The 57671-nt window shown below is 68.4% G+C and carries 53 protein-coding genes and 1 tRNA gene (2 of these 54 only partly in view); 42 read left to right on the plus strand and 12 right to left on the minus strand.

Annotated features, from left to right (window positions below; genetic code table 11):
• The 12 genes from RBS12_RS06375 to RBS12_RS06430 all read left to right on the plus strand — a co-directional run.
• Positions 1–56, plus strand: the 3' portion of a protein-coding gene (locus RBS12_RS06375) for a hypothetical protein (RefSeq protein ID WP_307965228.1). 316 nt of this gene lie to the left of the window's left edge; 56 of the gene's 372 nt are visible here — the last part of the coding sequence; the start codon falls outside the window, past its left edge; the stop codon is at positions 54–56.
• A gap of 254 nt (positions 57–310) precedes the next feature.
• Complete coding sequence (gene groES, locus RBS12_RS06380) at positions 311–607, plus strand: co-chaperone GroES (RefSeq protein ID WP_229229745.1); 297 nt, start codon at positions 311–313, stop codon at positions 605–607.
• A 91-nt stretch (positions 608–698) separates the two neighbouring features.
• The gene (groL, locus tag RBS12_RS06385) at positions 699–2306 is read left to right on the plus strand and encodes a chaperonin GroEL (protein ID WP_307965229.1); all 1608 of its coding nucleotides are present in this window, start codon (positions 699–701) and stop codon (positions 2304–2306) included.
• A 175-nt stretch (positions 2307–2481) separates the two neighbouring features.
• Positions 2482–4596 carry an acyltransferase family protein gene (locus RBS12_RS06390; RefSeq protein ID WP_307965230.1) on the plus strand — a complete coding sequence of 705 codons (2115 nt, stop codon included), beginning with the start codon at positions 2482–2484 and terminating at the stop codon, positions 4594–4596.
• A 177-nt stretch (positions 4597–4773) separates the two neighbouring features.
• The gene (guaB, locus tag RBS12_RS06395) at positions 4774–6285 is read left to right on the plus strand and encodes an IMP dehydrogenase (RefSeq protein ID WP_307965231.1); all 1512 of its coding nucleotides are present in this window, start codon (positions 4774–4776) and stop codon (positions 6283–6285) included.
• Between the two features lie 185 nt (positions 6286–6470).
• Complete coding sequence (locus tag RBS12_RS06400; protein ID WP_307965232.1) at positions 6471–7607, plus strand: GuaB3 family IMP dehydrogenase-related protein; 1137 nt, start codon at positions 6471–6473, stop codon at positions 7605–7607.
• A 67-nt stretch (positions 7608–7674) separates the two neighbouring features.
• The gene (locus tag RBS12_RS06405) at positions 7675–9405 is read left to right on the plus strand and encodes a glycerol-3-phosphate dehydrogenase/oxidase (protein ID WP_307965233.1); all 1731 of its coding nucleotides are present in this window, start codon (positions 7675–7677) and stop codon (positions 9403–9405) included.
• A gap of 86 nt (positions 9406–9491) precedes the next feature.
• Positions 9492–9977 carry a PTS sugar transporter subunit IIA gene (locus RBS12_RS06410; RefSeq protein WP_307965234.1) on the plus strand — a complete coding sequence of 162 codons (486 nt, stop codon included), beginning with the start codon at positions 9492–9494 and terminating at the stop codon, positions 9975–9977.
• 119 nt (positions 9978–10096) lie between these two features.
• The gene (locus tag RBS12_RS06415; RefSeq protein ID WP_307965235.1) at positions 10097–11008 is read left to right on the plus strand and encodes an SURF1 family protein; all 912 of its coding nucleotides are present in this window, start codon (positions 10097–10099) and stop codon (positions 11006–11008) included.
• Positions 11005–11487 (plus strand): DUF3817 domain-containing protein, encoded by a 483-nt coding sequence (locus RBS12_RS06420; protein WP_307965236.1) that lies wholly within the window; start codon positions 11005–11007, stop codon positions 11485–11487. Before RBS12_RS06415 ends, RBS12_RS06420 begins: the two co-directional genes overlap by 4 nt.
• A gap of 89 nt (positions 11488–11576) precedes the next feature.
• Entirely contained in the window at positions 11577–13127 is a 1551-nt protein-coding gene (guaA, locus tag RBS12_RS06425) for a glutamine-hydrolyzing GMP synthase (protein ID WP_307965296.1), read from the plus strand.
• A gap of 72 nt (positions 13128–13199) precedes the next feature.
• Positions 13200–17489 carry a DUF4011 domain-containing protein gene (locus RBS12_RS06430; protein WP_373886486.1) on the plus strand — a complete coding sequence of 1430 codons (4290 nt, stop codon included), beginning with the start codon at positions 13200–13202 and terminating at the stop codon, positions 17487–17489.
• A 17-nt stretch (positions 17490–17506) separates the two neighbouring features.
• On the opposite strand, the gene RBS12_RS06435 is transcribed toward RBS12_RS06430, so the two are convergent.
• The 3 genes from RBS12_RS06435 to RBS12_RS06445 form a co-directional block, all read right to left on the minus strand.
• Entirely contained in the window at positions 17507–18229 is a 723-nt protein-coding gene (locus tag RBS12_RS06435; protein WP_307965237.1) for an RcpC/CpaB family pilus assembly protein, read from the minus strand.
• Positions 18230–18325: 96 nt separating this feature from the next.
• Positions 18326–18613: an FmdB family zinc ribbon protein gene (locus RBS12_RS06440; RefSeq protein ID WP_307965238.1), complete on the minus strand. Its 288-nt coding sequence runs from the start codon at positions 18611–18613 to the stop codon at positions 18326–18328.
• Between the two features lie 109 nt (positions 18614–18722).
• Complete coding sequence (locus tag RBS12_RS06445; RefSeq protein ID WP_307965239.1) at positions 18723–19358, minus strand: 5-formyltetrahydrofolate cyclo-ligase; 636 nt, start codon at positions 19356–19358, stop codon at positions 18723–18725.
• A 78-nt stretch (positions 19359–19436) separates the two neighbouring features.
• On the opposite strand from RBS12_RS06445, the gene galU reads away from it, so the two are divergent.
• The 4 genes from galU to RBS12_RS06465 all read left to right on the plus strand — a co-directional run bounded on the left by galU (position 19437) and on the right by RBS12_RS06465 (position 22200).
• Complete coding sequence (gene galU / locus RBS12_RS06450) at positions 19437–20357, plus strand: UTP--glucose-1-phosphate uridylyltransferase GalU (protein WP_307965240.1); 921 nt, start codon at positions 19437–19439, stop codon at positions 20355–20357.
• A 2-nt stretch (positions 20358–20359) separates the two neighbouring features.
• Positions 20360–20977 carry a GNAT family protein gene (locus RBS12_RS06455; RefSeq protein WP_307965241.1) on the plus strand — a complete coding sequence of 206 codons (618 nt, stop codon included), beginning with the start codon at positions 20360–20362 and terminating at the stop codon, positions 20975–20977.
• Positions 20978–21059: 82 nt separating this feature from the next.
• Positions 21060–21995: a hypothetical protein gene (locus RBS12_RS06460; protein ID WP_307965242.1), complete on the plus strand. Its 936-nt coding sequence runs from the start codon at positions 21060–21062 to the stop codon at positions 21993–21995.
• Positions 21996–22127: 132 nt separating this feature from the next.
• Positions 22128–22200, plus strand: a tRNA-Ala gene (locus tag RBS12_RS06465).
• Positions 22201–22337: 137 nt separating this feature from the next.
• On the opposite strand, the gene RBS12_RS06470 is transcribed toward RBS12_RS06465, so the two are convergent.
• Complete coding sequence (locus RBS12_RS06470) at positions 22338–22781, minus strand: hypothetical protein (RefSeq protein WP_307965243.1); 444 nt, start codon at positions 22779–22781, stop codon at positions 22338–22340.
• A gap of 137 nt (positions 22782–22918) precedes the next feature.
• Positions 22919–23398, minus strand: coding sequence for an Lrp/AsnC family transcriptional regulator (locus tag RBS12_RS06475; protein WP_307965244.1), 480 nt, complete (start codon positions 23396–23398; stop codon positions 22919–22921).
• A gap of 100 nt (positions 23399–23498) precedes the next feature.
• Here RBS12_RS06475 and RBS12_RS06480 point away from each other — a divergent pair, with 100 nt between their 5' ends.
• The 3 genes from RBS12_RS06480 (at position 23499) to RBS12_RS06490 (ending at position 25694) form a co-directional block, all read left to right on the plus strand.
• Positions 23499–24785, plus strand: coding sequence for an MFS transporter (locus tag RBS12_RS06480; RefSeq protein ID WP_307965245.1), 1287 nt, complete (start codon positions 23499–23501; stop codon positions 24783–24785).
• Positions 24786–24876: 91 nt separating this feature from the next.
• Entirely contained in the window at positions 24877–25500 is a 624-nt protein-coding gene (locus RBS12_RS06485) for a helix-turn-helix domain-containing protein (RefSeq protein WP_307965246.1), read from the plus strand.
• An 11-nt stretch (positions 25501–25511) separates the two neighbouring features.
• Positions 25512–25694, plus strand: coding sequence for a hypothetical protein (locus RBS12_RS06490; RefSeq protein ID WP_307965247.1), 183 nt, complete (start codon positions 25512–25514; stop codon positions 25692–25694).
• A gap of 5 nt (positions 25695–25699) precedes the next feature.
• Here the strand turns inward: RBS12_RS06490 and RBS12_RS06495 are convergent, their stop codons facing one another.
• On the minus strand, positions 25700–26164 hold the full coding sequence (locus RBS12_RS06495; RefSeq protein ID WP_307965298.1) for an Lrp/AsnC family transcriptional regulator: 465 nt from the start codon (positions 26162–26164) through the stop codon (positions 25700–25702).
• Positions 26165–26210: 46 nt separating this feature from the next.
• Positions 26211–27584 carry an MFS transporter gene (locus RBS12_RS06500; protein WP_307965248.1) on the minus strand — a complete coding sequence of 458 codons (1374 nt, stop codon included), beginning with the start codon at positions 27582–27584 and terminating at the stop codon, positions 26211–26213.
• 57 nt (positions 27585–27641) lie between these two features.
• Between RBS12_RS06500 and RBS12_RS06505 the strand changes: the two genes are divergently transcribed.
• The 8 genes from RBS12_RS06505 (at position 27642) to RBS12_RS06540 (ending at position 35303) form a co-directional block, all read left to right on the plus strand.
• Positions 27642–28610 carry a LysR substrate-binding domain-containing protein gene (locus tag RBS12_RS06505; RefSeq protein WP_307965249.1) on the plus strand — a complete coding sequence of 323 codons (969 nt, stop codon included), beginning with the start codon at positions 27642–27644 and terminating at the stop codon, positions 28608–28610.
• A 55-nt stretch (positions 28611–28665) separates the two neighbouring features.
• Positions 28666–29538 (plus strand): BadF/BadG/BcrA/BcrD ATPase family protein, encoded by an 873-nt coding sequence (locus tag RBS12_RS06510; RefSeq protein ID WP_307965300.1) that lies wholly within the window; start codon positions 28666–28668, stop codon positions 29536–29538.
• Positions 29539–29628: 90 nt separating this feature from the next.
• The gene (locus tag RBS12_RS06515) at positions 29629–30783 is read left to right on the plus strand and encodes an ABC transporter ATP-binding protein (RefSeq protein WP_307965250.1); all 1155 of its coding nucleotides are present in this window, start codon (positions 29629–29631) and stop codon (positions 30781–30783) included.
• A 2-nt stretch (positions 30784–30785) separates the two neighbouring features.
• Complete coding sequence (locus RBS12_RS06520; protein ID WP_307965251.1) at positions 30786–31454, plus strand: ABC transporter permease subunit; 669 nt, start codon at positions 30786–30788, stop codon at positions 31452–31454.
• Positions 31451–32164, plus strand: a complete 714-nt coding sequence (locus RBS12_RS06525) for an ABC transporter permease (RefSeq protein WP_307965252.1) — start codon at positions 31451–31453, stop codon at positions 32162–32164. Before RBS12_RS06520 ends, RBS12_RS06525 begins: the two co-directional genes overlap by 4 nt.
• The gene (locus tag RBS12_RS06530; protein WP_307965253.1) at positions 32161–33117 is read left to right on the plus strand and encodes an ABC transporter substrate-binding protein; all 957 of its coding nucleotides are present in this window, start codon (positions 32161–32163) and stop codon (positions 33115–33117) included. The genes RBS12_RS06525 and RBS12_RS06530 overlap by 4 nt, the downstream gene beginning before the upstream one ends.
• Positions 33118–33201: 84 nt before the next feature.
• The gene (locus RBS12_RS06535) at positions 33202–34422 is read left to right on the plus strand and encodes a pyridoxal phosphate-dependent aminotransferase (protein WP_307965254.1); all 1221 of its coding nucleotides are present in this window, start codon (positions 33202–33204) and stop codon (positions 34420–34422) included.
• A 17-nt stretch (positions 34423–34439) separates the two neighbouring features.
• Complete coding sequence (locus RBS12_RS06540) at positions 34440–35303, plus strand: PPK2 family polyphosphate kinase (protein WP_307965255.1); 864 nt, start codon at positions 34440–34442, stop codon at positions 35301–35303.
• 8 nt (positions 35304–35311) lie between these two features.
• Here the strand turns inward: RBS12_RS06540 and RBS12_RS06545 are convergent, their stop codons facing one another.
• Positions 35312–35545: an exodeoxyribonuclease VII small subunit gene (locus RBS12_RS06545; RefSeq protein ID WP_307965256.1), complete on the minus strand. Its 234-nt coding sequence runs from the start codon at positions 35543–35545 to the stop codon at positions 35312–35314.
• Positions 35538–36971 (minus strand): exodeoxyribonuclease VII large subunit, encoded by a 1434-nt coding sequence (gene xseA / locus RBS12_RS06550; protein ID WP_307965257.1) that lies wholly within the window; start codon positions 36969–36971, stop codon positions 35538–35540. The genes RBS12_RS06545 and xseA overlap by 8 nt, the downstream gene beginning before the upstream one ends.
• A 130-nt stretch (positions 36972–37101) precedes the next feature.
• On the opposite strand from xseA, the gene RBS12_RS06555 reads away from it, so the two are divergent.
• On the plus strand, positions 37102–37968 hold the full coding sequence (locus tag RBS12_RS06555) for a hypothetical protein (RefSeq protein WP_307965258.1): 867 nt from the start codon (positions 37102–37104) through the stop codon (positions 37966–37968).
• The gene (locus RBS12_RS06560) at positions 37965–39050 is read left to right on the plus strand and encodes a 4-hydroxy-3-methylbut-2-enyl diphosphate reductase (RefSeq protein ID WP_307965259.1); all 1086 of its coding nucleotides are present in this window, start codon (positions 37965–37967) and stop codon (positions 39048–39050) included. Before RBS12_RS06555 ends, RBS12_RS06560 begins: the two co-directional genes overlap by 4 nt.
• A gap of 12 nt (positions 39051–39062) precedes the next feature.
• Here the strand turns inward: RBS12_RS06560 and RBS12_RS06565 are convergent, their stop codons facing one another.
• Positions 39063–40337, minus strand: coding sequence for a DNA recombination protein RmuC (locus RBS12_RS06565; protein WP_307965260.1), 1275 nt, complete (start codon positions 40335–40337; stop codon positions 39063–39065).
• Positions 40338–40400: 63 nt separating this feature from the next.
• Between RBS12_RS06565 and ychF the strand changes: the two genes are divergently transcribed.
• From ychF to RBS12_RS06615, 11 genes are all read left to right on the plus strand, one after another.
• Positions 40401–41486: a redox-regulated ATPase YchF gene (gene ychF / locus RBS12_RS06570; RefSeq protein WP_307965261.1), complete on the plus strand. Its 1086-nt coding sequence runs from the start codon at positions 40401–40403 to the stop codon at positions 41484–41486.
• A gap of 455 nt (positions 41487–41941) precedes the next feature.
• Complete coding sequence (locus RBS12_RS20215) at positions 41942–42244, plus strand: YaaC family protein (protein WP_373886487.1); 303 nt, start codon at positions 41942–41944, stop codon at positions 42242–42244.
• A 465-nt stretch (positions 42245–42709) separates the two neighbouring features.
• The gene (locus RBS12_RS06575; RefSeq protein WP_307965262.1) at positions 42710–43159 is read left to right on the plus strand and encodes a hypothetical protein; all 450 of its coding nucleotides are present in this window, start codon (positions 42710–42712) and stop codon (positions 43157–43159) included.
• A gap of 39 nt (positions 43160–43198) precedes the next feature.
• On the plus strand, positions 43199–43897 hold the full coding sequence (locus RBS12_RS06580) for a hypothetical protein (RefSeq protein WP_307965263.1): 699 nt from the start codon (positions 43199–43201) through the stop codon (positions 43895–43897).
• Positions 43898–43913: 16 nt separating this feature from the next.
• Complete coding sequence (locus RBS12_RS06585) at positions 43914–44495, plus strand: SdpA family antimicrobial peptide system protein (RefSeq protein ID WP_307965264.1); 582 nt, start codon at positions 43914–43916, stop codon at positions 44493–44495.
• On the plus strand, positions 44486–45481 hold the full coding sequence (locus RBS12_RS06590) for a sporulation-delaying protein SdpB family protein (RefSeq protein ID WP_307965265.1): 996 nt from the start codon (positions 44486–44488) through the stop codon (positions 45479–45481). The genes RBS12_RS06585 and RBS12_RS06590 overlap by 10 nt, the downstream gene beginning before the upstream one ends.
• 357 nt (positions 45482–45838) lie before the next feature.
• Positions 45839–46552, plus strand: a complete 714-nt coding sequence (locus RBS12_RS06595) for an SDR family NAD(P)-dependent oxidoreductase (protein ID WP_307965266.1) — start codon at positions 45839–45841, stop codon at positions 46550–46552.
• On the plus strand, positions 46549–47604 hold the full coding sequence (locus RBS12_RS06600; RefSeq protein WP_307965267.1) for an S-adenosylmethionine:tRNA ribosyltransferase-isomerase: 1056 nt from the start codon (positions 46549–46551) through the stop codon (positions 47602–47604). The genes RBS12_RS06595 and RBS12_RS06600 overlap by 4 nt, the downstream gene beginning before the upstream one ends.
• 490 nt (positions 47605–48094) lie before the next feature.
• Entirely contained in the window at positions 48095–49876 is a 1782-nt protein-coding gene (locus tag RBS12_RS06605; RefSeq protein WP_307965268.1) for an ABC transporter family substrate-binding protein, read from the plus strand.
• A 186-nt stretch (positions 49877–50062) separates the two neighbouring features.
• Positions 50063–51586: an ABC transporter permease gene (locus tag RBS12_RS06610; RefSeq protein ID WP_307965269.1), complete on the plus strand. Its 1524-nt coding sequence runs from the start codon at positions 50063–50065 to the stop codon at positions 51584–51586.
• Position 51587: 1 nt separating this feature from the next.
• Entirely contained in the window at positions 51588–52802 is a 1215-nt protein-coding gene (locus tag RBS12_RS06615) for an ABC transporter permease (protein WP_307965270.1), read from the plus strand.
• Positions 52803–52833: 31 nt separating this feature from the next.
• Here the strand turns inward: RBS12_RS06615 and RBS12_RS06620 are convergent, their stop codons facing one another.
• The gene (locus RBS12_RS06620; protein ID WP_307965271.1) at positions 52834–53460 is read right to left on the minus strand and encodes a PH domain-containing protein; all 627 of its coding nucleotides are present in this window, start codon (positions 53458–53460) and stop codon (positions 52834–52836) included.
• 176 nt (positions 53461–53636) lie between these two features.
• Between RBS12_RS06620 and RBS12_RS06625 the strand changes: the two genes are divergently transcribed.
• Positions 53637–55409, plus strand: coding sequence for an ABC transporter ATP-binding protein (locus RBS12_RS06625; RefSeq protein ID WP_307965301.1), 1773 nt, complete (start codon positions 53637–53639; stop codon positions 55407–55409).
• Positions 55410–55439: 30 nt separating this feature from the next.
• On the opposite strand, the gene RBS12_RS06630 is transcribed toward RBS12_RS06625, so the two are convergent.
• Entirely contained in the window at positions 55440–56282 is an 843-nt protein-coding gene (locus RBS12_RS06630; protein WP_307965272.1) for an SGNH/GDSL hydrolase family protein, read from the minus strand.
• Positions 56283–56436: 154 nt separating this feature from the next.
• Between RBS12_RS06630 and typA the strand changes: the two genes are divergently transcribed.
• Positions 56437–57671, plus strand: partial view of a translational GTPase TypA gene (gene typA / locus RBS12_RS06635; protein WP_307965273.1) — the 5' portion only. 691 nt of this gene lie beyond the right edge of the window; 1235 of the gene's 1926 nt are visible here — the first part of the coding sequence; the start codon lies at positions 56437–56439; the stop codon falls past the right edge of the window.

The following is a 57671-nucleotide window of genomic DNA, read 5'->3' on the forward strand; positions in this document are numbered from 1 at the left end:
GCAAGGGCAACGACGACGGCGACGACCTGAGCTTCGACGAGCTCGCGGGCGAGTAACCGGGAGCAACTGCAAGCAACCGCGGGTGAGGAACCGTGCGGGGCGCGACGCGGGCGAACGACGACACCGTGTCGTCGGCTGGCACTCGCCCTGACCGAGTGCCAGTTGACCGAGATACCCGTCGCTCAATAGAGTCATGGGTAGCACTCGGCAGGTTCGAGTGCTAATTGTCCAGGCACGCTCCCGGCACCCGCGACGACGGTTGCATGCCCGGTTCCGATTTCCGTGACCCGTTCATGAAAAGGAGAGATCCGTGTCGGTCTCTATCAAGCCCCTCGAGGACCGTATTGTCGTCAAGCCGCTCGAAGCGGAGCAGACCACCGCTTCGGGCCTCGTGATCCCGGACACCGCCAAGGAGAAGCCGCAGGAGGGCGAAGTTGTCGCCGTCGGCCCCGGCCGCGTTGACGACAACGGCAACCGCGTCCCGATCGACGTCACGGTCGGCGACGTCGTCCTCTACTCGAAGTATGGCGGCACCGAGGTCAAGACGGGCGGCGCCGAGTACCTCGTGCTCTCGGCCCGCGACGTCCTCGCGATCGTCGTCAAGTAGTCCCTGCCGAGCAGGACTCATCGCTGCGAGCACCCCGGCCCACGCGGCCGGGGTGCTCGCGGTGAAGCGGACCTGAGTCAAGGAGAAGCGAATGGCAAAGCAGCTCGCATTCAACGCTGACGCCCGCAAGGCCCTCGAGGCCGGCGTCGACAAGCTCGCCAACACCGTCAAGGTGACGCTCGGTCCGCGCGGCCGCAACGTCGTCCTCGACAAGAAGTGGGGCGCGCCGACCATTACGAACGACGGCGTGACCATCGCCCGCGAGGTCGAGCTCGAGGATCCCTACGAGAACCTCGGCGCCCAGCTCGCGAAGGAAGTCGCGACCAAGACCAACGACGTCGCCGGCGACGGCACGACGACGGCCACCGTCCTCGCGCAGGCGCTCGTCAAGGAGGGCCTCCGCAACGTGGCCGCCGGCGCTGCGCCCGGGCAGATCAAGCTCGGCATCGAGGCGGCCGTCGAGGCCGTCGCGATCCGCCTCGGCGAGAACGCGCAGGAGGTCTCGGGCGGCCAGGTCGCCAACGTCGCCGCGATCTCGGCCCAGTCGGAGGAGATCGGCGAGCTTCTCGCCGAGGCCTTCGCGAAGGTCGGCCAGGACGGCGTCATCACGATCGAAGAGGCCTCGACGACGTCGACCGAGCTCGTCCTGACCGAGGGCATGCAGTTCGACAAGGGCTACCTGTCCCCGTACTTCGTGACGGACGCGGAGCGCCAGGAGGCCGTCCTCGAGGACGCGCTCATCCTCATCAACCAGGGCAAGATCTCCTCGCTGCAGGACTTCCTCCCGCTCCTCGAGAAGACGCTCCAGGCCTCGAAGCCGCTCTTCATCATCGCGGAGGACGTCGAGGGCGAGGCCCTTTCGACGCTCATCGTGAACAAGATCCGCGGCACGCTCAACGCCGTCGCGGTCAAAGCCCCGGGCTTCGGCGACCGCCGCAAGGCCATGCTCCAGGACATCGCGACGCTCACGGGCGCGCAGGTCATCTCGCCCGAGGTCGGCCTGACCCTCGACCAGGTGGGTCTTGAGCAGCTTGGTTCGGCTCGCCGCATCACGATCACGAAGGACGCGACGACGATCGTCGACGGCGCCGGAACGGCCGAGGACGTTGCCGCCCGCGTGGCCCAGCTCCGCGCCGAGCTCGCGCGCACCGACTCCGACTGGGACCGCGAGAAGCTCCAGGAGCGCCTCGCGAAGCTCGCCGGCGGCATCGGCGTCATCAAGGTCGGCGCGGCCACCGAGGTCGAGCTCAAGGAGAAGAAGCACCGCATCGAGGACGCCGTGTCCGCGACGCGTGCGGCCCTCGAGGAGGGCATCGTGGCCGGCGGCGGCTCAGCCCTCGTCCACGCGGTCCGCGTCCTCGACGAGAACGAGGACATCCTCGCTCTCGAGGGCGACGTCGCGGTGGGCGCCAACATCGTGCGCCGCGCGCTCATCCAGCCGCTGCGCTGGATCGCGCACAACGCGGGCTTCGACGGCCACGTCGTCGCGGCGCGCGTCGCCGAAGCCGAGGTCAACCACGGCTTCAACGCGAAGACGGGCCAGTACGAGGACCTCATCGCTGCCGGCGTCATCGACCCGGTCAAGGTGACCCGTTCGGCGCTGCGCAACGCGGCGTCGATCGCGGCGCTCGTCCTCACGACCGAGACGCTCGTGGCGGACAAGCCGTCCGACGACGAGCACGCGGGCCACAGCCACTAGGCTCCGCCCGCACCCGCGGTCCACACCACGGAAGGCCGCCCCAGTTCGCTGGGGCGGCCTTTGTGCTTTTCCGGGCCGCGGATTCAAATCACAACGGAGGGACACGGGCTTCACAAGCTCCGCACAGGCCCGCACGAGGGAATGGTGAGGCGATACCGAGGCGAGGGAGTGTGCAGTGCTGGAGGCAGCGAGCGCGGTGGAGGTCAGGCCGGCCTCGAGCGGCGCAGAACGGACGACGACGGCGGGCCACGACGGGCGCGGAATGGCGTCTTCCGCGCCGCTCAAGAGAGCGTTCCGCCCCGAGATCCAGGGTCTCCGCGCCGTCGCGGTGCTCCTCGTGGTCCTGTATCACGTGTGGCTCGGACGAGTCTCCGGGGGAGTCGACGTCTTCCTCATGATCTCGGCGTTCCTCATGACGGGCCAATTCGTCGCGCGCCATCGGCGGGGCGAGCGGACGAGGCTCGTCGCGCACTGGCTCCACGTGTTCCGCAGGCTCCTGCCGGCCGCCGCGGTGACGGTGGCGGGGACGGTGGTCGCCGCCGTCCTCTTCCTCCCGGCGACGCGGTGGAGCGACGTCCTCGAGCAGGGCTGGGCCTCGCTCCTCTACGCCGAGAACTGGCTGCTCCAGAGGGACGCCGTCGACTACTACGCCCAGAACCACGCCCTCGCGAGCCCGTTCCAGCATTTCTGGTCGCTCTCGATTCAGGGGCAGATCTTCATCCTCTTCCCGCTCATGTTCGTCGCCCTCGGAGCGGTCTCGCGAAGGTTCCGCGTGCGCTACGAGCGGGTCCTCGCCGTCGTCCTCGCGTTCGTGTTCGCAGCGTCGCTTGCCTACTCGATCGCCGACACGGCGGCGAACCAGGCGCAGGCCTATTTCTCCCTCCCGGCCCGCGTGTGGGAATTCGCCCTGGGAAGCCTTCTCGCGCTCGTGATCGACCGGGTCCGGGTCCGTCCGTGGGCAGCGCTCGTCCTCGGCTGGGCGGGCGTGGCGTCGATCGTCGCGTGCGGGCTCGTGCTCAACGTCGAGACGGCGTTCCCGGGAGCGATCGCCCTGTGGCCCACCCTGTCCGCGGCCGCGGTCATCCTCGCGGCCCAGCGCGGCGGGCGGTTCGGCGTGCACCGCCTCCTCGCGTCCCGCCCGCTGCGCGGGCTCGGCGACATCTCGTACGGCCTCTACCTGTGGCACTGGCCCGTGCTGGTCATCGCTCTCACGTGGCGGGACAAGGACCGCGCGGGTTGGCTTCTTGGCAGCGCCGCCATCGTCGTCTCGCTCGTCCTGGCCTTCGTGACGATCCGGTTCGTCGACCGCCCGTGGCGCGCGTGGGCCTGGCCCGAGGCCCGGGTGCGGAACGGAATCGTGGCGGTGGCCGCGTGCGCCCTCGTGGCGGCCGTCCCCATCGCGTCGGTCCAGGCGACGGTCCTCACGAAGTCGCATGCCGCCGAAGCCCAAGCGGTTGTCGACAACCCCGGCGCGGAGGCCCTCGCGCCCGGGTACACGAGTCAGGCCTCCCCGACCGCGCAGCTGCTCCCGCTGCCCCAGAACCTCCACAACGACTGGTTCGGACTGCCGTCGAAATGCTCCGCCGATCTCAAGGTTCCCGCATCGCTCGCGGGGAACTGCTCGATGAACACGGTGGCCTCTCCCTCTGGCTCTCAGCAGAAGACCATCGTCGTCGTCGGCGACTCCCACGCCGAGCAATGGACCGCCGCGCTCGAGCCCGTCGCCGAGAAGAACGGCTGGCGCGTCGTGGACCTGCTCCTCGGCGGCTGCCTCTACGCGCCGACCGTGCCGACGGCCAACGCGGCGTGCAACCAGTTCAACGCCAACGTGGCCGCCTACCTCGCCGCGAACCCGCCGAGCGCGGTGTTCATGGTCGGTACCGTCGCGGCGCCGTCGTCGGCCGCGGAGACGCTCACGCCGGGTCTCGACCAGACGGTGTCCGCGCTCACCTCGAAGGGCGTCGAGGTCGTCGCGATCCGCGACAATCCGCGGTTCACCTTCGACATGGCCGAATGCGTCCTCCGCGACGGCCAATCGGCCAGCCAGTGCCGCCCCGGGGCGTCGAGTGTCCTCGCCGAGACGAACCCGCTCACGGCGTTCGCCGCACAGCATCCGGACCACTTCGCGGCGCTCGACATGACGGACCTCATCTGCCCGGACGGGGTGTGCAGCGGCGTCATCGGCAACACGTACGTCTACATCGACGACAACCACCTGACAAAGACGTACGCAGCGACGATGTCCTCCGGCCTCGGAGAAAGGCTCTCGGCTGAGACGGGCTGGGTATAGCAGCCGCCCTTCTAGTGTGGCCTTCGTCACCGTGTGGCCCCGGGGAATGTCCGCCCGGCCAGGGGAAGTTTAGGATAGAGAAACCGCAGCAGACCATGCCCGTAAGCACTGGCTGGTCATCAGCACTTCCCGTCAGTTCGCGCCGCATCCGTCAAGGCGCACGGCCAAGGAGCACTCATGACCACCGCCCCTGAGCACGACCCGTTCGGCTTCCTGGGACTCACCTACGACGACGTCCTCCTGCTGCCCGGGCAGACCGACGTGATCCCCTCGGAAGCCGACACATCCACGCGCCTCTCGCGCCGCATCCGCCTCGGCATCCCGGTCCTCTCCGCCGCGATGGACACCGTGACCGAGGCCCGCATGGCCATCAGCCTCGCCCGGCAGGGCGGCATCGGCATCCTGCACCGCAACCTCTCGATCCAGGACCAGGCCGAGCAGATCGACCAGGTCAAGCGCAGCGAGTCCGGCATGATCACCCGCCCGGTCACGGTGGGCCCGGACGCGACGCTCAAGGAGCTCGACGACCTGTGCGCGCACTACCGCGTCTCGGGCCTCCCGGTCGTGGACGAGAACCGCCGCCTCCTCGGCATTATCACGAACCGCGACACCCGGTTCATCCCGTACGAGGAGTTCGCGAGCCGCAAGGTGCATGAGGTCATGACCCCCATGCCGCTCGTGACGGCGAAGGTCGGGGTGGCCCGCGCCGAGGTCATCGGGCTCCTGGGGAAGCACCGCATCGAGAAGCTTCCGCTCGTCGACGACGCGGGCATCCTCCAGGGCCTCATCACCGTCAAGGACTTCGAGAAGGCGGACCAGTACCCGAACGCGACGAAGGACGACGCCGGGCGGCTCCGCGTGGGCGCGGCTGTCGGCTTCTTCGGGGACGGCTACGAGCGAGCGATGACGATGGTCGAGGCCGGCGTCGACGTCCTCGTCGTCGACACGGCGAACGGCCACAGCCAGGGTGTGCTCGACATGATCGCGCGGCTCAAGAAGGATCCCGCAGCGGCCCACGTCGACGTCATCGGCGGCCAGGCCGCGACGCGCGAGGGCGCCCAGGCGCTCATCGACGCGGGAGCGGACGCGATCAAGGTCGGCGTCGGGCCCGGCTCGATCTGCACGACGCGAGTCGTCGCGGGCGTGGGCGTTCCGCAGATCACCGCGATCTACGAGTCTGCGAAGGCTGCCATCCCGGCCGGCGTCCCGGTGATCGCCGACGGCGGCCTCCAGTACTCGGGCGACATCGGCAAGGCGATCGTCGCTGGCGCCGACTCGGTCATGCTCGGCTCGCTCCTCGCCGGCACGGCAGAGGCCCCGGGCGACGTTGTGTTCATGAACGGCAAGCAGTTCAAGTCGTACCGCGGCATGGGCTCGCTCGGCGCGATGCAGACGCGCGGCAAGAACACCTCGTACTCCAAGGACCGCTACTTCCAGGCCGACGTTCCGAGTGACGAGAAGCTCATCCCAGAGGGGATCGAGGGCCAGGTCGCGTACCGGGGCCCGCTCTCCGCCGTCACCCACCAGCTCATCGGCGGCCTGCGCCAGACGATGTTCTATGTCGGTGCGCACACGATCGACGAGCTCAAGGCGAAGGGCAAGTTCGTCCGGATCACGTCGGCGGGCCTCAAGGAGAGCCACCCGCACGACATCATGATCACCGCCGAGGCGCCGAACTACCGCAAGTAGCGGCCAAGCCCCATTGCGCGGCGCCCCGCGGGAATCGTTCCCGCGGGGCGCTTTAGCCTTGTGGGCGGCGCGTTCCCCGTGACGGACGGGGCCCGCTCGTTCGAGGCGAGGCCCGCGCGTGACGAGGGGAGCGGGGACAGGCCCCGACAGGCCGCGGACCGCGCCGGTCGACTAAGGTAGAGGCCGTGACCTACGAGATCGAAATCGGCCGTGGCAAGCGCGGGCGGCGCGCGTACTCTCTCGACGACATCGCGATCGTCCCCAATCGGCGGACCCGTGATCCCCACGACGTCTCGGTCTCGTGGCAGATCGACGCCTATCGCTTCGAGATGCCGGTCATCGCCGCCCCGATGGACTCGGTCATGTCTCCGGCCACGGCCGTCGAGCTCGGCCGTCTCGGAGGCCTCGGCGTCCTCGACCTCGAGGGCCTCTGGACGCGCTACGAAGAGCCCGAGCCCGTCCTTGCCGAGATCGCCGCCCTCGAGGGCGAGCCGTCGGACCCGGCCGTGACCCGGAGGCTCCAGGAGCTCTACACCAAGCCCGTCGACCCCGAACTCATCACGTCGCGCCTGGCCGAAATCCGCGCGTCGGGCGTTACGGTCGCCGGCGCCCTCACCCCGTCGGGCACGGTGCAGCACTACAAGACGGTCATCGCCGCCGGTGTCGACCTGTTCGTCATCCGCGGCACGACCGTTTCGGCCGAGCACGTCTCGAAGAACCAGGAGCCGCTCAACCTCAAGAAGTTCATCTACGAGCTCGACGTCCCCGTCATCGTGGGCGGCGCGGCCGGCTACACGCCCGCGCTGCACCTCATGCGCACGGGCGCGGCGGGTGTGCTCGTGGGCTTCGGCGGAGGAGCGACGACGACGACGCGGCGCGCCCTGGGCATCCACTCGCCCCTCGCATCGGCCATCAGCGATGTCGCCGCCGCGCGCCGGGACTACATGGACGAATCGGGCGGGCGCTACGTGCATGTCATTGCCGACGGCGGCATGGGCACGTCCGGCGCGATCATCAAGGCCATCGCGATGGGCGCCGATGCCGTCATGCTCGGCTCGGCCCTTGCGCGCGCCGAAGAGGCTCCCGGCCGCGGCTGGCACTGGGGGGCCGAGGCTCACCACCCCGAGACCCCGCGCGGCGAGCGCGTCAACGTCGGCACGGTGGGGCCCATGAGCGAGGTCCTGTTCGGCCCGGGGCACCACGCGGACGGCACGTCGAACCTCGTGGGGATGCTGCGACGGTCGATGGCCACGAGCGGCTACTCCGACCTCAAGGAGTTCCAGCGCGTCGACGTCGTCGTGTCGCCGTACGCAGGCCAGTAGGCGCTTGACGGCCTGCCTGGACTCCATACAGTAACCGTGGACGAGGGTCTTGACTGAGGGGAAGGGCATGTCCGGAAGCTTGGGTCCCGAGGGTCGCGCGACGGCGATCGAGCGGCTCAAGGCCACGGCCCGGCAAGGCCGGGAGGGCCGGGAGATCGACGTCCTCATTGTCGGCGGCGGCATCGTGGGCGCCGGAGCCGCGCTCGATGCGGTGACCCGTGGCCTCGACGTGGGGATCGTCGAGCAGCGCGACTGGGCGTCGGGGACGTCGTCGCGCTCGTCGAAGCTCATCCACGGCGGGCTCCGCTATCTCGAGATGCTCGATTTCCGGCTCGTCCAGGAGGCGCTCCAGGAACGCGGCCTCCTCCTCCAGCGCATCGCGCCCCATCTCGTCAAGCCGGTCCCCTTCCTGTATCCGCTCACACGCCGGTGGTGGGAGCGCCCCTACGTCGGCATGGGCATGATCATGTATGACACGTTCGGGCTCACGAGCGGCCACGGAAACGGCGTCCCCGTGCACAAGCACATGTTCCGGCGCAGCACCCTCCGCGCCGCGCCGAGCCTCAAGGACGACGCGATGATCGGCGCGATCCGCTACTACGACGCGCAGGTGGACGACGCGCGGCTCGTCTCGACGATCGTGCGGACGGCCGCGTTCCACGGCGCGCATGCGGTCAACCGGATGCGCGTCGAGAGCTTCCTCCGCGAGGGCGAGCGCGTCGTGGGGGCTCGCGTGAGGGACCTCGAGACGGGCGAGCCATTCGACATCCGCGCGAAGCAGGTCATCAACGCGACGGGCGTGTGGACTGACGAGACGCAGGCCATGGTGACGGAGCGCGGCCAGCTCAAGGTCCGGGCCTCGAAGGGCGTCCACCTCGTTGTCCCCCGGGACCGCTTCCAGTCCACCGTGGGCCTCATCCTGCGGACCGAGAAGTCCGTGCTCTTCGTCATCCCGTGGGGACGCCACTGGATCATCGGGACGACGGACACCGACTGGGAGCTCGACAAGGCGCACCCGGCGGCGTCGAGCAGCGACATCGACTACATCCTCGAGCACGTCAACCGCGTGCTCCGGCGGCCCCTCACGCGGGAGGACGTCGAGGGCGTGTACGCAGGTCTGCGGCCGCTCCTCGCCGGGGAGAACGACTCGACGGCGCAGCTCAGCCGCGAGCACATCGTCGCGCATCCCGTGCCCGGCATGGTCGTCGTGGCGGGCGGAAAGCTCACGACCTATCGGATCATGGCTCGCGACGCCGTCGACGAGGCAGTGCGCAGCATGGACGTGCGCGTGCCCCAGAGCATCACGGACAAGGTTCCCCTCGTCGGCGCGGACGGATACCGGGCCGTGTGGAACCGGAGGCATCGGCTCGCCGAGGCCTCGGGGGTGCATGTGGCCCGCGTCGAACACCTCATCAACCGCTACGGCTCGCTCGCGACCGAGGTCCTGGACCTCATGGCGGCCGACCGGAGCCTGGCCGAGCACCTCCCGGGCGCCGACGACTACCTTCGGGCCGAGGTCGTCTACTCCGTGACCCACGAGGCGGCGCGGCATGTCGAAGACATCCTCACGCGGCGCACGCGGATCTCGATCGAAGCGTGGGATCGTGGCGTCTCGGCGGCACCGGTGGTCGCCGGGCTGATGGCGCCCCTGCTTGGCTGGAGCGAGGTGCAGCGCGAGAACGAGGTGGCCCACTATCTCAAGCGCGTCGAGGCCGAGCGGCTGAGCCAAGAGCAGCCCGACGACGCGACGGCCGACGTCGCGCGGCTCGGCGTCGCGGACATCGTCCCCGTGAAATAGCCCGGGCCCGTGCGCTCCGGACGCGATCCGGACCGCATCACGGACAACGAGCCCACGGCGTGAGACCGCGTCCGTAAAATGACGGCATGCCCCAGACTTTCGACCGCTACGACGCCCAGCTGACCACGCCGGGGCTCGTCATCCTCGAGATGGAGGCCACGGACCGCCACGACGCGGCGCGCCAGCTGGCCGGGCGGCTTGCCGCCGAAGGAAGGATCGACGATCTCGATGCGTTCCTCGCCGATGTCGCGGCCCGGGAACACCAGATGGCCACGGGACTTCCCGGCGGGATCGGGCTTCCGCATGCGCGCAGCGAGCACGTGATTCGGCCGTCGATCGCCGTGGGCGTCGCGAAGTACGGGCACGCGATCGATTTCGGGGCCTTGGACGGGCCGGCGTTCGTTGTCCTGCTCATCGCGACTCCGGCCTCGAGTTTCTCCGAGCACCTCGAGGTCCTCGCGACGATGGCCCGCTCGCTGTCCAAGGCCGGATTCCGCGAATCGCTGCGCCGTGCGAACGACGCCGACATCATCTCGGAGCTCGTGAACTCGGCGCTCCTGTTCGGGGACTAGGGAGTTTCGAAGTCTGGGCCGTTTCGGGGTCTTGGTCGATTCGGAGTCTGGGCCGTTTCGGAGTCTTGGTCGAATGCCCTGTTTCGGTTTTCTACAGCTTGTCGGAGTACCGTTGAAAGGTGCTCCGAACCGCCCTCAAGCTCCGCTGGATCCTTGCGCTCCTTGCCGCGCTCGCGGTCTCGGGCGTCTTCGTCCTGCTGAGCCAGTGGCAGTTCTCCCGTTCGACGTCGGACTCCCCGCCTGTCGTGCCGACCGTCGAAACGCCGCAGCCGCTCACGAAGACCATCCAGCCAGGCGCGGCCTTCCCGGCAGCGGCGGCGGACCAGATGGTGACGGCGAGCGGGCACTACGATCCGTCGCGCCAGGCGCTCGTCCCCAATCGCCTGCGCAACGGGGTCAGTGGTTGGTGGGTCGTGACGGCGTTCGTCGTCGACGGCGCCCCGGCAGTGGGCGGCGAGAAGGGGATCGTCGTCCCCGTGGCCCGCGGATGGCTTGCCGACCCGGGCAATGCCGGCCCCCCGCCGTCCGGCGAGGTTCAGCTCACGGGCCGGCTCCTGCCCTCGGAGGCCCCGCAGGCGAACAAGCATCCCGCGGCGGGGCAGGCGTCCATGGTTTCGGTTGCCGAGCTGATCAACCTGTGGGACGTCCAGAGCTACCCGGGCTTCGTGAGCGCGACTCATGAGGTGACCACCGGGGGGGATCAGTCCGCTTCCGCGCTGCACGGCACACTCGAGCCGCTCGACATCGCGGCGCAGCCAGCCACTGCCCCCGTGAACTGGCTCAATATCTTCTACGCGGTCGAATGGGTCGTGTTCGCCGGCTTCTCGATCTTCCTGTGGTGGCGTCTTGTGCGCGACGACTACGAGCGCCGGCTGGAGGCTCAGGCCAACGACGGAGCGCAAGCCCACGACGGGGCGCCCGACGCACACGCATCTGGGACCGAAGCGCCCGAGGCATCGGACGCCCAGGCAACCCCCGCTCCCGAACCCGACGATACCGACGCCCGATCCGATACCGGAGGAAAACTGTGATCGACCCCAAGCCCGCCACGGGCCGCACGCCCCAGCGCCGCTTCGGCGGCACCGCCGCACAGATCCGCTCGGCGCTCGGGTTCTACAGGGTCATGGCCTACGCGACGGGCTCCATGCTCCTGCTCCTATGCCTTGAGATGATCCTGCGCTACGGTCTCGGCAAGTTCATCTTCGCGGGAGGAAGCGACGCCTTCACCGGGAAGCCTTTTGCCGTTGGGCTCGCGGACGCCGATCCGGCCGGCGTGGTGGGCGGCGTGAACCTCTCGATCACCGTCCTCATCGTCCACGGCTGGATGTACGTCCTGTACCTCGCATCGAACTTCCGCCTGTGGTCTCTCATGCGCTGGCCATTCGGCCGCTTCGTCCTCATGGCGCTCGGCGGCGTCGTCCCGCTGCTCTCGTTCATCGTCGAACGGCGGATGCACGCCGAGGTGGAGCGCGACCTTGTCGCACACCCGGACGCGGGCCAGCGGTACTGAGCACAGGCGGCACCCGTCGTGACGTCCGGTAGGCTTGACGGGTGACAAACGCATCCCAGAGCACAGGCTCGCAGACAGCCCACAGGCCCGTGCTCGTGGTCGACTATGGTGCCCAGTACGCGCAGCTCATCGCACGGCGCGTCCGCGAGGCGAACGTCTATTCCGAGATTGTCCCGCACACCTTGACCACCGAGCAGATCATGGCCAAGAACCCGGCCGCCATCATTCTCTCCGGCGGCCCCTCGAGCGTCTACGCAGAAGGCGCGCCGGCGGTCGGGGCAGACCTGTTCGAGGCCGGAGTGCCGGTCTTCGGCATCTGCTACGGCTTCCAGGCCATGGCGAACGCACTCGGCGGAACGGTGGCGCGCACGGGTCTCCGCGAGTACGGCGCGACGCAGGCATCGGCCGTAGGGGAGCCCCACTCGATCCTTTCTGGGATTCCTGTCCTGCAGAGCACCTGGATGAGCCATGGCGACGCCGTGCAGACCGCCCCCGAAGGGTTCGAGGTGCTCGCGACCACGCCCGGTGCTCCCGTCGCGGCGTTCGTCAACACTGAGAAGGCCCTTGGCGGCGTGCAGTGGCATCCCGAGGTCAAGCACTCCGAGTATGGCCAGAAGGTCCTTGAGAACTTCCTGTTCGGCGTTGCTGGGCTTGAGCGCAATTGGACGACCGGCAACATCCTCGAGGAACAGGTCGCGCGGATTCGCGAACAGGTCGGCTCTGCACGGGTCATCTGTGGCCTGTCCGGCGGCGTCGACTCCGCGGTCGCCGCGGCACTGGTCCAGCGCGCGGTCGGCGATCAGCTCACCTGCGTCTTCGTCGATCACGGCCTGCTCCGCGATGGGGAGGCCGAGCAGGTCGAGCGTGACTTTGTCGCGGCGACGGGCGTCAACCTCTACGTCGCCAACGAGCAGGAACGCTTCCTGTCCGCTCTCTCGGGGGTGACCGATCCCGAGCAGAAGCGGAAGATCATCGGCCGCGAGTTCATCCGCGCGTTCGAAGAAGCCGAGCGGACGATCATCGAGAAGGCCAAGGCAGAGGGCGAGCAGATCCGCTTCCTCGTCCAGGGAACGCTCTACCCTGACGTCGTCGAGTCCGGCGGCGGTGAGGGCACTGCCAACATCAAGAGTCACCACAACGTGGGCGGTCTCCCTGAGGACATGCGCTTCGAGCTCGTCGAACCGCTGCGTGCGCTGTTCAAGGACGAAGTCCGCTCGGTGGGCCGCCAGCTCGGCCTGCCCGCTGAGATCGTCAATCGCCAGCCCTTCCCCGGCCCAGGCCTCGGAATCCGCATCGTCGGCGAAGTCACGGGGGAGCGGCTCGACCTGCTGCGCAAGGCCGACGCGATCGCGCGCCACGAGCTCACCGCGGCCGGGCTCGATGACGAGGTGTGGCAGATGCCCGTCGTGCTCCTCGCGGACGTGCGCAGCGTCGGCGTCCAAGGCGACGGCCGGACGTACGGCCATCCGATCGTCCTTCGTCCGGTTTCGAGCGAGGACGCGATGACGGCCGACTGGTCGCGACTGCCGTTCGACCTCCTGGCCCGGATCTCGAACCGCATTACGAACGAGGTCGATGGTGTCAATCGCGTGGTGCTCGATGTGACGAGCAAGCCCCCGGGAACCATCGAATGGGAGTGATCCGACGCTGATTTGGCCCCTGGCTGCGTTGCGGCCGGGGGCCTCGGCGTTGAAGAGGTTACTCTCGAAACCATGCCGATAAGGTCTATAGGCAAACGACGCAGCGCCACGGACGCCGCAGAGGAGAGCGCCCCAGTGCCCCAAGAGCCGACGAAGCACGAAGACGAGGCACGCCTCGAGGCGTGGCTCTCGTCTCTGCCCGCCGTGACCGGTCCGGATACGATGCTCAGCTTCTTTCCGAAGTCTGACGGCACGATCGACCTGACCTCGGCCCATGCTTCTGGTCTCGCGCAGCTCCTTGCGGGTCGCAGGACGAGGCTCTCGACGCTCGTGCGGGAGCGGCAGGACTACACGGCTGCGGCGCGGGCCGCGCGGAACCTGCGCGGCAAGATCTACGAGCTTTCCCATGAGCGGGGCCTCGACGCCGGGTATCTCGCCGCGGGAATCGCGTCGTGGACGTCCGCGGTCGGCGGCAAGCCGCGGCGCGTGAGCGCGCCCGTCCTGCTCGCGGGAGCGGCGTTGACTGTTCGGAGCGAGCAGGACGACTTCGAAATCAAGCTGACCGAGCAAGCGCGGCTCAATCCCGCCCTCGTCCGTCACCTTCGGTCCGTGCACCATCTCGAGATCGACCCGGTCTCCATCGAACGTCTCGCGTACAGCACCGCACGCCTCGACCCGCATCCCGTGCTTGAACGCGTGCGGGGGCTCCTTCACGGCATTCCCGGAGCCGTCGTCGATTCGCGGCTCCTTGTATCGACGTTCGCCGACCTCGAGCACGCGCTCGACGACCCGGCCATCACGGCCGGCAGTTCTGTTGTCGCGTCCCTCGCCGCCGCCGCGCGCGGCGTGCACGTGGCCCCGGCACCGGTCGACGCGTCTCGCTTCGCGCACATCGACGAGCGCGCGCCCGAGGACGAACTGCTTGTCCTTGACGCGGACGGGGATCAGCAGCTCGCGATCGACGCCGCTCGCGCGGGCGATTCCCTCGTCGTCGAGGCTCCGCCGGGAACCGGCCAGACCCAGACGGCCGTCAACGTCATCGCGAACCTCGTCGACGCCGGCCGGACCGTTCTCGTCGTCGCGGAGCGGCGCGCGAGCCTCACAGAGCTTCATCGGGTGAGCGAGCATCTCGGCCTCGGCTCGACGCTGCTTCCTTTGGGCACCGGACTCACGGCCGGCCTGCTCAAGCAGCAGCTTGTCCGCGCCATCGTGCGCAACGAGAAGTCCGAAGAGCCACGGCTTGACGTGCTGCACAGGACCGTGCGCGACCGCAGGCATCAGCTCATAGAGCACGTCGAATCTCTCCACAACATCCGCGAACGCTGGGGCTGCTCGCCCTACGAAGCGATGCAGTCGCTCGCGGCGTTGACCTCGATCCAGCCGTCCCCCGCGACGACCGTCCGGCTCAAGCGCAGCGTGCTCGACAGCATTCGCGAACGACGCGAACTTGCCGAGCGGCTCCGGAGGGCTGCTGAGCTCGGCAGCTTCAGCCGCGATGCGACCGAAAGCCCGTGGTACGGGGCGCGCATGCTCACGCGCCGCGAAACGGAAGATGCTCAGGAACTCGTCGGGGTGTTGGTGGCAGATCTGCCTGCCCTGCACGAGCGCATGGCCCAGGTCGCCGAGCATTCGGAGATTCGGCTCGGCGCTTCGGTCCAGGAATGGGGACAGCAGATCGAACTGCTCGTTGCCGTCCGCGAAAGTCTTGACAAGTTCACACCGGACATCTTTGACCGTCCCGTCAACGATCTCATCGCCGCGACGGCGTCGTCGGGCTGGCGGCGCGAACGGGGGATTGAGATCCCCGCGATGCAGAGGTCGCGGCTTCGCCGGGTCGCGAAAGAGTACGTTCGACCGGGCGTCCACCTCGCAGACCTCCATACGGCGCTGCTGCTCGTGCAGGAGCAGCGCGCACAGTGGGCCGACTACGCGGTGTCGCAGCGTCACCCGGCCGTTCCGTCCGGTCTCGCCGACCTGCGCGAGGACTATCGGGCCGTCCGCAAGGGGCTCGAGCGGCTCGGCACGATCCTCTCCGGGACCCGAGACGGTGGCAATCTGGTCCGGACTTCCGTGGCGGCGGTCCATCAGCGACTCGAGGACCTCGCGGACGGAGCCGACGCCCTCCGGTCGCTGCCCGAGCGGACCCTCCTCGAGGACGAGCTCCGTGAACGCGGTCTCGGCGATCTCCTTGCCGACCTCGCTGAACGCGAGGCCTCCCCGGATGTGGTCGCCTCCGAGCTCGAACTCGCCTGGTGGCAGTCGGTGCTCGAGGCCATGATCAGCGGGGACGACTATCTCGCGATGTCCGACGGCGCTCAGCTGCGGCGCGCCGAGGAAGAATTCCGGCGCGCCGATCGGGCACACATCGGGTCGGGTCCGGCCAGGGTCCGATGGAGACTCGGCGGCGCATGGGCACGGGCCATCGGCGAACGCCCGCGCGAAGCCGAGTCGCTGCGGAACCTCCTGCGCGACGGGCGCATCAGCCTCGCGAGCCTCGAGGCGAACGCCTCCGGGCTCGTGCGCCCCCTCGTTCCCGTATGGACCTCGAGTCCGTACACGCTGGCGTCGGTGGCCCCAGCGAAGCGGCGGTTCGACGTCGTCGTCATCCTCGACGCGGACTCGATGCCGCTCAGGGCCGCCCTTCCGGCGATTGCCCGTGCGAAGCAAGTCATCGCTTTCGGTGATTCCTACGTCGCCAATCCACGCCCGTTCACAGTCGGCATCGGGGGCAGCCAGCCCCCAGCCGCCCCGGTCGAGAGTTCGTTCTCGGCCCTCGCCCGGGTGCTTCCGACGGTGCGCCTGACAACGGTCTATCGCGGCGTCGACGAGGATCTGGGGCTCCAGCTGAGCCAACGGTTCTACGAGGGGGCCCTCAGGCGGCTCCCTGATGGCCAGTCCGTGACGGGGCTCGATCGCGCCCTCGTCGTCGAGTACCTGCCAGACGGCACCGGGATGCCTTCCGGCCAAGACGGCAACGTCGAATCGACGGCCGCCGAAGTCAATCGCGTCGTCGACCTCGTTTTCGAGCACGCCGCGCACCGGCCGAACGCTTCCCTCGCCGTCGTCACCGCAAGCTCCCAGCACGCGTCCCGCGTCGGAGAAGCCATCCGCCTGCAGATGGCGAACCACACGGAGTCCAGCGAGTTCTTCGCCCGGGCCGACGAGCCGTTCCGTGTTGTGCCGGTCGAGCGCGCAGGCGGCCTCGTGCGGGACCACGTGATCTTCTCGCTCGGCTACGGCCGGACGCCACATGGGCGCGCGATGCACTATTTCGGTCCCCTGAGCGAGCCTGGCGGCCGGCAGCGTTTTGCGCTCGCGATGAGCCGAGCGCGCCAGACGCTGCAGGTGCTGAGCTGCTTCGAGCCCGGCGAACTCGACGTGACCCGTCTGGGGGAGGGGGCCCTCGACTTCCACGAGCTCCTCGACCGCGAACTCGCCGGCCGCACGGGGCTCGGCACTCGTGCTACGCGGGCGGCCGCGAGCACCGAGGCCCTCGGGGCCGACCCGCTCGTGACTGATCTCGGCGAACGCCTCGCCTCGCGGGGCGCGCGCGTATGGCATCACTACGACGGGGAGATCGACATGGCCGCGGCCGTCGATCCTCTCGTCACCATGTCGCGGGACGAGCACGAGCCGAGCATTCCCGTCGCCGTCGAATCGGACGGCACCAAGCGGTATCGCGAGCTGAGCGTCCGGGAGCGGACCCGCCAGCGTCCCGAGCTCCTCGAGCGGATGGGGTGGCGCTACCTCACGCTCTGGACCATCGAGGTCTTCACGGATCCGGCGACGTGTGCGGACATGGTCGCAGAGGCGCTGGGCCTCGACGGACCGTCCGAGGACGGCGCGACCGCCGGATTCCTCACGCGGCAGGAGGATCTGGGAGTGGCCGGTTCGAATTCCGCCGATGACCCTGATGCGGCCTTCGCTGGCCCCATCTCCACGGACACGGCCGAGGACTTCGACGGCGCAGAGGAACCCTATGAGGAGGCATCGCCAGTGGCAGCGCGGAATCATCTGAGTTCGCATCGCCGAGTCAGCGTTCCGGCGACGGGAGTGGGAGACCAAGCGGCAGCCGAGACGCCCGTTCCGGGGCATGAACGGGGTGAACCCGGCGGCGAGGCCGTGAGACCCGAGCAGCCCCCAAGGACCGGGCAGTTCGGCAACCCGGATCGGCCCCGGAGCCATGAGCAGCGCGGGGGTTCGCAGCAGGACTCCGCCCAAGCGGCGGAGTCGCCGTCGGACGCCCGGCCCCTCATTCCGCGCCGCGCGGCGGAGGACGATCCGCGCTCGTGGGGCGACAGCCAGTCTGATCGCGACCACGACCAGTGGCTCAAGGAGCAGCGCCCGCCTCATTGGGGCTGATGGCGCCGTCGCCTGACTCACGGCCTCGCCCTGTCGACGAGGACGAAGAAGACCTTTCCCCGGGTCGATGCCCCAGCTATCGCTCGGGCGCGCTCGCTTTCGGCTGCGACCACGACGAGGCCCTCGGTGTCCTTCGGGGTGCCGAGCCAGCCGCCGGGTGGCGCGCCTCCCGCACCAGTCCACAGGATCGTGACGCCGGTGGCGAGGATCGTCGATCTCTGGCCGTCGGCACCGGCCTGGTCGCTCAGAACGAGGTCGACGACCTGTCCTGTCCGCACGAGCTCAAGCGATCCCGGGTCGGCGATCCGAACGGGGACAGCCACCGTTCCGGGGGAGGCCCCCGCCAGGAGGCCGGGGCCGACGAGGGCGGCAACCGTCAGGATTTCTCCCCGTCGCACGGGACCCGCGAGCCGCTGACCTGCGACTGCGCCGACTTCCGTCGCCGCGCGTTCGGGAAGCACATCGACGGGCACGCGCGCGAGCCGCAGCTGCGAGTTCTGGAGAGGCGCGCCGGCCGGGAGGTCAGCGGCGGCGACGACGACTGAGGCGAGCGCCGCGGAAGGTGGGGTCAGCTGGTAGACGGCAACGGCGACCCCAGCACACAGCGCGGCCGCCGCTAGGGTCCGTCTGCGCCGTTCGAGCAGCCGGACAAGCGGTGCGCGCCGCTGCCTTCCCCACGGCACGGGAGCCTGCGACGCACGGACTTGCGGCTTCCGCCGGGGAGGTCGGGTGAAGGTCATGCTTCGACGCTAGGCGTCGGTGGCCGCCCTCAAGGCGCGACACCGTCCATTGTGGATGGCTCGCCGCGCTGACTTGTGTGGAGGGGAAGTGAAGTGTCAGTTCGACGCGGCGGACGCGGCCGGTGCGGCACTCGGCGTCGAGCTCGGGGCGGGGGTCGATGAGGCCCCCGACGCCGGAGTGGTCGATCCCGCGGGAACCGTGCTCGAGCTCCGCGAGTCGGTCCGGTAGAAGCCGCTGCCCTTGAAGACGACGCCTACGCTGTTGAACTTCTTCCTCAGAGCTCCGCCGCACTCCGGGCACACCGAGAGCGAGCTGTCGCTGAAGGACTGCACGATGTCGAAGGCATGTCCGCAGTCTTTGCAGCCGTAGGCGTAGGTAGGCACTCTTACTCCTTGGAGAACAGGGTTCGGTCACATCGTGCAGATGAAACGGTATTCAGATCGTTCCCGTTAGCAGTCAGCAATCCCGAGTGCCAATTCTAACAGTTCGCCATCAGGCCATATTCCGGAGCGACCTGAGTCCGCTCGGCGTGAGCGCCGCGTCCACACGCCGGTCAAGCGGCTCGTCCGGCACACCACCTGCGGGGAGCACCTCGCCGTCGAACACCACGGCCGCTGTTGGAGGGATTTCGCGGCCGTCGTCGAGCCGCGCGAGGAATCGGTCGTAGTAGCCTCCGCCCTGCCCAAGCCGCCGCCCCTCGATGTCGACGGCGGTCGCGGGGAGCACAATCGCGGCGAGGGGCGGCCGCGCGTCGTCCCCCTCGCGCACGGCGCGAGTGTCCAGCCGCGGGCCCACGGGCTCCTGGATGGGGGCGAAGGCGCTCCGTTCATAGCCGATGCCCGGGTGCCATTCGACCCAGGAGAGCTGCCGCTCGGGCTCGCAAACCGGCAGCAGCACGTGGAAACCGGCCGTGTAGAGGCCCCCGATGAGTTCGGTCGTGGGGGGCTCCGCGCCGACGCTCCAATAGGCGGTGACCGTTCCTCCTTCCGGAAGGGCGGAGCGGGCCCACCCAACGCCGTGTGCGGCGATGGCGGTGCCCGCCAGTGCGCGGTCCCCGGCGCTCATCGCACGACGGCGCTCCCACATTTCGGCCCGCAGGCTCGCCTTGCGTTCGGCGTTGCTCTCCACAGCTCGAGGGTAGCCGGGAGCCCGGGCGTTGGCCGAGAATCTAGGCCGGAGTCCGAGTTCGTCGTATAGAGTGGCAGCGTGTCGACCACGAAGCCAGTCAGGAAAGCTGTCATCCCTGTCGCCGGGCTAGGCACTCGGTTCCTCCCCGTGACGAAGGCCATGCCCAAGGAAATGCTGCCTGTCGTGGACAAGCCGGCTATCCAATATGTCGTCGAGGAAGCCGTCGGCGTCGGCCTCAATGACATCCTCATGATCACGGGCCGCAACAAGCGCGCTCTCGAGGACCACTTCGACCGCGTTCCGTCCCTTGAGGCGACCCTCGAGGAGAAGGGCGACGCGAAGAAGCTCGCCGCGGTGCGCGAGGCGAGTGCGCTCGCCGACATCCACTATGTCCGCCAGGGCGATCCGAAGGGCCTCGGCCACGCCGTCCTGTGCGCACAGCGGCACGTCGGGAACGAGCCGTTCGCGGTCCTCCTCGGCGATGACCTCATTGACGAACGGGACGAGCTGCTCAACGAGATGATCCGAGTCCAGCAGGCGACCGGGGGCTCCGTCGTCGCGCTCATGGAGGTGCCGCACGAGGCGATTTCCGCCTACGGCTGCGCGGACGTCTCCGCCGTCGACGGCGAATCGTTCGTCCGGATCAACGGACTCGTGGAGAAGCCCGCGCCCGAGGACGCGCCGTCGAACCTTGCCGTCATCGGCCGCTACGTCCTGCACCCCGCGGTCTTCGATGTCCTTGAGCGAACGCAGCCCGGGCGGGGCGGAGAAATCCAGCTCACGGACGCCCTTCAGACCCTCGCGGGGCGCGACGACGAGGGGGGAGGCGTCTATGGCGTCGTCTTCCGCGGCCGTCGCTATGACACAGGTGACAAGCTCAGCTACCTCAAGGCCGTCGTCACCCTCGCGTGCAATCGGGACGATTTCGGGGACGATCTGCGTTCTTGGCTGCGCGAATTTGTGGCAAACGGTGCGGAAGCGCCGTCGTCGGGCAACTGAACATGTTCGGGCCGGGGATCTGGCCGGTCACGCTCGAATCCGGGGACGTAGGGCTTCGGCCCATCAGGCAGTCCGACCGTGCCGAATGGATGGAACTGAGGTACCGCAACGCGGAGTGGCTCGCGCCGTGGGAAGCCTCGAATCCTCAGCCCGGCGGGGGACTGCCCACGTTTCGTCAGATGGTGCGCTCGCTGAACCAGCAGGCCCATGAGGGCTCGGCGCTGCCTTTTGTCATCACCCTCGCCGACCCGCGGGAGCGCAGGCCGCCGATCGTGGGCCAGCTCACCGTTTCGTCGATCACGTGGGGGTCGGCCCTCATGGCGACCCTCGGCTACTGGGTCGACCACGAGCACGCGGGGCGCGGCATCGCCCCGACCGCCGTCGCGCTCGCGACGGACTATTGCTTCTTCTCGCTTGGGCTGCATCGCATGGAAATCAATATCCGGCCCGAGAACAGCCCGAGCCTGAGGGTCGTCGAAAAACTCGGCTTCCGGTACGAGGGTCTGCGCCCGCGGTATCTGCACATTGCCGGTGCGTGGGCCGATCACGAGTCATTCGCGCTGACTGCGGACGAGGTCCCCGAGGGGCTCGTGAAGCGCTGGCACGCCTCGCGCGCGTGATTCGCGTCGCTGTGAGCGTCAGTCTGGCGACACACCGACCGTAATCCGGCAGGCCGAGGGGCTCGCCTCCTACGGTTTTGGTATGGATTTCGCTCTCAGCAGCTCGGCGGTGCTTGGCGCGGCCGTGTTCCTCTGGCTGCTGTGGGTGGCGCCCTATGTCCTCCGCCGATTGCGCCCCGCAGCCGAGGGCGCCGCCCTCCTGAGAGTGGCGGACGACGCCGACCCGGAGCCCGCGGTCAGCGCACCGAGCGCTGGGTCGACTTTTGCCCGAGAGAGGCGGGACGACCCTCCCGCGACGCCGACTGCCCGCCAAACCCCTGAGGAGGGGGAGCACGTGAACGACCGGATCCCCCCCGCACCCCCACTGCGCATACGGTGGGGCCGATGTGCCCTCGCGGGGGTCGGCCTCGGGGGGCTGGTCGTCGCCGTCGTCGGCGGAGTGATCGCCGCGATCGGCATGATCTCTGGCCTGATTCCGCTCGCGGGGCTCTCCGCCACGGTGGCTTGCGTTGCCCTCTTGCGCGGGCTCGCGGTACGCGACCGGCGTCGTCGCGTCGACGCTGCGTTCCGCGCGGCCGTTCGGACCGAGGTGAGCGCTGCCGACTCCTCGCGCAAAGTTCCGCCCCGCACAGCGCACGAGGTCTTCGACCTGAAGCCTGAACCCGAGCCTGTTGTCCCCCTGAGCCGGGACGAGCTGCGCGCGGCCGCGCTCGAGGTCGCCAAGGCGGCCCAGGAGGTCGCCGCCGAGGCGGTGGCCAAGGTCGATGCGGCGGCGGAGGCGCAGTGGGAGCCCGTCGAAGTCCCGAAGCCCTCGTACGTCGGCGCGGCGAGGGCCGAGCGCGACGCCCCCGAGCCGCTCGAGGCTCCCGAGCGGCCCAAACCGAGTGCCAAGGTCACGATCAAGCCGAAGCCGGAGGCCACACCGGTCCCCGGGGTTCCGGTCGTTCCTGCTGCTCGCCCGGCGGCCCGCGGAGCCCTCGGCAACCTCGACGCCGTCCTCCAGCGCCGTCGCGCATAACGGGCTAGCGTCGGCTCCGGGCATGAAAATCGGGACGCTCGCGTCCGCGCAATCGCTCGCGAATCAGGGCTCGGCGTCCAATTTGTCTTGAAGCTCTCGGCCCAGTAAGGTTGAACCCGCATCAAGCACCACGGGGTCTTAGCTCAGTTGGTAGAGCGCTTCGTTCGCATCGAAGAGGTCAGGGGTTCAAATCCCCTAGGCTCCACGTTTTGAGCAGAACATCCCCGGTCCTCGGACCGGGGGTGTTGTCGTTCCGGCGCCGGGGGATAGCCCCGAGAAGACGGCTTGTGGCCCAGAAGACGCCCGCGAGCCGTCTTATCTGACAGAACGCCTCCGGCCGCCTCAGCTTCCGAAGTCCTCGCGGGGAAGGGCCTCGCCCGTCTCGATATCGACCGGGAGCCGGGCCGGCATCGGCCCGGGATCCTCGCGTGCGACGAGGAGAAGCGGGACGTCTCGCTCACGCAGGACTTCCGTGAGCGCCGCGAGCGCCCCGGCCGCTTCTGCGGGCGCACCGGCGAGGACGGGAACCCCGCTGACAACCCACAGCGCGTGACGCGGTGCCAGCGTGGCCCAGTCCACACCGTCGGCCCCCGCGCGGGCGACCTCGCCGAACGTGAGCCAAAGGACGTCGTCGTCGGCCTCGATGGCGCGGAGCTCGCCTTCGCCCGCGCGGACGACGGCGGCGGCGCTCGGCGGCGGCGCGAAAAGCCCGAAGATCCCGAGCTGGGACTCCGTTCCCGGCACGAGGACGCGGCTCGAGGACCAGCCCGCATGTGCTGTTGTCATAGCCATCCCTTCCACTTGACGAGCGCGAGGGCGCAACCCGACCGCGAATCGCACCTCGCGCAGAGACCCGCATGAGCTTCGCTCTCGAGCCTAGCCGTGCCGCTGAGGCGATTCGAGGTTCCGATGAGCGGTTGGCGCTAGTGCGCCGCCGCCTCGATCGAGCCCCGGAGGATCTGATCGGCGCGGTAGGCGATGTGGGCGTGGAGGGCGAGCACGGTTTCGGAGCGGATGACTCCCCGGAGCCGGAGAACGCTGCGCAGCGCCGCCTGGAGCTCGTGCGTGTCCGCGGCGGCGAGCCGGCACCAGATGTCACCCCGGCCGGAGATCTCGTGGGCTTCGAGGATGGCGGGGATGCGGCGCAAGCCCGCGACGACGGCGTCGAGCTCGCGGTGGACGACTTCGAGCGTCATGAAGGCGACGACGTCGTAGCCGAGCGCTTCGAGGTCCACCTCGCGCCCGCCGTGCCGGAGGACTTCGGTGCGTTCGAGCCGACGGAGCCGCGACTGGACCGTGTTGCGCGCGACCCCGAGGCGCTGGGCGAGCTCGGCGATCTGCGCCCGCGGGTCCTCGATGAGGGCGAGGATGAGGCGTCGGTCGAGGGTGTCTATGGTGCTCAATGGTCACTCCGTGCAAGGTTGTGATTCGTGAATTAAGCATATCGATCAGTTTTGAGATCTAAAACTGAGTGCGCAGATTAGCTGGCGGCAAACTGTGGACGTGTCGATCTTTGCCGAGCTCAGCATGCGTCCCGCGGTCGAACGGGCGACGACGGCGCGCGCCGCAGGCTGGGATGCGTCGCGGGCCGCGCGGGTCGTCCTCAGCGCGGGCACGCTTTTCGTCCTGCTCGTCGGGGCCAACATCGCGACCCCGCTCTACCCGATGCTGTCGGAGCGCCTCGGCTTCGGTCCGCTCGGCGTCTCCGTGGCCTTCGCGAGCTATGTCCTGTGCCTCGTGGCCGTGCTCATCGTCGCGGGCCACTGGTCGGATCACATCGGCCGACGCGCGGCCCTCGTCGTCGCCGTCGTCCTTGGCCTCGCGGGCGTCGCGGTGTGCGCGGCGGCGGGCTCGCTCGCCGTGCTGTGCTGCGGAAGGGCGCTGCACGGCGCGGCCGTGGGCTTGGCCACGGGCGCGAGCTCCGCGGCCGTCCGGGAGCTCCTCCCCGGCAGGCCCGCGTGGGCGTCGCGGGCGACGCTGCTCGCGACGTCGGGCGGCGTGGCGCTGGGCCCCGTCGTGGGCGGCACCTTGGCCGTTGGCCCCGCGTCCCTCATCATCCCGTTCGCCTCCTACGCCGCGGTGCTCGCGATTCTCCTCGGCCCGCTCGTGCTCGTGCGTGCCCGCCCCGCACTCCGCCCCGCGGTCGACGTATCGCGGGCTCGCCTCCTGGCGCCGCGCGGCTTCGGCTTCGGCGCGCGAACGGCGCGTGGCCCGTTCTGGCGAGCGGCCGCCGTCGGATTCCTGAGCTTCGCCGTCTTCGGCTTTTTCCTCTCGCTCGCGCCGGGCTATTTCGCGCGCGCCCTCGGGCTCACGTCTCTTCCCGCGGTCGGGGCCCTTGCGGGACTTGCGCTCGCTGCGGCGGCCGCTGTGCAGCTCGCGGGGCGGGCGAACGCGGCACGCAAGCACGCGCCGGGGGAGTCGCCGGTCGTCGCGGTCGGCCTCGTTCTCCTCGGCGTCGGGACGCTTGCCGCAGGCTGGGGCGCCGGGGCGGGCAGCGCCGTCGTCCTCGTCGCGGGGATCGCCGCCGCCGGTGCGGGGCAGGGGATGGCGTTCCGCGAGCTCTTCGACGGGCTCGTCGCCGCGATCTCGCCCGAACGGCACGCGCAGGCCGTGAGCGCGCTCTACGTCGTGACGTACCTCGGCAGTGCCGTGCCCGTCATCGGCGTCGGAGCCCTCGCGGCCGCCATCGGCTTGGCCGCTGCATCGATGGTCTTCACGGGCCTGTGCTGCGTGGCCGCAGTCGCGCTGGCCATCCTGTGCGCCCGCGGGCGCGGGCTTGCCAGGGGCTGATCGCAAAGAGGTCGTTGCAAAGAAACAGTTGCAAAGAATTCATTGCAAAGAAGTCGTTGCAAATAAGTCTTTGCAATCGTAGACTCGGGGCATGGCCGACAGCCCGAGCCCCCTGCCGCATCGAACCGTCGATATGGCGTCCCTCAAGGCGCTCGCGCATCCGCTAAGGGTCCAGATCCTTGAGACGATCTTCCGCTACGGCCCCCAGACGGCCGGAACCCTCGCCGAGCGGCTCGGCGAATCGACCGGTTCGACGAGCTACCACCTGCGGCAGCTCGCCAAGTACGACTTCGTCCTCGAAGTCGAAGGCCACGGCACGAAGCGCGAACGCTGGTGGGACCGGCCGAAGGGCATGCTCACGGTCGTCACGCGCGAGCTGGCCCACGACCCCGCGACCCGCGAGGCGGCCCAGCTCGTGCGCCGCGAGTTCGACCGCAGCCGGGCCGCCGCCCTCGACGACTTCATCGATCGGTCCTGGTCCGATGAGCCAGCTGAATGGTCCGAAGCGGCAACCGTCTCCACGACGAACGTCCGGCTCACGGTCGAGCAGCTCGCGGAGCTGTCCCGCGCCGCCGAGGAGTTCATCGCTCAGGCCGTCGAGAAGCTCCGGGCCGCGGGCGTCCAGGAAGGCGCCCGGCCCGTCCAGATCCACCTCAACGCCTTCCCCCTCGCCGACGATCATCCGACCCCGCGGGCCGAGGCGCCGGAAAACTAGGAGATCCAGCCATGTCAGCTCATCGGAACTACACAAGCCAGCGTCGCCCCGGCGTCGTGGACAGCATCGCGGGCCGCGTCGGCGCGGCGCTCGTCGCCTGGTCGGAGCGACCGCGCACGCCCGACCCGCGCATCGCCCGCCTGGACGAGATCGACTCCGTGCGCGACAGCGCGCGCGTGTGGATCCGCCTCTGAGCCTCCTACTCGGGGAGCGGGCCGCGGCCCGGAATCTCTTCGAAGACGAGCGTCGTCTCGGTGTGGCCCACCACGGGATCTGTCGTGAGGTTGTCGAGCAGCCAGTTGCGGAGCTCGTCCGTGCTGCCGACGGCGATGTGCAGGAGATAGTCGATCGCGCCCGACGTGTGGAAGGTCGACAGCACGCCCGGGAGATGCGGCACGCGGGACGTGAAGGCGTCGATCTGATCCCGGTCGTGGGCCCTCAGCCGCACGGAAATGAGCGCCTGGACGCTGCGCCCGACCGCGTTGAGGTTCACCTTGGCCTCGTAGCCCGTGATGATCCCGCGCTCCGAGAGCGCCCGCGTGCGCATGAGCGCCGTCGACGGCGCGATCCCCACGAGCTCCGCGAGCTGCTTGTTGGTGATCCGGGCGTCGTCGACGAGTGCGCCGAGGATCTTGCGGTCGATGTCGTCGAGTGGTTCGGCCATGGCCACGAGCGGGCTCCCTCCTTCGCCTGACGGCAGCCAAACCATCCTATCGGTCGCGCGCGGCGCCTTCAGGCGCTGTGACGAGTCCGCGTCGCTGCGAGGCCAGGGCCGCGGGGTGGGCGACGGCGGCGACCGCCGCAGTGCCGAGCGCCACCGCACCCGTTCCCACCGCGAGCCACGACCAGCCGAACGATTGGAAGACGAGGCCGCCGAGCCAGCCGACGAGGCTCGAGCCAGCGTAGTAGGCGAGGTTGTAGAGCGCCGCGGCCTGGGCGCGTCCCGCCGTCGCAAGCGTCCCGATCCAGCCCGATCCGAGCCCGTGGGCGCCGAAGAAGCCGGCCGTGAGCAGGAGGAGTCCGGCGAGGATGCTCGGGAGCCAGTCGGGGATCGTGAGGAGGACTCCCGCGGCCATGAGCGCGATGCTCGCGATGATGACCGCTCTGCGGCCGAAGCGCCCGCTGAGGCGCGCGGCGTATCCCGAGGAGAAAGTGCCCGAGAGGTACGCGAGGAACAGCAGGCTCGTGAAGGCGGTCGGCAGCGCGAATGGCGGCAGCTCGAGGCGGAACCCCAAGAAGTTGTAGATCGCGACGAATCCGCCCATGAGGGCGAAGGCCTGGAAATAGAGGGCGCCGAGCCGGCGGTTGAAGAGCGCCGCGAGGCGACCGGCGACGGCGGGCTGGCTGGCGGAGGCCTGGCTGGCGGCGAGCCGGGCGACGGCGGATTGGCTGGCGGCGGGCTGGCTGGCGGCGGCCTGGCTGGCGGCGGATTGGGCTCGGCGATTCGCCGGGACGAAGCCCCGCTGGCGAGGGGCGAGGGCGATGAACGCCCCCGCGGCGACTGCGCCGAGGGCGGCGACCGCGAAGATCGCCGCCCGCCATCCCCAGACGTCGGAGATCGGGCCCGCGACAAGCCGTCCGAGGAGCCCGCCGACCGTGGTGCCCGCGACGTACGTTCCCGCCGCGAGTGCCGTGTGCGCTGTGCTGATCTCCTCGGTCAGATACGCGACGGCGAGGGCCGGAACGGCTCCGAGGGCAACGCCCTCGAGGCAGCGGAGCGCCACGAGCAGCCCAATGCCCGGGGCAAACGGCGCGATGAGCCCCAGGAGGGTTGCTGCCATGACTCCGGCCGTCATAGCAGGGACGCGCCCGACGCGATCGGCGACAAAGGACCATGGGAGGACCGAGCCGGCGAGGCCAAGCGTCGCGAATGAGACCGTGAGTGCGGCCTGGGCCGCGTCCACGCCGAGATCGGAGGAGAGGCGGGGGAGGAGCGCCTGGGTCGAATACAGCTGTGCGAACGTGGCGACGCCTGCGCACGCGAGCGCGGCGAGGAGCCGCCGGTAGCCTCGGCTTCCCTTCGCGTGCCCGCCCCACGGGAGATCGCGGGGCGGCGCGGCAGGGGCTTCGCGGGAGGCAGTCACGATATCCACCGTAAGAGCCGCCAATCTATGCGTCCAATACATTATCATTCGGAACATATGGCGAAAACGCATGAAATCCAGCCGCTGCACGGCGAGCTCGGCCAGCTCCTTCCGCTCCTTCCGGTACTCGACGCGGTCGGCCAGACCCGCCACGTGACGGCGGCCGCCGAGCTGCTTGGCGTGCCCCAGCCCACCGTGAGCAGGGCGCTGGCCCGAGCCGCCGCCGTCGTCGGCACCGAACTCGTGCGGAGGGAAGGCCGCGGCATCCGCCTGACTCCCGCCGCGGAACAGCTTCTGCCGTCGGTGCGCGCGGCCCTCGAGAGCCTTCAGGGGGCCATCGATCTCCTGCACGAGCGGCGGCAGGAGGCACGCGGCGTCGTCCGCCTGAGCTTTCAGATGACGTTCGGCGAGGCCGCCGTGCCCGCGCTCATTCGGAGCTTCCGCGCCCGGCATCCCAACGTGCGCTTCGAGCTCATCCAAGGCTCGCGCGAGCGCTGCCTCGACGTGCTGGCCGCGGGCGACGTCGACCTCAGCGTCGTCTCGCCCGTGCCCCGGCCCGGGCGCCAGCTCGATTCGCGGACGCTGTGCGTCCAGCCCCTCCGCCTCGCGGTTCCGGCCGCGCATCGGCTTGCGGAGCGGGGCTCGGTGCGCTTTGCCGAGGCCGCGGGGGAGCCGTTCGTCGTGCTCGAACGCGGCTACGGGATGCGCAGCATCGGGGACCGGCTGTTCCGGGAGGCAGGGGTGCGGCCCGAAGTCGCGTTCGAGGGGCAGGACTCGCGCACGCTGCTCGGGCTCGTGAGCGCGGGCCTCGGCGTCGCCCTGGTGCCGCCGTCGCGTGCACGGCTTTCCGCGGTACACACGCGCGAACTCGGCTGGGCCGAGCTTGAGCTCGAGGACGACGATGCCGTGCGGGAGATCGGCCTCGTGTGGCCGAAGATCGTGGGCGAGCCGCTCCCCGTGAGGCTCTTCCGAGAGCACGTGCTCGCCGAGCCGCCCGAGGCGCTGCTCGACGCGTTCGGCATCTGAGGGAGCCCCGGTTCAGTACCCTTGGCGGGTGAGCACACTGAGCGGCGACAGCATCATGATCGGCCTCGACATCGGGGGCACGAAGACGCGCGGCATCAAAGTCGTCGACGGCGCGGTCGTCGACGACCGGGAGGCCGGGAGCGCGAACGTCCAGAACGTGACGCGCGAGGCGGCCACGGCCAACCTCGCCGAGCTGTTCGCGGTCCTGGACGGCACGGACGCGGCGACGGTCTACGTGGGCTCGGGCGGCATCGACACCGACGCGGATGCCGAGGCCCTCGCGGAGCTCATCCGCCCGCACGCCCCGAAGGCCACGATCACCGTCGTGCACGATTCGCGGCTCCTCCTCGCCGCGGGACACGCGCGCACCGGCGTCGCAGTCATCGCGGGCACCGGCACGGCGGCGTGGGGAACGAACGACGACGGCGAAGAGGCCCGCGCGGGCGGGTGGGGCTACCTTCTGGGCGACGAGGGCAGCGGCTACTGGCTCGCGCGCGAGGCCGTGCGCTACAGCCTCCACCGCATGAATCTCGGGCTCGAGCCCGATGCGCTCACGGAGGCCCTCCTCGCCGCCGTCGGGCTCGAGGGCCCCGGCGAGCTCATCGCGCATTTCCATTCCGCGTCCACGGGCCGCCGATACTGGGCGCAGCAGGCGCGCGTCGTCGTCGAGGCCGCCGATGCGGGTCACGCGGGGGCACGCTTCATGATCGATCAGGCCTCGCACGACCTCGCCCGCATGGCCGCCCAGGTGGCGCGGCAGCTCGGGATCGACGGCCCAGTGATCTTGGGGAGCGGCCTCGGGATGAACGTCCGCAGACTTCAGGACGGCTTCCGTGCCGCGCTCGCCGAGCAGGGCATCGAGGACGTTCGGATCCTCGACCGCGATCCCGTCTTCGGGACGATCGATCTCGCGTCGCGACCGTCCTGACAATCCTGAGGACACGCCCTGTCCTCGACGTTCTCAGGACGTAAGGGGCGGCCGGTTCCCGCGCGGGGGTTCGCTGGTAGGCTCGGCAGAGTGACCGGGGCCATGATCGAGTTCCGCGAGGTGAGCAAGGTCTACGGCGGGGCGACCGCTGTGGACCGATTGAGCCTGAGCGTGCCACGAGGCCAGATCACTGTCTTCGTCGGGCCGTCGGGCTGCGGGAAGACCACGTCCCTCCGCATGGTCAATCGGATGGTCGAGCCGACCTCGGGGACGATCACGGTGGACGGCAGAGACGTCTCCTCGCTTCCGGCCGCGACGCTGCGCCGGTCGATGGGCTACGTCATGCAGGCCGCGGGCCTCATGCCGCACCGGACGGTTGTGGACAACATCGCCACGGTCCCACGCCTGAACGGCGTTCCGCGGGGCGCGGCGAAGTCTCGCGCGCGCGAGCTGCTCGACGTCGTCGGCCTTCCTCAGACGCTCGCGGGCCGGTACCCGGCCCAGCTTTCGGGCGGCCAGCAGCAGCGCGTGGGCGTCGCGCGGGCGCTCGCGGCGGACCCGCCGGTCCTGCTCATGGACGAGCCGTTCAGCGCCGTGGATCCGGTCGTGCGCCACGAGCTCCAGCAGGAGCTCCTGCGCCTTCAGCGCGACCTCGGCAAGACGATCGTGTTCGTCACGCATGACATCGACGAGGCGGTCCTGCTCGGCGACCGGATCGCGGTCTTCGCGGTGGGTGGCCGGCTCGCGCAGGTCGCCGGGCCGGAGGAGCTCCTCCGAGCCCCCGCCGACGATTTCGTCTCCGGATTCGTCGGGCGCGACCGCGGGTTCCGGCATCTGGGCTTCTTCGACGACGCGGGGCTCGCGGTCGACGGCGCCGCGAGCGTTCGCCGCTCCGAGCTCGCCTCCGCGCGGCCGTCGGCATGGGCGGTCGTGGTGGACGACGCCGGCCGGCCTGCCGGGTGGGTTTCACCGGAATCCCCCGGGGTGCTCGTGAGCGGCGGATCGCTGCACCACGCAGGGTCAACGCTGCGGACGGCGCTCGATGCGGCCCTCTCGTCGCCGTCGGGCCGCGGCGTCGTGGTGGACGACGGCGGGCGCTACGTCGGCACGGTCGGCGCCTCTGCGGTCATCGCCCAGGCGGACCGGCGGCGCACCGACGCGCAGCGCGAGCGGGCCCGGAACGGCGAGGCATCCGGTGCGGTCGCGCCCGGCCGTGGGGTTGGCGTGCGGGTCGAGGAAGGCTGAGCATGGAGTGGGCCGCCGCGAACTTCGGCAGGATCCTTTCGCTCGCGGGTCAGCATCTCGTCCTGGCGGTGGTCCCGCTCGTGCTCGGGCTCGTCATCAGCCTTCCGCTCGCCCAGCTCGTGCGACGGCGCCGCGCGTGGCGGACGGCGCTGCTGACCGTGAGCTCGGTGCTCTACACGGTCCCGTCGCTCGCGCTGTTCATCATCCTGCCGGTCGTCCTCGGCACGAGGATCCTCGATCCGGCCAACGTCATCGTCGCGCTCACCGTCTACGCGGTCGCGCTGCTCGTGCGGTCGGCGCTCGACGCGCTCGAGTCGGTCGACGGCGAGCTGAGCCTCGCCGCTACGGCCCTCGGACACACTCCGGTCACGCGGTACTTCAGCGTCGACCTTCCGCTCTCGCTGCCCGTTCTGATCGCGGGCCTGCGCGCCATTTCGGTCAGCAACGTCTCGCTCGTGAGCGTTGCCGCGCTCGTGGGCATGCCCAACCTCGGGATCCTGTTCACCGAGGGGCTCCAGCGGGACTTCGTGACCGAGATCGTCGTGGGCCTCGTCGCGATCCTCGTCCTCGCGCTCCTCCTCGATGTCGTCCTCGTGGTCGTCGGACGCCTCCTCTCGCCGTGGGCGCGGCTCGGAGCGGGGGGCCAGCGGGCGGGGGCTGCGCGCTCATGAGCCTCGTCGAGCTCACCTGGGCGTGGCTCACCGATCCCGTCCAATGGTCCGGCTACGCGGGAATCCCGGCGCGGCTCGGCGAGCACGTCTTCTACACGGTCCTCACCGTCGCGATCGCGTGCGTGATCGCCCTGCCGATCGGCGCGTACGTGGGTCACACGGGGCGGGGACGTGTCGTCGTCGTCGCCCTCGCCGGAGCGTTGCGCGCGGTGCCCACGCTCGGGCTCCTCGTGCTCTTCGTGCTCCTCGCCGGCATCGGCCTCATGCCGCCGATCTGGGCCCTCGTCATCCTGACCGTCCCGCCGATCCTCGCCGGGACGTATGCAGGCATCGCCGCGGTGGACCCCGTGGTCGTCGATGCGGCGCGCGCCCAGGGGATGCGCGAGTACCAGGTGCTCCTATTCGTCGAACTCCCCAACGCGGTCCCCGTCATCTTCGGCGGCGTCCGGGCCGGTGTCCTCCAGGTCATCGCGACCGCGACCGTCGTCGCCTACACGAACCTCGGCGGGCTCGGCCGCTACATCTTCGACGGCCTCGCGCTCTCCGACTACCCTCAGATGCTCGGCGGTTCCGTGCTTGTCGCGGCACTCGCCGTCGTCGTCGACCTCGTCCTCGGGGCGCTCCTGCGCCGCCTCGGCCCCCGCGCCTCTCGGGAGCTGCCGGCTCCCGAGCCACTCGCCAAGGAAATCGTCACGGAAGGAACGCCATGACTACGCAATCCCTCACCATCCCGCGCCGCCGGGTGCTCTCTGCCCTCGCGGCCGGCCTCGGGCTGAGCCTTGCGCTGAGCGCCTGCGGCGGATCCTCGAACCCGCTCAGCACGGGCAGCGCGGGCGCGAGCTCCGGCTCGGGCAAGGCGCTCGTGATCGGCTCGGCGGATTTCACCGAGAGCCAGATCATCGCCGAGCTGTATGCCGGCGCGCTCAACGCGGCGGGCGTCCAGGCCACGACGAAGCCGAACATCGGCGCACGCGAGGTCTACTACAAGGCCGTGCAGGACGGCTCGGTGGACGTTGTCCCCGACTACACGGGCAACCTCCTGCTCTTCATCGACAAGCAGGCCACCCAGGTCTCCGCCTCGGACATCGCATCCGCCCTCCCCGGCAAGCTGCCCAAGGGCCTCGCGATCCTCGACCCCGCGAAGGCCGAGGACAAGGACGCGATGGTCGTCACGAAGGCGACCGCCACGAAGTACTCGCTCTCGAGCATCGCGGACATGGCCAAGGTGTGCGGCGATCTCGTGATCGGCGCGCCCGCGACGTTCCAGCAGAGGGCGTATGGCCTGCCCGGCCTCAAGGACAAGTACAACTGCGTGCCCAAGCAGTTCCAGCCATTCAGCGACGGCGGAGGGCCGGTCACGCTCAAGGCGCTCCTACAGAACGAGATCCAGGTCGCGGACATCTTCACGACCACCCCCTCGATCGCGGACAACGATCTCGTGGTGCTCGACGATCCGAAGAACGATTTCATCGCCCAGCAGGTCGTGCCGCTCGTCAACACGGCCAACCTTTCGGACGCCGCGAAGAAGGCCCTCAATGCCGTCTCGGCCAAGCTCACGACGGCTGACCTCATCAACCTCAACCGCGCCGTGAGCGGGAACCAGAAGCAGAGCCCGGCCGATGCGGCCAAGGCCTGGCTCAAGGACAAGGGGCTCGCCTCGTAGCGCGTTTCCTGTCTCGGATCGACACCACAGGGTGTGAGCGGAATCTCATAAATTCCCGCCCACACCCTGTGGCATATTTGGACAATGGCCGAAATCAAGCAGTCTTCCAAGCTCCATAACGTCCTCTACGACATTCGGGGACCGATCCTGGAGGCTGCCCACCAGCTGGAGGCCGAGGGCCACAAGATCCTCAAGCTCAACATCGGCAACCCTGCACCCTTCGGTTTCGAGGCGCCCGACGCGATCCTCGTCGACATGATCCGCCACCTCCCGCACGCGCAGGGCTACAGCGACTCGCGGGGCATCTTCTCCGCGCGCACAGCGGTCTCGCAGTACTACCAGACGCGCGGGATCCAGAACATCGGCGTCGACGACATCTACCTCGGCAACGGCGTGAGCGAGCTCATCACGATGTCTCTCATGGCCCTCCTCGAGCAGGGCGACGAGATCCTCGTGCCGACTCCCGACTACCCGCTGTGGACTGCTTCGGTCTCGCTCGCGGGCGGCCGCGCCGTCCACTACACGTGCGTCGAGGAAGCTGACTGGGAGCCCGACCTCGAGGATCTCGAGGCCAAGATCACGCCACGGACCAAGGGCATCGTCGTCATCAACCCCAACAACCCGACCGGCGCGGTCTACTCCGACACGACCCTGCGGCGCATTGTCGCGCTCGCGGAGCAGCACGGGCTCATCGTCTTCGCCGACGAGATCTACGAGAAGATCCTCTACGACGGCGTGACCCACACGAACATGGCCTCGTTCACCGACGAGGACGTCCTGTGCCTCACGTTCAGCGGCCTCTCGAAGGCGTATCGGGTGTGCGGCTACCGCGCCGGGTGGATGGCGATCTCCGGGCCGAAGAAGGCAGCGGCCGATTACCTCGAGGGCATCAATCTCCTCGCCAACATGCGACTGTGCGCGAACGTCCCCGCCCAGCATGCGATCCAGACGGCGCTGGGCGGCTACCAGAGCATCAACGACCTCATCCTTCCCGGCGGCCGCCTGCTCGAGCAGCGCAACAAGGCATACGAGCTGCTCAACGCGATCCCCGGCGTCTCGACCACGCAGGCGAAGGGCGCGCTCTACCTGTTTCCGCGGCTTGACCCCGAGGTGTACCGCATCCGCGACGACGAGAGGTTCGTCCTCGACCTCCTGCGCGATCAGAAGATCCTCCTCTCGCACGGCCGTGCGTTCAACTGGCTTGCGCCCGACCACTTCCGGATGGTCACTCTCCCCGCAGTCGCGGACATCGAGGAGGCGCTCGGACGCATGGCCGAGTTCTTGGCCCGGTACGAGGGGAACTGACCTCGGGGGGAGCGGCGATGTCGAAGCGCAAGGCGGGTCACGGGTTCGCCGAGGCACCCGAGGAGCTCCTCGTCGTCGGCGAGGGCTTCTCGCTCGCGGACGTCGATGCCTCCTCGACCCCCGGCTTCCACGGCGGCAAGTCCGTGGGCGAGGCGATCCTTGCCGAGCGTGACGCTCACCTTGCCGATCTCCAAGAAAAACTCTTCGCGGAGGGCCGCACGGGCGGGCGGAGGTCCCTCCTGCTCGTCCTCCAGGGCATGGATACGTCGGGCAAAGGCGGCATGGTGAGCCACGTCGTGAGTGCTGTCGATGTCCAAGGCGTGCAGCACGCGGCCTTCCGCGCTCCGACTGACGAGGAAAAGCGTCACGACTTCCTCTGGCGCATCGAGAAGCGGCTCCCCGAGCCCGGAATGCTCGGGTGCTTCGACAGGTCCCATTACGAGGACGTCCTGATCCACCGGGTCCACGGGTGGGCGGACGCGGGCGAGCTCGAGCGGCGCTACGCGGCGATCCAGGATTTCGAGGTGCGTCTTGCCGATCGCGGCACGAGCGTGCTCAAGGTCATGCTGCACATCAGCCGCGACGAGCAGAAGCGCCGTCTCGAAGCGCGGCTTGACGATCCCACGAAGTACTGGAAATACAGCTCGGACGACGTCTCCGAACGTGTCCATTGGGACGCGTATATGGAGGCGTACGACGTTGCCCTGCGGCGCACGAGCATGCCGTCTGCGCCGTGGTACGTGGTTCCCGCGGACAGCAAATGGTATTCGCGCATGGTCGTCCAGGAGCTCCTGGTCGCGGAGCTCGAACGGCTCGATCCCCAGTGGCCGCCCGCGTCGTTCGACATCGAGGAAGAGAAGCGGCGGCTCGCGGGGAGCTGAGCGGGACCCTACTCTCCGGGCTCCGCGCCGCCGGCGGGTTCGCGGCGCGCCGCGTCGAGCCGCCGTCGTGCGCCCTCAAGCCACTCTTCGCAGCGTTGGGCGAGGGCCTCGCCGCGCTCCCACAGGGCGAGCGATTCTTCGAGGCTCACTCCGCCCGCCTCGAGCTTGGCAACGACGGCGACAAGCTGCTCCCGGGCCTCTTCGTAGCTCAATTCGGCGAACGTTTCTGTGCTGTCAGCCATGTGGCTTTCCTTCCTGGTCGCCTGGGGTCGAGGGGGTCGTCGGGTGGGTTCCCGTGCCGTGCTGGTCGAGGGGGCCTTCCGACCGCGCGGCGAGCGCTCCTTGGGCGAGGCGAACCCTGAGCTGGGTGCCCGCGGGGGCGTCGTCGGGCGAGCGCACGACGGCGGCGGCAGGACCGTCGAGATGCTGGACGACGGCGTAGCCGCGGTCCAGCGTCTGCTGGGGCGAGAGCGCACGAACCTGGGCTCGCAGGTGGCGGACCGCGTCCTCGCCGCGGACGATCGCGGCATTGACGGCGTGATGGGCGCGCGCGAGGAGCCGCTCGAGGTCCTCGTGCCGTGCCGTGAGCATGTGCCCGGGATTCGCGAGGACCGGACGGCTCCGGAGCAGCGCGAGCTGCTGGGCTTCCCTGCCGACGAGGAGCGCGATCTGGCGTTCGAGGCGCTCGCGGCTGTGGTGGACGCGCGCGAGCTCATCCGCGACGTCGGGCACGATCCGCTTGGCGGCGTCCGTCGGCGTTGAGGCGCGCAGGTCGGCGACATCGTCGAGGATCGGGCGGTCGGCCTCGTGCCCGATCGCGCTCACGACCGGCGTTGCGGCGTCCGAGACGGCTCGTACGAGGCGCTCGTCGCTGAACGGGAGAAGGTCCTCGAGCGATCCGCCTCCCCGGGCGATGACGATGACGTCGACCTCCGGCATCGAGTCGAGCTCGCGCAGCGCGCGCGTGACCTCCGAGACCGCGCTCGGGCCCTGGACTGTGACCTCGCGGATCTCGAAATGCACGGCGGGCCAGCGCAGGGCGGCGTTGCGGAGCACGTCCTTCTTGGCGTCCGAGTCGCGTCCCGTGATGAGTCCGATGCGATGGGGGAGCAGGGGGAGGCGCTTCTTGCGGGCCTCCGCGAAGAGCCCCTCCGCCCCGAGGGAATGGCGGAGCCTCTCGATGCGGGCCAGGAGGTCTCCGAGGCCGACGGGCCGGATATTGCGGACCTGCATGTTGAGGCGGCCCGTCTTGAGCCACATCTCGGGCTTGACGAGCGCGACGACCCGCGAACCGCGTTCGAGCGGATCCTTGAGACGGTCCATGACCTGGCCCCACGCCGATGCCGAGAGCGAGACCTCGTCTTCGATGTCTCGGAGCGTCAGGAAGGCGTTGCTGCCGCGCCGATTGAACTCGATGACCTGGCCTTCGATCCAGACCTGTGGCGATCGGTCGATGTGCTCCTTGAGCTTGCGGGACAGCAGAGCGAGCGGCCACGGGTTGTCCGGCGTGGTCTCGGCGGCCCGTTCGGGGACGCTCGCGCGGGCACCGTCGGCGGCGTCGGCGCCGGTCTCGTCGGGGCCCTCGGCTGGGCCGTACCCGCCTGGACCGTACCCGCCTGGACTGTGCCCGCGCGGACCGGCACTGATCGGCTCGGCCGATTCAGGCATCTCGTCCCCCTCTCCAGCGCTCCGGCTCATACCCCACATGTATCACGGCCCGACGACACTCTTTGGGGCTTCGGGCCAATCTGCGCAGGACCACTACGATTAGGTGCGTTGACGCCGACCCCGGGAAGCCATGCGTACTGTCCTCTCAGCACTGTCTGTGCTGCTCGCCGTTGTGCTCACGGCCGTCGCGGTGCCGGCCCTCTGGCTTGAGCGCAATGTCACCGACGAGTCGGGTTTCGTGAAGCTGCTCGAGCCAATGGGCCGAGACGCGGACCTCCAGTCGACCCTCGTGGCCAACCTCGACACAGCGGTCCTCTCAAGCGCCGGAATTCCCGAGGCCGCGCAGCCGCTCGCGCGTCAGGCGATCCAGCATGTCGGGGATGGACTCGTCTCGGACCCCGGGTTCCCGCAGGCCTGGACCGAGACGCTTCAGGCGAGCCACCGGCTCAATTTCACGCCCGGCGTCGCCTCGACCAACGCCTTCGAGCTCGAGCTTCGCCCCGTGGCGGATCTGCTCGCCTCGAAGCTCGGCGCCATCATCGGCGTCCAGCTTCCGGGACCGCGAGCCCTCGGCGTGCAGGTCGGCACTCCGCAGCAGCGCTCGTGGCTCACGGCTGCCCAAGACCTCGCAGGACTCTCGCAGCCGCTCGCCCTGGGCGCGGCGCTCGCCCTCCTCTTGGGCCTCCTCTTCGCACGACGGCGGGGCGTCCCGCTCGCGTGGGCCGGGCTCTGCTTCATCGTGACGGCGGCCGTCTTCCAAGTCGGGACTGGGATCGTGCCGCTCTTCGCGTCCGCGCAGGCCAGCTCGGGTTCGATGTCCTCGACGTTCGGCATCCGCGCCGCCGTGCTCGCAGTGGACAGCTTCGAACCGTGGATCGGCGGGCTTGCCCTCGTCGGCGGCGTGCTGCTTGTCACGGGCGCGGTGCTCGGCCTCGTGCGCCGTCTTCGGCGGTCCCGCGCCGCGGCACAAGGCCGACTCGCTAGCATGGAAGTATGACTTCCGCCTCCGTATCGCTCGCCATGCCCACGGTCCCGCGTCGCCGTCGGTCCCCGCAGGAGGTCGCCGACGCGGTGCCCGTGACGGGCGAGAAGCGGCTCCTTCTCGCGGCTCCGCGCGGCTATTGCGCGGGCGTCGACAGGGCGGTCATCGCCGTCGAGAAGGCCCTCGAGCACTACGGGGCCCCGGTGTATGTGCGGAAGCAGATCGTCCATAACCGGCACGTCGTCGAGACCCTCGAGGAGCGTGGGGCAATTTTCGTCGACGAGACTGATGAGGTGCCCGAGGGGGCGCTCGTCGTGTTCTCGGCGCATGGCGTGAGCCCCGCCGTCGTGCGCTCTGCCGAGGAGCGCGGACTCAGGACCATCGACGCAACGTGTCCACTCGTGACCAAGGTGCACCGCGAGGCCGTCCGGTTCGCGAAGGACGACTACGAGATCCTCCTCATCGGCCACGTCGGCCACGAGGAAGTCGAGGGCACGTACGGTGAGGCCCCGGACCACACGCAGGTTGTGAACTCGCCCGACGAGGCCGAGACGATCGAGGTCAAGGACCCCGACAAGCTCATCTGGTTGTCCCAGACCACTCTCTCGGTCGACGAGACCATGGAAACGGTACGGCGACTCCGCGAGCGCTTCCCGAACCTCCAGGATCCGCCGAGCGACGATATCTGCTATGCGACCTCCAACCGCCAGGCCGCGATCAAGAAGATCGCTCCCCAGGCCGATCTCGTCATCGTCGTAGGCTCCGCGAACTCGTCCAACTCCGTGCGTCTCGTCGAGGTCGCCCTCGAGTACGGCGCCAAGAAGGCGTACCGGGTCGACTTCGCCAACGAGGTCGACGAGTCGTGGTTCGAGGGCGTCGCGACCATCGGCGTGACGTCGGGGGCGTCCGTCCCCGAAGTGCTCGTCCAAGACGTCTTGCGGCTCGCAGCAGAGTACGGCTACGCCAAGGTCGAGGAAATCGTCACGGCCGAGGAGGACATCCTGTTCTCGCTCCCGAAGGAACTCCGGGCGACCCTCAAGGAGGCCGGCGACGGAAGCCGCGGCCTCGGGGGCCGCGGGCAGCGTCCGACCGGCTGAGGCAGCCACGGCTCAGGCCGTCTCCCGGAAGGCGCCCCGCGATTCCAATCGCCCATCGGAGGCTTCGAGCAGGCCGCTGTCTCGGAGCTGCTGATCGTCGAGCAATTCGCTCGCGCTCAGGACCCGAGGCGTGCTCGCGAGCGGAGCCACGTACGGAAGGGTCTCCGCTGCCCCGGGGTCGAGGGCACTGATGCGCCGCGCCGTGGGGAAGACGCGCGACTCGAGTGCCCCCACGAACGCGTTGTAGCGCTCCACGGAGGATTTCAGCGACGCGCCGAGCTTTGCGACGTGCCCGCCCATGGTTCCGAGCCGGCCGTAGAGCTGCTGCGAGAGGTCGAAGAGCTCGCGCGCGTTGTCCGTGAGAAGCTCCTGGCGCCACGCAAACGCGACTCCCTTGAGGAGCGCCATGAGTGTCGCGGGGGAGGCCAGCGCGACGTTGCGCGCGAACGCGTAGTCGAGAAGGGCGGCGTCCTCCGTCAGGGCTGCGGCGAGGAACGATTCGGCGGGCAGGAAGCACACGACGAGTTCGGGGCTGGCGCCCATCGACTCCCAGTAGCGCTTGCTCCCGAGGGCATCGACGTGGGCGCGGAGCGCCTTGGCGTGGTCCGCCACGTGGCGACGGCGGGCATCGGCGGACTGCGTGCTCGGATCGTGGGTGAGCTCCTGGGCCTTGAGATAGGCGCCGAGCGGGACCTTGGAGTCGACGACGATCTGCTTGCTGCCCGGAAGCTGCACTACGAGATCCGGGCGGACCGTGCCGGCCTCGCCGATGGCCGAGACCTGCTCGCTGAAATCGACGCGATCGAGCATGCCTGCTGCCTCGACGACCCGACGCAGCTGCACCTCGCCCCACGTTCCCCGCGAGGCGTTGTTGGCGAGGGCGGCCGTGAGGGCGTGGGCAGTCCGCAGGAGCGCAGCGTCCGACTCCTGGGCGGTCTGCAGCTGCTGCGCGAGCTGGCCGTATTGCTCCACGCGGTCGCGCTCGAGCACCGCGACCTGCCGCTGCACCGCGTTGAGCTTCTCGGCGACCGGCGCGAGGGCCTGCAGGACGTTGTTCTCCTGCTCGTCGAGGCTGATGAGCGCCCTGTTCTGCGTCGCGAGGAGGTCGCGCTGGGCTGCCGCCGCGGCGAGCTCGGTCTCCGCCTGCGCGAGCCGCGCCCGCAGCGCGGGGTGCCCGGCGCCGTCGTTCGCTGCCTTCCGGCGCGCAAGAACGTAGCCGCCCACTGCCCCGAGCACGAGGGCCAGGAGCGCCACGAGCACCGTCACGAGGATCTGTGTTCCGTCCATGTGTTTCACCCTGCCATGGGGGTCCGACATTTCTGCGACGGGCCGCCGGTATGATGGATGACCGTGGCTCTCACTATCGGCATCGTCGGACTCCCCAACGTCGGAAAGTCGACGCTCTTCAACGCGCTCACGCGCAACCAGGTCCTTGCAGCGAACTATCCGTTCGCCACGATCGAGCCGAACGTCGGCGTCGTGAGCCTCCCCGATCCCCGCCTTGCGCAGCTCGCCCAGATCTTCGGGTCCGAGCGCATCCTGCCCGCGACCGTCTCCTTCGTCGACATCGCCGGCATCGTCAAGGGCGCGTCCGAGGGCGAAGGACTCGGCAACCAGTTCCTCGCGAACATCCGCGAGGCCCAGGCGATCGCGCAGGTCGTCCGCGTCTTCGACGACCCCGACGTCGTGCATGTCGACGGACGCGTCGATCCACGCTCGGACATCGAGACGATCCACACCGAGCTCATCCTCGCCGACCTCCAGACGATCGAGAAGGCCCTTCCCCGTGTCGAGAAGGAAGTCAAGATCAAGAAGCGCGACGCCGCGGAGCTCGCCGCGCTGCAGGCCGCGCAGAAGGTGCTCGAGCGGGGCGACACGATCATCGCCGCGGCCCACACCGACAAGCTCGACATGGGTGCGCTCAAGGAGCTCAACCTCCTCACGGCCAAGCCGTTCATCTACGTCTTCAACGCGGACGAGGGCGTGCTCGGTGACCCCGAGAAGCAGGACGAGCTGCGTGCCCTCGTGGCGCCCGCGGACTGCATCTTCCTCGACGCGAAGCTCGAAGCGGATCTCGTCGAGCTCTCCGAGGAAGAGGCTCGCGAGATGCTCGAGATGAACGGCCAGGACGAGTCCGGCCTCGATCAGCTCGCGCGCGTCGGCTTCCACACGCTCGGCCTCCAGACTTATCTCACGGCCGGGCCCAAAGAGGCCCGAGCGTGGACGATCCGCCAAGGCGACACGGCCCCGCAGGCCGCCGGCGTGATCCACTCGGACTTCCAGCGTGGCTTCATCAAGGCCGAGGTGGTCCACTTCCACGACCTCCTCGACGCCGGCTCGATGAACGAGGCGAAGGCTCGCGGCAAGGTCCGCATCGAGGGCAAGGACTATGTCATGGCCGACGGCGACGTGGTCGAGTTCCGGTTCAACGTGTGACCCCTCAAGAAATAGCCTGACGCTCGGCCGGTGGGACTAGATCTGCTTGCTCCGGGGCACAGCACGAGGCTAAGGTCATCGGCACGCGTACCGGCGAGGGCATGTCCCAGCGCAAGGCGTAGCTAAGGGCATCGTCATGGGCTGGCGCAGTGTGGAAGTCGTTTCGCAGGATCGCGGAGCGTCGAACGCAGACGGCGTGCCCACCGCCCAAGCGGAACGAGGTGGCCCCCTCAACAGTCCGCAGCGTCGGCACCAGTCGAGCGCTCGCTGTTTGACCTGTGGTTGCCGGTGCGCCTGACTGGTTCTGTCCGTTCGGCAGTGCCGCAAAGGAGGCCGCCAAACGACGGGGGGATCGATCATGGTTTCGTACGCGGAGCTTGACGCCGATGCCCTGCCCCAGATTTGGCAGGAATTGAGGGCGCTTCGATCGCGGAAGGTTGGAGTAGCCAGCAGCGGTGCGAGGCGAGCGACCTTTGACGCTTCTCTCGAGCAAGCGGAGCAGCTATTTGCCGCGGCGACGGCCGGCACGGCCACGCAACCCGAAGCTCGATGATACTGACTCGCCGACCCAGCCGTTCATGCTCTGGTGGGCCGTTCTATACCCACTGTCGCGTCTGGCTAGGTACTACCCGAACGTGTGGGCGAAACTGACGTCTATCTCGACTGATCCGCATGCCGCGCCGATTGAGTTCATCCTTCGAGAGGCGGTCCGAGCAGTCCCGGAGCTGGCGCTGCGGGCGATACGAAGATTCGCGTAGGGGCGGCTTGTCTGCAATCCTCTGGCGGTTCGGCATCATCGATCGGCAGATCATCCGGCGCGGGTCTTCGCAAGCGTCAAGGATCTCAGCGTCGACAGTACCGCCTCGGACACGGAGACGATAGCTCATGTTCCACTTAGATTGCCGATCCTCCCGCAGTCTGATTACGGAATTACTGAATTGCTCTCACTCCCAGCACGGAGACAAATGAGGTGACAAGCCCTGCCGCCACTTAAGAACACTCTTCAGTCGCCCTTTGATTGAACATTCCATCGGCGGCGGTGCTGGCTCGCCACCGATGGATTTTCATCCGCCGGTTATTGACAACTGCTGCATAGGGGAGAAGAGTTGGACCACATGTCGCTGAGACGGTGGCGCGGTCTCACGCTGGCGAGCAGGGGGGACGGATTTTCAATGTGTTGCCCATCGCGGCCACATTTTGCACCGGCGGATGATGGGGGGAAATTGGCTATATCCGAAACGAGGCTTGAGGCAACACCGAGGAGAATTATCTGGGCGGTTGTCGGAGCGGCCTGTGTGACCGTCATTGCTTCCTCGGTCCCGGCCGGTGTCCTCATTCCCGGATTGGCAATATGTGGGGCCATTGTTTTACTGACCGGGCTCTTTCTAAGCATGCATGTCACTGTCGAGGAGACACCCAACGAGCTGGTGATCCGCTGCAGGCCTTTCCGGGCTGTTCGGATACCCAGATCGGAGCTGATCTCAGTCGGTCAGGGGCCCGAGACCGGCCTCACCGAAGGCTACGGTGTCCGATGGCTGGGCCAAGGCAGGAACGGGCTGCTGACGGGTGGCCCCACAGTATGCATAGAGACCGCCGGGCGGAAATGGATTGTGTCGGTGGAGAATCCTTCGTTTGCAATCCGGAAGATCAATGAATTCATTCAGGGAGGCTAGCGTTCCGACGCTGCCTTAGAGCACAGTATTGGGGGAGTTATGAAGAAGCTCGTCAGTGTGACAGCCGCCACCGTTCTCATCGCAGCGGGTATCTGCACAACCGCAAACGCATCATCAGAGACGGGGAGGCAGGTAGTTGGCGTTGAGGCGACTAAGAGCGACACAAACAAAACCCCGCAGTCTATTTTTGAAGCGATCTGGTTCGCCACCGGCCCGTACGCGTCGACGATGGCAAAGCGTGTTGGCAACAACGACTTCCGGGAGTACCTGCGCAAGGGTAGCCAGAGGGCCGAAGTGCAGGCCCTGGCTGCGGAGGTCTCCGGAGTGCTTGAGGGAAGGACCCCGGGCTACCTTGAGCATCTCTACGGGGAGCTGACCTCTGGAGATGTCTACAGGGTTGAAGCGGCAATGGGTAGCACGAGCATTGACGTGCTGAACGTCATGCGGGAGAGGTACCCCTCGAAAGCATTCCCGGCCGTCAAGGACGGAACCGCATCGGGCATGTGCGTCTGGGTGTTCGCGATCGCGGCTGTCGCGGTCTGGGACGGCGCAGTTGCCATCAACTACGCGGGTGTCGTCAATGTGGTCGGTGCTGTGAATGTGGTCGGCTGGTTCAACGCTTCGGTTTCTGTGAACGTGACCAGCCCCACGAGCGTCCTGACGGTTGCTTCCAACGCGGCCCAGAGGTCGTCCACCGAGGGAGTTGTGGCGGCGCTCACCACTGCCCTCGCGAAGTAGACCACGGCGCACGACGATGGAATTACCCGCCGACGACGACGAGCAGAAAGTCAAGCGGAAATCGCCCTGGATGGTCGCCATTCCGCTAGCCCTGATATTAATAGTATTGACGTACTCGATCCTATCCGTTTCGCCTCGTGCTGTTTTCCGGCCGCCCGGCATCGACCTGCTGAAGGGAGACCTGGCGAAAGCGGTTCCCCAAGGATGGGGGTTCTTCACAAAATCTCCGAGGGATTCGTTTCTCCTCGTTTACCGGCAGCAGGATGACGGCGGGATGGTGGAAGCTATCCAGATGCCTACCGTAAAGGCAGAGAACCTCTTTGGGGTCAGCCGCTTTGGTCGGGGACAGCCTGTCGAACTGGCGAACATCGTCAATCCAGTCGACCCGCACAAGTGGTACGAATGCGGGCCAACAATCGACAAATGCCTGGTCGCGCTGGCGGAGCCAATCGATGCGGCAAACGCTAAGCCGGAGCCGACCTTGTGCGGACTGTTGACGGTCGTCGATGTCGTGCCAACGCCGTGGGCATACCGGCATCTCACGAGTAGCCGATACCAGGCGAACAAGGCGATCGTTCTGCAGGTGCGATGCGGTTGACGATGTTCGGTGCCGCCGCGGCAGGTCGGGAATTCGTCGTCTGGTCTCCAGTGGTCGGGCTAGCCCGTTCAGCCTTGGCCTTCGCAACCTTCTTGACGCTCATTGCCACGCCAACGTCCACTCTGTTTCAGGCTCTTTGGGACATCGGCCCGCAGCCTATATGCACAGGCGTGAACGCGGTGAACTGGTTCTGTATGTTCAACCCACACCTGCTTGATCTCGGGAAGATCCTCGCGTGTGTAGGGCTCGTGCTGGTGATGTCTGGATATCTGCCGCAAGTCACATCGCTGGTCCATTACTGGATCTCGTTCTCGGTCTTCAACGGGATCGCGATCCCAGATGGCGGGGACCAGATCACCGTAGTACTCGCTCTCCTTCTCGTCCCGATCTGCGTTACCGACCCTCGGACTAACCACTGGCATGCCGCGGAGATGGTTCATGGGCCGGGCCGATGGCGTCGGGGCTGGTCGACGGCCGCTCTGGTCGGGATCAAGATCCAGATGTCGATCCTTTACCTGCAGTCCTGCATCGAGAAGACCGCCCATGATGAATGGGCCATCGGGAACAACCTCTACTACACAGCCACGGGTGTCTTCGGATTCTCAACTCCAGTGCGGAACCTCCTAGGCTTCATCCTCGACAGCGACATGGGTGTCAGTATTCTCACGTGGTCCGTTCTCGCCCTGGAATTCACTCTTGCCATAGCACTGGTCATTCCCAGACGATTCCGTCCCCACCTCTTCCTCCTGGCTGTGCTGTTACACGGGGGGATCGCCCTCTTCATGGGCCTTTGGAGCTTTGCCATAGCAATGATCGCGGCAGACCTGCTGCTCACGCTGCCATTCGCCGGTGAAGCCTATTCCGCGGGGTACCAGTTCACAGCTCGGCGGGAGCGCGAGAGGCACGTATCTGCGACCGAGATCGCTCGCAGAGCTGCGTCTTATGGCCACACCGCTGGCACCCGGGGCCGGCAAAACAACCTCTAGCGCAGAAGGGAACCTGAGGCGGCACGCCTCGCAAACCTACGAGGCCGCAAATCATCCTCGCCGCACGCGGCTTTGTGTGCTTCCTACAACACCAAGGCCCTCGCGGATACTGGCGTTGAGCTGGTCGCCCCAACAAACGCATCCAGGTGGCCAGTCGCCCTGGATGATTCTGGGTGCCGGAACGTGGTGGAGTTCCGCTTCAACGTCTGAGGCCGGGAACTAGCTTCGCCCTGCACCTGCCGTGTGGCCCTCTGCACGCCTCTGCAGGCCTCCAGCTGCAGCCCCGTCCGTCTGATGTCCGCGGCATTCCGGGAATAAGAGCAGGGGTCCCTTCTCTTACCTTGGAGAGGTGGCACGATGAGCACAGCGATCGTCACGGGGGCTTCCAAAGGCCTGGGCAGGGCGCTGAGCGAAGGCTTGGCCCGGCGCGGCTGGTCGTTGATCGTAGACGGCCGCGACACGGCGCTCCTTGAGCTCGCTCGCGGCCGCCTCTGGAAGCTGATTCCGCCCGGCAGCCACGTGTTGGCCATTCAGGGTGACGTGACCGATCCAGAGCACCGACGGGCGCTTGCCGGTGCGGCGCACGCACTCGGCGGCCTCGACTTGCTGGTGTGCAACGCGGGCGTGCTGGGGCCCAGCCCGCTGCCTTCGCTGGCAGATTTCTCCGTGGCCGCCCTGCGCGAGCTCTTCGAGGTCTACCCGGTAGCTGCTCTGGGCCTGATCCAGGAAGTCCTCCCGCTGCTTCGAGCCGCAAGCGACGGAGGCCGCGTGGCGCTGATCAGCTCCGATGCCGCCGTCGAAGGCTACCCGGGCTGGGGCGGCTACGGCGCGGCCAAAGCCGCCCAGGACCAGCTCGCAAGAGTCCTTGCGGCGGAGGAACCGACGCTGACAGTGTGGGCGGTCGACCCGGGCGACATGCGTACGGACATGCACCAAGCGGCGTTCCCGGGCGAGGACATCTCTGATCGCCCCCTGCCGGAGGCCGTGGTGCCCCGCATGATCGAGCTCTTCGAATCACGTCAGCCCAGTGGCCGGATCAGACTGGCCGACATCGCGGAACCCCCATCGTGATCGCCGCCAAGCCGATCGTGGACTTCGCCCTGCCGCGGGTGCTGGAGGCCAGCGAGCCACCCGAGCAGCGAGGAGGAAGCCGGGACGATGTGAGACTGCTCGTGTCTCGCCGCTCGAGCCTGACCATCGAGCACCACCGCTTCACCGATCTTCCCGAGGTGCTGCGCGCGGGCGACCTGCTCGTCTTCAACCGCTCGGCAACCGTCAACGCCGCGCTGGAGGCGACTGCACTGTCTCAGCCGGCGGTCCTTCACGTGGCCCGCCGGCTCAGCGTCTCCGAGTGGATCGTGGAGCTCCGTCACGCCCAGCCGGGCAGCCTCCGCACAACCCCTTGGCTCGACGCCCACGCCGGCTCCGAGATCGCACTGAGGGGCGGCGGCCGGGCGGTACTGCTGCGGCCGGCGGTCGCCGCTGAGGCGGTCCGACTCTGGGTAGCCGACGTGGAGCTGGATCAGCCGCCTGACGAATACATGGCCCGGTGGGGACGGCCGATCGTCTACGGACACATCACCACACCGCGACCGCTTGGCGACTACCAGACGGTCTTCGCCGACGTTCCCGGCAGTGCGGAGATGCCATCGGCTGGGCGGCCGTTCACGGCCGAGCTCGTGACGCGCCTGCTCGTCAAGGGCGTTGACCTGGCTCCGATCGTGCTGCACTGCGGAGTCTCGTCGCTCGAGACACACGAACCACCGCAGCCCGAGCCCTTCGAGGTACCTCCCGATACCTCACGGCGCGTGAACGCCGCCCTCCGGGCTGGCGGGAGGGTCATCGCCGTTGGCACGACCTCAGCGCGCGCCCTCGAGAGCGCTGCGATCGGTCCCGGGCTTGTCCTGCCCTTCTCCGGCTTGACCAACTTGGTGATCGAGCTGAACTACTCGCCACGGGTCACGACGGGCCTCCTCACAGGCTGGCACGAGCCCTTGGCCTCCCATCTGGCGATGGTCGAGGCCTTCGCCGGGGGACCCCTGCTCGAAGCGTCCTACCGGGCGGCACTCGAGGCCGGTTACCTATGGCACGAGTTCGGCGACAGCCACCTGATCTTGCCGTGAAAAGACCGTTCACCGCGCGCGGCTGAGACGTTCATCGCGCACCGCCGAGGTCGTCTGCGAGGCAAACGCCCAGAAGCTTGAACACTTTCGAAAACGACGCTTCATGGTCGTAGCCGACTTCGCGGGCGATGGCTCCGCGCCCGTAAGCCGGGACGCACAAGGTGCTTCACCCCTTCGGTGGGAGCACCTTGTGCGTCCGCCTCGCGCAGTTGACTATCGGCGTTCTACTGGAGAGTAGGACCGTCGTTGCGCGGCACAAGTGATTGGGTATTCCCAATCGGAGTCGCCGTCTCCTCGGTTGTGCCGCGAATCTGAAAGATATGTTGCAGCTCGATAACAACCTGAATCTGAAACGTAGCTTTCGTAGCCAGCGGCCGCACTCTGTGCATAGGCTGTGTGGCATGTGAGGCGCGCCACGTCCCTGTGTCTTGGGGAGGGCCGTCCGGCCGGGACCTTCCGGTACTGACATTCATTGGAACAAGGAGGCGGAATGCGTTTCGGGCGTATTTCGAAGGCGATCGGGCTTGCAGCTGCTGCTGCATTTGCGCTCAGCGCCTGCGCTACCCAGGGCGGAGCACCGGCGGCATCGTCGAGTGGCGCCGCTGCCAAGCAGGGCGGCACCGCCACTGTCGTCGAGGTGAACGCGTTCAACACGTTCAACCCGGAGACGGCTGACGGCAACACCGACATCAACTCGAAGATCAGCCTCGCGACCCACTGGGGCTTCTACTACGTCGACAATCAGCTGAAGGTCGTCCACAACGACAAGTTCGGCAAGTACGAGAAGACCTCGGACGACCCGCTCACCGTCAAGTACACGCTCAACGACGGCGTCAAGTGGTCCGACGGCACGCCCGTGACCGCCTACGACGTCGCCCTCAACTGGGCCGCGAACTCCGCATGGTTCGATGACGAGAACCCCAAGGCCAAGACCGGAACGAGCTACTTCTCGACGGCGGGCGATCCGACGGGTCTCAACAACACGAAGTTCCCTGAGGTCTCCTCGGACGGCAAGACGTTCACCCTGACGTACACCACGCCGTACGCCGACTGGGAGACGGCGATCGGCGCCAACAACGGCACGATCGACGTCCCGGCGCACGTCGTGGCCAAGAAGGCCGGTCTCGCTGACGCCAAGGCGCTCTTCGACCTCATGAAGGGCCTGAAGAAGGGCGATCCGAGCAGCCCGCAGCCGGCAAACGAGACGCTCAAGAAGGCCGGCGACTTCTACAACACGGGCTTTGACACGAAGACCCTCCCGACCGACACGAGCCTCTTCCTCTCGAACGGCCCGTACGTCGTCAAGGACATCGTGGCGGACCAGTCGATGACTCTCGTGAAGAACAAGGACTTCACGTGGGGTCCGACCGCGAACCTCGACTCGATCGTGATCCGCTACATCGGCTCGGCCCCGGCTCAGATCCAGGCGCTCAAGAATGGCGAGGCGGACATCATCGCCCCGCAGGCATCCTCGGACACGATCCAGCAGCTCAAGGCGATTCCGGGCGTGACGGTCCTTCAGGGCCACCAGCTCTCGTACGACCACATCGACCTGAACTTCACGGGTCCGCTCGCCGACAAGGACGTCCGCACGGCGTTCATGCTCACGGTTCCGCGCCAAGACATCGTGGACAAGATCATCAAGCAGATGGACCCCAACGCGAAGCCGCTCGACTCGCAGCTCTTCGTTCCGGACCAGGCGGCGTACGCAGACTCGGCCAAGAACAACGGCTCGTCGGCCTACGACCAGGTCAACATCGACAAGGCGAAGCAGCTCCTGGCCGGCAAGACGCCGACGATCAAGATCATGTACAACAAGGACAACCCGAACCGTGTTGACGCCTACACCCTCATCACGGCGAACGCGACGAAGGCTGGCTTCAACATCGTCGACGGCGGCCTTGGCAAGTCTGACTGGGGCAAGGCGCTCGGCAAGGGCGGCTACGACGCGACGATCTTCGGCTGGATCAACCCGGGCGTCGGCGTCCAGGGCGTCCCGCAGATCTTCAAGTCGGGCAACGGCTCGAACTTCAACAAGTTCTCCGACCCGGACGCGGACAAGCTCATGACGACGCTCGTCCAGACGACCGATGCCGCCAAGCAGGTCGACCTCGAGAAGCAGATCGACCAGAAGATCTGGGCCGCGTCCTACGGTGTCCCGCTCTTCCAGGCGATCGGCGTGCAGGCGTACAGCGACAAGGTCACCGGCGTGAAGTACATGCCGAACAGCAGTGGTGTTTGGTGGAACTTCTGGGAGTGGGCCGCAAAGTAGCCCCTTCAGAGTTCTGATGCTAGAGAAGCGCCGGGACCGAGCTAGTGGGTCCCGGCGCTTTGCAGCGCCCCGGCACAACCCCAGCCACCGCCGTCGGGCTTCCGCCGACCGCGGACTTCCGTTCACGGCCCCTTCACGAGCTGCCCAGCACCTACCGGGCAGCTGACATTCGAGGTACAACGAAACATGGTGACATACGTCGTCCGGCGCCTCATCACCGCAGCACTGATCCTCCTTGGCGCGTCCTTCCTGGTGTACAACCTCACCGCGCTCTCAGGGGATCCGCTCGAGGATCTGAGGACCAACCCCAACGCCGCGCAGCTCATGCAGTCGCGCTCCCAACTCTTGGATCTGTCCACGCCGGCCCCCATCCGCTACTTCAAGTGGCTCGGCGGCGCGGCCGGCTGCATCGTGGGCAATTGCGATCTCGGCAAGAACATCGCCGGTCAGCCTGTCACGCAGGCGCTCGGCCAGGCCCTCATTCAGACCCTGACCCTCGTCACGGGTGCAGCCATCCTCGCGATCCTCATCGGCATCGCGCTCGGCATCATCACGGCCCTCCGCCAGTACAGCGCTCTCGACTACGGCGTGACCTTCATGGCGTTCCTCTTCTTCTCGCTGCCGATCTTCTGGGTCGCCGTCCTGCTCAAGGAATTCGGCGCCATCGGCTTCAACAACTTCTTGGCACACCCCGACATCCCGCTGCCCGTGGCCCTCGGCATCGGCCTGGTCTTCGGGATCATCGCAACTGTCGTGTCGGGCGGAGAGCTGAGGCGGCGCCTCATCGTCGGCGGGATCGTGTTCGCCTTCGTGACGATCGTCCTCGTCGTCGCGGGCATTTCGCAGTGGTTCCGCACCCCGGCCCTCGGCCTCGGCGTGATCATCCCCGCCGGCGTCGGCATCGCCTTCGGCGTCACCGTGCTCGTGGCAGGCCTCCAGAACCGGCGCGCCCTGTACGCGGCCCTTACGACAGTAGTCGTCGGCGTTGTCCTCTACTTCCCGATCCAGCCGCTCCTCGGCCTTGCGACGCCCCTCATGATCCTCATCCTCGCGATCGTCGCCGTGCTCGTCGGCGTCGCGGCAGGCTACTTCTGGGGAGGCTACGACCGCAGCCAAGGCATGCGCGCCGCCGGCATCACGGCATTCGTCGTGGCCGCCATGGTGTTCCTCGACCGCTTCATGCAGTCATGGCCCGCGTACTTCGACAACAGCAAAATCCGCGGCCGCCCGGTCGCGACGATCGGTGCCGCGACGCCGAATCTCCAGGGCGACTTCTGGCTCTCCGGCATCGACGCGTTCACCCACCTCGTGCTCCCGACCATCGCGCTCATCCTCATCTCCCTCGCGAGCTACACGCGCTACACGCGCTCGTCGATGCTCGAGGTCATGAACATGGACTACATCCGCACGGCCCGCGCGAAGGGCGTGAGCGAGCGGTCGGTCATCATGCGCCACGCGTTCCGCAACGCCCTCATTCCGATCTCGACCGTCGTGGCGCTCGATATCGGCCAGCTCATCGGCGGCGCGGTCATCACCGAGACCGTCTTCTCGGTGCGCGGCATGGGCTTCATGTTCCTCGATGGCATTCAGCATGTCGATCCGAACCCCGTCATGGGCGTCTTCGCGTGCGTCGCGATCACGGCCCTCGCGTTCAACCTCATCGCGGATCTCGTGTACTCCGCGCTCGATCCTCGCGTAAGGGTGAAGTGACATGAGCCAGCAGTCTCAGCAAGAAGACCTCGTGACCGGAACCCCGGGAACGACGCCCGCCAGCGTGCCGGCCGCGGGCATCGAGCCCGTGATCGAGGCGAAGGGCCTGAGCCTCGGCCAGATCGTCCGCAAGCGGTTCTTCGGGCACTCAGGTGCCCTCGCCGGCCTCGTCGTGTTCGCCATCATCTTCCTCCTCGCGTTCACATCCGAAGGCTGGGGCCCGTTCCCCGGCTGGTGGAAGTACAGCCACACGGACGTCCAGCCACTCGTGGGCGAGGGCCAGCCGACGTGGACATTCGCCCCGTTCAGCTTCGGCGATCACCCGTTCGGCCAGGACCGCATCGGGCGCGACCTCTTCGCGATGACGATGCGCGGCGCCCAGCAGTCGATCATCGTCATGCTCATCATCGGCCTCGTCGCGGGCGTCATCGGCGTCGTGATCGGTGCGCTTGCGGGCTACTTCCGCGGCTGGATCGAGACGATCCTCATGCGCCTGACCGACGTCATCATCATCATTCCGGTGCTGCTCCTCGCGGCCGTCATGTCGCAGACCGCGGGTCGCCGCGACACGGGAACGTGGTTCGCAGAATTCGCGTCGTCGAACGGCGTCATCGTCCTCGGCATCTTCCTCGGCTTGGTTGTGTGGGTCTCGCTCGCCCGCCTCGTGCGAGGCGAGTTCCTCTCGCTGCGCGAACGCGAATTCGTCGACGCCGCCCGGATCTCGGGCGCGTCCAACACGCGGATCATCTTCAAGCACATCCTGCCGAACGCCGTCGGCGTCGTGATCGTCAACGGAACGCTCATCATGTCCTCGGCGATCCTGCTCGAGACCGCGCTGAGTTACCTCGGCGTCGGCGTCAAGGCGCCGGACACGTCGCTCGGCCTCCTCATCTCGCAGAATCAGGAGGCGTTCTCGACGCGTCCGTGGCTCTTCTGGTGGCCCGGCCTGTTCATCGTGCTCATCTGCCTCAGCATCAACTTCATCGGCGATGGCCTGCGCGACGCGTTCGATCCGCGCCAGAAGAAGTTCAACGCGAAGAAGGCGAAGAACCGCAAGGTTCACGGCAGCGCCGTTCCCGCGGGCGTCTCGGCTGCGGCCGAGCCAGTCCTTGAGGTGGGCGGCACCGTAGTCCCCGCGACGGGCGTCGTGCCCGATTCCAGCGCGTTCGGCGGCGCGGCGGAGGCTTCGGAGGGCACGCCCGGAGGGGCTTCCTGACGTGAGGCCCGCGGGAGCTGCGAGAGGCCGTCTAGGCGGCCAGGGTGACGATCGTCGCCGCGACGAGCACAAGCGTCGCTGCGACGATGCCCCACTCCGCTCTGCGCAGCACGGGCGTCTCGTCGGCCCGGCCGCCGGCCACGGCGCCGCGCTCCACCTGCTCCGCCCAGCGGCGGCGCACGAGGAGCGCGGCCTGGCCGGACACGGTGTGCGTGAGATCGCCGGGGCGGACCGAGTGCTCGGGGCCATAGCTGCTCTCGGGGAGTCCCGTGAGGTGCTGCGGCCTGGCGCCGCGGGCACCCCACATGCCCGGCGCGGGCGCGGCCCACGAGGCGAAGCGGCCCGAGCCGGTTACGAGCGTCAGCGCGTATTTCGTGTCGACGAAGGCGAGGGCTTCCCACGGGACGCCGATGCGCCGCAGCGGGTTGACGAGCTCGACGCCGGCATCGCTCACGACGACGGCGGGCCGCCAGAACAGTGCCCAGCCTGCGAACGCCATGAGCACGAGCGGAGCGGCGAAGCGGAGTCCGGGCAGGCCGGTCTGGACGACCGTCACGACGATCCCGAAGGCCGCTGCGGCCCACAGGAGCACGGCGAGGGCCGAGTTGCTCCGGGCCTTGAAGACGTCGACTTGACCGGCATGCTGCATGGCACTCATGCACCTAATATTTCAGGATTTTTTGAATTCCGTCCGCAGGGGCCGCACGTGCCCGGCGAGGCGGTGCACGGAAGGAAGAGCAGAGGATGACTGAGAACCTCGGCAGGGCGGGAAGCCCCGGAAGGCAGCGCCGCGGCGCGAAGGGCGGAATCGGCGCCGATCTGGTCAAGGGCCAGATGGTACTCGAGGTCAGCGACCTGAGCGTCGACTTCGGTGTCGAGAAGGAATGGGTTCCCGCGGCGATCAAGCTCAACTACGAGGTTCGCGCAGGCGAGGTCCTCGCGATCGTCGGAGAGTCGGGGTCCGGCAAGTCAGCGAGCTCGATGGCCCTCCTCGGCCTCCTGCCGTCGAACAGCCGCGTGTCCGGAAGCGTCAAGCTCGCGGGCAAGGAGCTGCTCGGCAAGGACCGCGCCGCCATCAAGCAGGCGCGCGGCAACGACGTCGCCGTCATCTTCCAGGAGCCCATGACGGCCCTCAACCCCGTGTACACGATCGGCAACCAGATCGTCGAGACCATCCGGCTCCACAACCCGATCTCGCCCGACGAGGCCAAGGCGCGCGCCCTCAAGATGCTCGAACTCGTCGAGCTCCCGGATCCGGAGAAGGCGTTCAAGTCGTACCCGCACCAGCTCTCGGGCGGCCAGCGCCAGCGCGCCATGATCGCCCAGTCGCTCTCGTGCGACCCCAAGCTGCTCATCGCCGATGAGCCGACGACGGCGCTCGACGTTACCGTCCAGGCCGAGATCCTCGACCTCATGCGCCACCTCAAGGACAAGCTCAACAGTGCCGTGATCCTCATCACCCACGACATGGGCGTCGTCGCGGACCTCGCGGACCGCATCGCCGTCATGCGCCGCGGCCTGATCGTCGAGGCAGGCTCGGCGGAGCAGATCTTCCACAACCCCCAGCACGAGTACACCCAGGCGCTGCTCGCCGCGGTGCCGCACCTCGGGCAGGGCTCTGAGGACGAGGCGGAGGTCGACATCACGGCGGCGCTCGCGGCGGCGACGGGCACCGAGCTCGAAGCGGTCGACGCCGCAGAGCTCGCCGTGCGCGAGAAGGAGAACCTCGAGGCGCTCGCCGAGGCCGAGGCCGCGAAGGAGCGCCGGGGCGAGCCGATCCTCGAGCTCAAGGGCGTCGCGATCGAGTACCCCAAGCAGGGTCGCGTGCCGGCGTTCCGCGCGGTCGAGGGCGCGGACCTCATCGTGTACCCGGGACAGGTCGTGGGCCTAGTCGGCGAGTCTGGCTCGGGCAAGACGACGATCGGGCGGGCCGCCGTCGGCCTCCTCCCGGTGGCCGAGGGGTCGCTCAAGGTCGTGGGCCGCGAGATCTCCCAGCTCAAGAAGAACTCGAAGGAGCTGCACGACATCCGGCGCTCGGTGGGCATGGTGTTCCAGGACCCGTCGTCGTCGCTCAATCCCCGCCTTCCCATCGGCGAGTCGATCGGCGAGCCCATGTACCTCGCGGGCGTCGCGAAGGGCGCCGATCTGCAGAAGCGCGTCGAGACGCTCCTCGACCAGGTCGAGCTCCCGCGCTCGTACCGCAACCGCTACCCGCACGAGCTCTCCGGCGGCCAGAAGCAGCGCGTCGGCATCGCCCGCGCGCTCTCGCTCAAGCCGAAGCTCATGGTCGCGGACGAGCCCACGTCCGCGCTCGACGTCTCGGTCCAGGCCAAGGTCCTCGAGCTCTTCCAGGCGCTCCAGAAGGAGCTCGGCTTCGCGGCCCTGTTCGTGACCCACGACCTCGCGGTGATCGACGTCCTCGCCGATCACATCTGCGTGATGCAGCGTGGCAAGATCGTCGAACAGGGCTCGCGGGACCAGATCCTGCGCAACCCGCAGGAGGCGTACACGCAGCGCCTGCTCGCCGCCGTTCCACTTCCCGATCCCGAGAAGCAGCGCGAGCGCCGTGAGCTGCGCGAACTGCTCCTCGCGAGCGGCATCGAGTAGCCCCGCGGGACACGGGCGCGGCCGAGGGGCTCAGCCGAGCGCGAGCCCCTTGGCCGCGAGGACTTGCGCGAAGATCGGCGCGAGCCGCGCCTTGCCCGCGGGGTTGAGGTGGACGCCGTCGGCGAGCTCGCCCGCGAGCCCGTAGCGCGAGATCCAGTCGCCGCACGCGATGAAGGGAAGGCCGAGCTCTGCCGACGTCCGCCCGAGGAGCGTGTCGACCTGCGTGCGCCGCCCACCGCCGTCGGCCGCCGACTTCGCGAGCGTGCCGACCACGACCGTCGTCGACTGCGGGTAGCTCGCCCGCACCTCGGCGAGGAGGGAGCGGACGCCCGCGATGATCGCGGCGTCGGCCGCGCCGCGCGTCGCATCGTTTCCGCCACCCTGGAGCACGACGAGCGCAGGGGTGCCGTAGGGGATGAACCAGTCGCCGAGGCGCAGGGCGTCCGCGTAGTCGTGGGCCGCCGCCGTCCCGACGGAGAACCCGGTTCCGCCCCGGCCCGCGAAGTACACGGTGTAGCCGGCGCGCTCGAGGCCCTTGCGGACCCAGCTGTCGGCCGGCTCGGACTGCGAGTCGCCGATGAGCACGGCGGTTTTCGCGAGGCTCCCGCGCACGACTTCGCGCCGCCCGCTCGCTGGGTTGAAATAGAACGAGCCGAGGGGCAGCAGCGTCGGGGCCGTGCTGCTGAATCCGCGGGGGAGACGCGCCTCGAGCGCTAGGCTCCGTGCGCCGCCCGCGCCATCGGCGTCGTCGGACGCGGACGACGGCGAGCGGCCAGGCTGCGCCGTGGCACACCCAGCGGCGCCGAGCGCCATGACGAGCGCGACGATGGCGGCGCGCGCCGACCAGGCGGGACGAAGGCCTCGGCTGCCCAAGGGCACCCCTCTCGCGGAACTGACAGTGCCGTAATCATCGTAAAATGGACTTGCTGGCCCTCAAGAGGGTCTGTTCCGTTGTGTCTCCAAGCGCTCTACCATGCTCCCGCGAGGCCTCGGACCGTCGCGACCCACCGAATCGAGCCCGAAGCGAATGACTGAAACTGTGTCCACCGCGTCCCGCACCGACCTCCGCAACGTTGCCATCGTGGCGCACGTCGACCATGGCAAGACGACCCTCGTCGACGCGATGCTCAAGCAGACCAACTCGTTCGCCGCGCACAGCGCGGTCGAGGACCGCGTCATGGACTCCGGCGACCTCGAGCGCGAGAAGGGCATCACGATCCTCGCCAAGAACACGACCGTCCTCTACGGCGGTCCGGCGGCGGCTGAGGTCGGCGAGCCCAACGGCATCCTCATCAACGTCATCGACACCCCGGGCCACGCTGACTTCGGCGGCGAGGTCGAGCGTGGACTTTCGATGGTCGACGGCGTCGTGCTCCTCGTCGACGCCTCCGAGGGCCCGCTCCCGCAGACCCGCTTCGTGCTGCGCAAGGCCCTCGCCGCGCACAAGCCCGTGATCCTCGTCGTCAACAAGACGGACCGACCGGACGCCCGCATCGAGGAGGTCGTCCACGAGACGATGGACCTCCTCCTGGGCCTGGCCTCGGACCTCGCGGACGAGGTTCCGGACCTCGACCTCGACAAGGTCCTCGACGTCCCGGTCGTCTACGCCGCCGCGCGCGCCGGCGCGTCGTCGCTCGAGCAGCCCGTGGACGGCACGGTGCCGGCGAACGACAACCTCGAGCCACTCTTCGAGACGATCATCAAGCACATCCCGGCGCCCACGTACGATCCCGAGGGCGTCCTCCAGGCGCACGTGACCAACCTCGACGCGTCGCCGTTCCTCGGCCGCCTCGCGCTCCTGCGCATCTACAACGGCACGCTGCGCAAGGGCCAGCAGGTCGCGTGGGCCCGCCACGACGGCACGCTCAAGACGGTCAAGATCACCGAGCTCCTGGCCACGAAGGCGCTCGAGCGCGTGCCCGCCGAGTCGGCTGGCCCGGGCGAGATCGTCGCCGTCGCCGGCATCGAGGACATCACGATCGGCGAGACGCTCACGGACCTCGAGAACCCGCAGCCGCTCCCGCTCATCACGGTCGACGACCCGGCCATCTCCATGACGATCGGCATCAACACGTCCCCGCTCGCGGGCCGTGTCAAGGGCGCCAAGGTCACGGCGCGCCAGGTCAAGGACCGCCTCGACAAGGAGCTCATCGGCAACGTCTCGATCCGCGTCCTGCCGACCGAGCGTCCCGACGCGTGGGAGGTCCAGGGCCGCGGCGAGCTCGCCCTGGCCATCCTGGTCGAGCAGATGCGCCGCGAGGG

It is taken from the genome of Sinomonas sp. ASV322 (assembly GCF_030908245.1).
GTDB lineage: Bacteria > Actinomycetota > Actinomycetes > Actinomycetales > Micrococcaceae > Sinomonas.

Bases quoted from the DNA above. Each gene is read 5' to 3' on its own strand.
- groL (WP_307965229.1), top strand. From the start codon at position 699: ATGGCAAAGCAGCTCGCATTCAACGCTGACGCCCGCAAGGCCCTCGAG.
- guaB (WP_307965231.1), top strand. From the start codon at position 4,774: ATGACCACCGCCCCTGAGCACGACCCGTTCGGCTTCCTGGGACTCACC.
- RBS12_RS06405 (WP_307965233.1), top strand. From the start codon at position 7,675: ATGTCCGGAAGCTTGGGTCCCGAGGGTCGCGCGACGGCGATCGAGCGG.
- RBS12_RS06410 (WP_307965234.1), top strand. From the start codon at position 9,492: ATGCCCCAGACTTTCGACCGCTACGACGCCCAGCTGACCACGCCGGGG.
- RBS12_RS06430 (WP_373886486.1), top strand. From the start codon at position 13,200: ATGCCGATAAGGTCTATAGGCAAACGACGCAGCGCCACGGACGCCGCA.
- RBS12_RS06435 (WP_307965237.1), bottom strand. From the start codon at position 18,229: ATGACCTTCACCCGACCTCCCCGGCGGAAGCCGCAAGTCCGTGCGTCG.
- RBS12_RS06455 (WP_307965241.1), top strand. From the start codon at position 20,360: ATGTTCGGGCCGGGGATCTGGCCGGTCACGCTCGAATCCGGGGACGTA.
- RBS12_RS06460 (WP_307965242.1), top strand. From the start codon at position 21,060: ATGGATTTCGCTCTCAGCAGCTCGGCGGTGCTTGGCGCGGCCGTGTTC.
- RBS12_RS06470 (WP_307965243.1), bottom strand. From the start codon at position 22,781: ATGACAACAGCACATGCGGGCTGGTCCTCGAGCCGCGTCCTCGTGCCG.
- RBS12_RS06485 (WP_307965246.1), top strand. From the start codon at position 24,877: ATGGCCGACAGCCCGAGCCCCCTGCCGCATCGAACCGTCGATATGGCG.
- RBS12_RS06490 (WP_307965247.1), top strand. From the start codon at position 25,512: ATGTCAGCTCATCGGAACTACACAAGCCAGCGTCGCCCCGGCGTCGTG.
- RBS12_RS06495 (WP_307965298.1), bottom strand. From the start codon at position 26,164: ATGGCCGAACCACTCGACGACATCGACCGCAAGATCCTCGGCGCACTC.
- RBS12_RS06505 (WP_307965249.1), top strand. From the start codon at position 27,642: ATGGCGAAAACGCATGAAATCCAGCCGCTGCACGGCGAGCTCGGCCAG.
- RBS12_RS06510 (WP_307965300.1), top strand. From the start codon at position 28,666: ATGATCGGCCTCGACATCGGGGGCACGAAGACGCGCGGCATCAAAGTC.
- RBS12_RS06520 (WP_307965251.1), top strand. From the start codon at position 30,786: ATGGAGTGGGCCGCCGCGAACTTCGGCAGGATCCTTTCGCTCGCGGGT.
- RBS12_RS06525 (WP_307965252.1), top strand. From the start codon at position 31,451: ATGAGCCTCGTCGAGCTCACCTGGGCGTGGCTCACCGATCCCGTCCAA.
- RBS12_RS06530 (WP_307965253.1), top strand. From the start codon at position 32,161: ATGACTACGCAATCCCTCACCATCCCGCGCCGCCGGGTGCTCTCTGCC.
- RBS12_RS06535 (WP_307965254.1), top strand. From the start codon at position 33,202: ATGGCCGAAATCAAGCAGTCTTCCAAGCTCCATAACGTCCTCTACGAC.
- RBS12_RS06540 (WP_307965255.1), top strand. From the start codon at position 34,440: ATGTCGAAGCGCAAGGCGGGTCACGGGTTCGCCGAGGCACCCGAGGAG.
- RBS12_RS06545 (WP_307965256.1), bottom strand. From the start codon at position 35,545: ATGGCTGACAGCACAGAAACGTTCGCCGAATTGAGCTACGAAGAGGCC.
- xseA (WP_307965257.1), bottom strand. From the start codon at position 36,971: ATGCCTGAATCGGCCGAGCCGATCAGTGCCGGTCCGCGCGGGCACAGT.
- RBS12_RS06555 (WP_307965258.1), top strand. From the start codon at position 37,102: ATGCGTACTGTCCTCTCAGCACTGTCTGTGCTGCTCGCCGTTGTGCTC.
- RBS12_RS06560 (WP_307965259.1), top strand. From the start codon at position 37,965: ATGACTTCCGCCTCCGTATCGCTCGCCATGCCCACGGTCCCGCGTCGC.
- RBS12_RS06565 (WP_307965260.1), bottom strand. From the start codon at position 40,337: ATGGACGGAACACAGATCCTCGTGACGGTGCTCGTGGCGCTCCTGGCC.
- RBS12_RS06580 (WP_307965263.1), top strand. From the start codon at position 43,199: ATGAAGAAGCTCGTCAGTGTGACAGCCGCCACCGTTCTCATCGCAGCG.
- RBS12_RS06585 (WP_307965264.1), top strand. From the start codon at position 43,914: ATGGAATTACCCGCCGACGACGACGAGCAGAAAGTCAAGCGGAAATCG.
- RBS12_RS06590 (WP_307965265.1), top strand. From the start codon at position 44,486: ATGCGGTTGACGATGTTCGGTGCCGCCGCGGCAGGTCGGGAATTCGTC.
- RBS12_RS06595 (WP_307965266.1), top strand. From the start codon at position 45,839: ATGAGCACAGCGATCGTCACGGGGGCTTCCAAAGGCCTGGGCAGGGCG.
- RBS12_RS06605 (WP_307965268.1), top strand. From the start codon at position 48,095: ATGCGTTTCGGGCGTATTTCGAAGGCGATCGGGCTTGCAGCTGCTGCT.
- RBS12_RS06610 (WP_307965269.1), top strand. From the start codon at position 50,063: ATGGTGACATACGTCGTCCGGCGCCTCATCACCGCAGCACTGATCCTC.
- RBS12_RS06615 (WP_307965270.1), top strand. From the start codon at position 51,588: ATGAGCCAGCAGTCTCAGCAAGAAGACCTCGTGACCGGAACCCCGGGA.
- RBS12_RS06620 (WP_307965271.1), bottom strand. From the start codon at position 53,460: ATGAGTGCCATGCAGCATGCCGGTCAAGTCGACGTCTTCAAGGCCCGG.
- RBS12_RS06625 (WP_307965301.1), top strand. From the start codon at position 53,637: ATGGTACTCGAGGTCAGCGACCTGAGCGTCGACTTCGGTGTCGAGAAG.